This is a genomic window from Desulforhopalus singaporensis (assembly GCF_900104445.1).
GTDB classification, from domain to species: domain Bacteria; phylum Desulfobacterota; class Desulfobulbia; order Desulfobulbales; family Desulfocapsaceae; genus Desulforhopalus_A; species Desulforhopalus_A singaporensis.
In genome coordinates, this window is sequence record NZ_FNJI01000004.1 from 1 (window position 1) to 56,656 (window position 56,656).

Annotated in this window: 53 protein-coding genes and 1 riboswitch (1 of these 54 cut by a window edge); of the genes, 28 read left to right on the forward strand and 25 right to left on the reverse strand. The window is 53.0% G+C overall.

Annotated elements, in window-relative coordinates; all coding sequences use genetic code 11:
- Positions 1-123: 123 nt before the first annotated feature.
- Entirely contained in the window at positions 124-3,210 is a 3,087-nt protein-coding gene (locus BLQ17_RS03120; RefSeq protein ID WP_218121709.1) for an Ig-like domain-containing protein, read from the reverse strand.
- 72 nt (positions 3,211-3,282) lie between these two features.
- Positions 3,283-3,401, reverse strand: a riboswitch (cyclic di-GMP riboswitch).
- Positions 3,402-3,653: 252 nt separating this feature from the next.
- Positions 3,654-4,541: an Hsp33 family molecular chaperone HslO gene (hslO, locus tag BLQ17_RS03125; RefSeq protein ID WP_092219715.1), complete on the reverse strand. Its 888-nt coding sequence runs from the start codon at positions 4,539-4,541 to the stop codon at positions 3,654-3,656.
- 193 nt (positions 4,542-4,734) lie between these two features.
- Between hslO and BLQ17_RS03130 the strand changes: the two genes are divergently transcribed.
- Positions 4,735-5,304 (forward strand): chalcone isomerase family protein, encoded by a 570-nt coding sequence (locus tag BLQ17_RS03130; protein ID WP_092219717.1) that lies wholly within the window; start codon positions 4,735-4,737, stop codon positions 5,302-5,304.
- Positions 5,305-5,409: 105 nt separating this feature from the next.
- On the opposite strand, the gene BLQ17_RS03135 is transcribed toward BLQ17_RS03130, so the two are convergent.
- From BLQ17_RS03135 to BLQ17_RS03165, 7 genes are all read right to left on the reverse strand, one after another.
- Positions 5,410-5,760, reverse strand: coding sequence for a cupin domain-containing protein (locus BLQ17_RS03135; RefSeq protein ID WP_092219719.1), 351 nt, complete (start codon positions 5,758-5,760; stop codon positions 5,410-5,412).
- 103 nt (positions 5,761-5,863) lie between these two features.
- On the reverse strand, positions 5,864-6,775 hold the full coding sequence (locus BLQ17_RS03140) for a DMT family transporter (RefSeq protein ID WP_092219721.1): 912 nt from the start codon (positions 6,773-6,775) through the stop codon (positions 5,864-5,866).
- A 173-nt stretch (positions 6,776-6,948) separates the two neighbouring features.
- Positions 6,949-7,641 (reverse strand): aspartate/glutamate racemase family protein, encoded by a 693-nt coding sequence (locus BLQ17_RS03145; protein WP_092219723.1) that lies wholly within the window; start codon positions 7,639-7,641, stop codon positions 6,949-6,951.
- A 45-nt stretch (positions 7,642-7,686) separates the two neighbouring features.
- Positions 7,687-8,610 (reverse strand): DMT family transporter, encoded by a 924-nt coding sequence (locus tag BLQ17_RS03150; RefSeq protein ID WP_176761061.1) that lies wholly within the window; start codon positions 8,608-8,610, stop codon positions 7,687-7,689.
- 183 nt (positions 8,611-8,793) lie between these two features.
- On the reverse strand, positions 8,794-9,330 hold the full coding sequence (locus tag BLQ17_RS03155) for a hypothetical protein (RefSeq protein ID WP_143005423.1): 537 nt from the start codon (positions 9,328-9,330) through the stop codon (positions 8,794-8,796).
- Between the two features lie 123 nt (positions 9,331-9,453).
- Positions 9,454-10,863 carry an ATP-binding cassette domain-containing protein gene (locus tag BLQ17_RS03160; RefSeq protein ID WP_143005424.1) on the reverse strand — a complete coding sequence of 470 codons (1,410 nt, stop codon included), beginning with the start codon at positions 10,861-10,863 and terminating at the stop codon, positions 9,454-9,456.
- A gap of 14 nt (positions 10,864-10,877) precedes the next feature.
- Entirely contained in the window at positions 10,878-11,303 is a 426-nt protein-coding gene (locus tag BLQ17_RS03165) for an acyl-CoA thioesterase (protein WP_407919116.1), read from the reverse strand.
- A gap of 389 nt (positions 11,304-11,692) precedes the next feature.
- Between BLQ17_RS03165 and BLQ17_RS03170 the strand changes: the two genes are divergently transcribed.
- The 3 genes from BLQ17_RS03170 (at position 11,693) to BLQ17_RS03180 (ending at position 13,508) form a co-directional block, all read left to right on the forward strand.
- Positions 11,693-12,298: a ferric reductase-like transmembrane domain-containing protein gene (locus BLQ17_RS03170; protein ID WP_092219731.1), complete on the forward strand. Its 606-nt coding sequence runs from the start codon at positions 11,693-11,695 to the stop codon at positions 12,296-12,298.
- Positions 12,299-12,450: 152 nt separating this feature from the next.
- Positions 12,451-13,050 carry a YceI family protein gene (locus tag BLQ17_RS03175; protein WP_092219733.1) on the forward strand — a complete coding sequence of 200 codons (600 nt, stop codon included), beginning with the start codon at positions 12,451-12,453 and terminating at the stop codon, positions 13,048-13,050.
- A 236-nt stretch (positions 13,051-13,286) separates the two neighbouring features.
- Positions 13,287-13,508 carry a hypothetical protein gene (locus tag BLQ17_RS03180; protein WP_092219735.1) on the forward strand — a complete coding sequence of 74 codons (222 nt, stop codon included), beginning with the start codon at positions 13,287-13,289 and terminating at the stop codon, positions 13,506-13,508.
- Positions 13,509-13,628: 120 nt separating this feature from the next.
- Here BLQ17_RS03180 and BLQ17_RS03185 read toward each other — a convergent pair whose 3' ends face one another.
- The 3 genes from BLQ17_RS03185 to BLQ17_RS03195 all read right to left on the reverse strand — a co-directional run bounded on the left by BLQ17_RS03185 (position 13,629) and on the right by BLQ17_RS03195 (position 15,276).
- Complete coding sequence (locus BLQ17_RS03185) at positions 13,629-13,973, reverse strand: TusE/DsrC/DsvC family sulfur relay protein (RefSeq protein ID WP_092219737.1); 345 nt, start codon at positions 13,971-13,973, stop codon at positions 13,629-13,631.
- Between the two features lie 225 nt (positions 13,974-14,198).
- On the reverse strand, positions 14,199-14,768 hold the full coding sequence (locus tag BLQ17_RS03190) for a cob(I)yrinic acid a,c-diamide adenosyltransferase (RefSeq protein ID WP_092219739.1): 570 nt from the start codon (positions 14,766-14,768) through the stop codon (positions 14,199-14,201).
- Between the two features lie 28 nt (positions 14,769-14,796).
- Positions 14,797-15,276, reverse strand: a complete 480-nt coding sequence (locus tag BLQ17_RS03195) for a dihydrofolate reductase (protein ID WP_092219741.1) — start codon at positions 15,274-15,276, stop codon at positions 14,797-14,799.
- Positions 15,277-15,469: 193 nt separating this feature from the next.
- Here BLQ17_RS03195 and BLQ17_RS03200 point away from each other — a divergent pair, with 193 nt between their 5' ends.
- The 6 genes from BLQ17_RS03200 (at position 15,470) to BLQ17_RS03225 (ending at position 20,245) form a co-directional block, all read left to right on the forward strand.
- Complete coding sequence (locus tag BLQ17_RS03200) at positions 15,470-16,609, forward strand: hypothetical protein (protein ID WP_092219743.1); 1,140 nt, start codon at positions 15,470-15,472, stop codon at positions 16,607-16,609.
- 56 nt (positions 16,610-16,665) lie between these two features.
- Positions 16,666-17,121 (forward strand): NfeD family protein, encoded by a 456-nt coding sequence (locus tag BLQ17_RS03205; protein ID WP_176761062.1) that lies wholly within the window; start codon positions 16,666-16,668, stop codon positions 17,119-17,121.
- Positions 17,122-17,280: 159 nt separating this feature from the next.
- Positions 17,281-17,625: an ArsR/SmtB family transcription factor gene (locus BLQ17_RS03210; protein WP_092219747.1), complete on the forward strand. Its 345-nt coding sequence runs from the start codon at positions 17,281-17,283 to the stop codon at positions 17,623-17,625.
- 27 nt (positions 17,626-17,652) lie between these two features.
- Positions 17,653-18,951, forward strand: coding sequence for a permease (locus BLQ17_RS03215; protein WP_092219749.1), 1,299 nt, complete (start codon positions 17,653-17,655; stop codon positions 18,949-18,951).
- Between the two features lie 37 nt (positions 18,952-18,988).
- The gene (locus BLQ17_RS03220) at positions 18,989-19,219 is read left to right on the forward strand and encodes a thioredoxin family protein (protein WP_092219751.1); all 231 of its coding nucleotides are present in this window, start codon (positions 18,989-18,991) and stop codon (positions 19,217-19,219) included.
- Positions 19,220-19,258: 39 nt separating this feature from the next.
- Positions 19,259-20,245 carry a DMT family transporter gene (locus tag BLQ17_RS03225; protein WP_092219753.1) on the forward strand — a complete coding sequence of 329 codons (987 nt, stop codon included), beginning with the start codon at positions 19,259-19,261 and terminating at the stop codon, positions 20,243-20,245.
- 23 nt (positions 20,246-20,268) lie between these two features.
- Here the strand turns inward: BLQ17_RS03225 and BLQ17_RS03230 are convergent, their stop codons facing one another.
- A complete protein-coding gene (locus BLQ17_RS03230; RefSeq protein ID WP_092219756.1) occupies positions 20,269-21,054 on the reverse strand; it encodes a DnaJ domain-containing protein in 786 nt (261 codons plus the stop codon).
- Positions 21,055-21,312: 258 nt separating this feature from the next.
- On the opposite strand from BLQ17_RS03230, the gene BLQ17_RS03235 reads away from it, so the two are divergent.
- Together BLQ17_RS03235 and BLQ17_RS03240 are read left to right on the forward strand one after the other, a co-directional pair.
- Positions 21,313-23,463 (forward strand): FAD-dependent oxidoreductase, encoded by a 2,151-nt coding sequence (locus BLQ17_RS03235; RefSeq protein WP_092219758.1) that lies wholly within the window; start codon positions 21,313-21,315, stop codon positions 23,461-23,463.
- Between the two features lie 6 nt (positions 23,464-23,469).
- Positions 23,470-24,267, forward strand: a complete 798-nt coding sequence (locus tag BLQ17_RS03240) for a DUF547 domain-containing protein (RefSeq protein ID WP_092219760.1) — start codon at positions 23,470-23,472, stop codon at positions 24,265-24,267.
- A 57-nt stretch (positions 24,268-24,324) separates the two neighbouring features.
- Here BLQ17_RS03240 and BLQ17_RS03245 read toward each other — a convergent pair whose 3' ends face one another.
- The 9 genes from BLQ17_RS03245 to BLQ17_RS03285 all read right to left on the reverse strand — a co-directional run bounded on the left by BLQ17_RS03245 (position 24,325) and on the right by BLQ17_RS03285 (position 33,614).
- Positions 24,325-25,686: a sigma-54-dependent transcriptional regulator gene (locus BLQ17_RS03245; RefSeq protein ID WP_092219762.1), complete on the reverse strand. Its 1,362-nt coding sequence runs from the start codon at positions 25,684-25,686 to the stop codon at positions 24,325-24,327.
- On the reverse strand, positions 25,679-27,565 hold the full coding sequence (locus BLQ17_RS03250; RefSeq protein ID WP_092219764.1) for a cache domain-containing protein: 1,887 nt from the start codon (positions 27,563-27,565) through the stop codon (positions 25,679-25,681). Before BLQ17_RS03250 ends, BLQ17_RS03245 begins: the two co-directional genes overlap by 8 nt.
- Positions 27,566-27,953: 388 nt before the next feature.
- On the reverse strand, positions 27,954-28,376 hold the full coding sequence (locus tag BLQ17_RS03255) for a universal stress protein (RefSeq protein WP_092219766.1): 423 nt from the start codon (positions 28,374-28,376) through the stop codon (positions 27,954-27,956).
- Between the two features lie 202 nt (positions 28,377-28,578).
- Complete coding sequence (locus BLQ17_RS03260) at positions 28,579-30,000, reverse strand: transferase (RefSeq protein ID WP_092219768.1); 1,422 nt, start codon at positions 29,998-30,000, stop codon at positions 28,579-28,581.
- A gap of 45 nt (positions 30,001-30,045) precedes the next feature.
- Positions 30,046-30,588: a CBS domain-containing protein gene (locus BLQ17_RS03265; protein WP_092219770.1), complete on the reverse strand. Its 543-nt coding sequence runs from the start codon at positions 30,586-30,588 to the stop codon at positions 30,046-30,048.
- 301 nt (positions 30,589-30,889) lie between these two features.
- Positions 30,890-31,444, reverse strand: coding sequence for a 2-oxoacid:acceptor oxidoreductase family protein (locus BLQ17_RS03270; RefSeq protein ID WP_092219772.1), 555 nt, complete (start codon positions 31,442-31,444; stop codon positions 30,890-30,892).
- 5 nt (positions 31,445-31,449) lie between these two features.
- On the reverse strand, positions 31,450-32,250 hold the full coding sequence (locus BLQ17_RS03275) for a 2-oxoacid:ferredoxin oxidoreductase subunit beta (protein WP_092219774.1): 801 nt from the start codon (positions 32,248-32,250) through the stop codon (positions 31,450-31,452).
- 1 nt (position 32,251) lies between these two features.
- A complete protein-coding gene (locus BLQ17_RS03280; RefSeq protein ID WP_092219775.1) occupies positions 32,252-33,400 on the reverse strand; it encodes a 2-oxoacid:acceptor oxidoreductase subunit alpha in 1,149 nt (382 codons plus the stop codon).
- Positions 33,393-33,614, reverse strand: coding sequence for a 4Fe-4S dicluster domain-containing protein (locus tag BLQ17_RS03285; RefSeq protein WP_092220076.1), 222 nt, complete (start codon positions 33,612-33,614; stop codon positions 33,393-33,395). The genes BLQ17_RS03280 and BLQ17_RS03285 overlap by 8 nt, the downstream gene beginning before the upstream one ends.
- A 776-nt stretch (positions 33,615-34,390) precedes the next feature.
- Between BLQ17_RS03285 and BLQ17_RS03295 the strand changes: the two genes are divergently transcribed.
- The 7 genes from BLQ17_RS03295 to BLQ17_RS03325 all read left to right on the forward strand — a co-directional run bounded on the left by BLQ17_RS03295 (position 34,391) and on the right by BLQ17_RS03325 (position 43,523).
- The gene (locus BLQ17_RS03295) at positions 34,391-36,232 is read left to right on the forward strand and encodes an AMP-dependent synthetase/ligase (protein ID WP_092219778.1); all 1,842 of its coding nucleotides are present in this window, start codon (positions 34,391-34,393) and stop codon (positions 36,230-36,232) included.
- 26 nt (positions 36,233-36,258) lie between these two features.
- Positions 36,259-36,540, forward strand: a complete 282-nt coding sequence (locus BLQ17_RS03300; protein ID WP_143005425.1) for a hypothetical protein — start codon at positions 36,259-36,261, stop codon at positions 36,538-36,540.
- On the forward strand, positions 36,522-38,300 hold the full coding sequence (locus BLQ17_RS03305) for an acyl-CoA dehydrogenase family protein (RefSeq protein WP_092219782.1): 1,779 nt from the start codon (positions 36,522-36,524) through the stop codon (positions 38,298-38,300). The genes BLQ17_RS03300 and BLQ17_RS03305 overlap by 19 nt, the downstream gene beginning before the upstream one ends.
- Positions 38,301-38,357: 57 nt before the next feature.
- Positions 38,358-39,326 (forward strand): MBL fold metallo-hydrolase, encoded by a 969-nt coding sequence (locus BLQ17_RS03310; protein ID WP_176761063.1) that lies wholly within the window; start codon positions 38,358-38,360, stop codon positions 39,324-39,326.
- A gap of 25 nt (positions 39,327-39,351) precedes the next feature.
- Positions 39,352-41,052 (forward strand): acyl-CoA dehydrogenase family protein, encoded by a 1,701-nt coding sequence (locus BLQ17_RS03315; protein ID WP_092219785.1) that lies wholly within the window; start codon positions 39,352-39,354, stop codon positions 41,050-41,052.
- A 13-nt stretch (positions 41,053-41,065) separates the two neighbouring features.
- The gene (locus tag BLQ17_RS03320; protein WP_092219787.1) at positions 41,066-42,244 is read left to right on the forward strand and encodes a 4Fe-4S dicluster domain-containing protein; all 1,179 of its coding nucleotides are present in this window, start codon (positions 41,066-41,068) and stop codon (positions 42,242-42,244) included.
- Between the two features lie 265 nt (positions 42,245-42,509).
- The gene (locus BLQ17_RS03325; RefSeq protein ID WP_092219789.1) at positions 42,510-43,523 is read left to right on the forward strand and encodes a nucleoside recognition domain-containing protein; all 1,014 of its coding nucleotides are present in this window, start codon (positions 42,510-42,512) and stop codon (positions 43,521-43,523) included.
- Between the two features lie 131 nt (positions 43,524-43,654).
- Here BLQ17_RS03325 and BLQ17_RS03330 read toward each other — a convergent pair whose 3' ends face one another.
- A complete protein-coding gene (locus tag BLQ17_RS03330) occupies positions 43,655-44,074 on the reverse strand; it encodes a MerR family transcriptional regulator (protein WP_092219790.1) in 420 nt (139 codons plus the stop codon).
- 236 nt (positions 44,075-44,310) lie between these two features.
- Here BLQ17_RS03330 and BLQ17_RS03335 point away from each other — a divergent pair, with 236 nt between their 5' ends.
- From BLQ17_RS03335 to BLQ17_RS03355, 5 genes are all read left to right on the forward strand, one after another.
- Entirely contained in the window at positions 44,311-46,293 is a 1,983-nt protein-coding gene (locus BLQ17_RS03335; protein ID WP_092219792.1) for a heterodisulfide reductase-related iron-sulfur binding cluster, read from the forward strand.
- A 43-nt stretch (positions 46,294-46,336) separates the two neighbouring features.
- On the forward strand, positions 46,337-47,110 hold the full coding sequence (locus tag BLQ17_RS03340) for an electron transfer flavoprotein subunit beta/FixA family protein (RefSeq protein WP_092219793.1): 774 nt from the start codon (positions 46,337-46,339) through the stop codon (positions 47,108-47,110).
- Between the two features lie 12 nt (positions 47,111-47,122).
- Positions 47,123-48,040 carry an electron transfer flavoprotein subunit alpha/FixB family protein gene (locus BLQ17_RS03345; protein WP_092219794.1) on the forward strand — a complete coding sequence of 306 codons (918 nt, stop codon included), beginning with the start codon at positions 47,123-47,125 and terminating at the stop codon, positions 48,038-48,040.
- 183 nt (positions 48,041-48,223) lie between these two features.
- Positions 48,224-48,640 (forward strand): acyl-CoA thioesterase, encoded by a 417-nt coding sequence (locus tag BLQ17_RS03350; protein WP_218121710.1) that lies wholly within the window; start codon positions 48,224-48,226, stop codon positions 48,638-48,640.
- Positions 48,641-48,897: 257 nt separating this feature from the next.
- A complete protein-coding gene (locus tag BLQ17_RS03355; protein WP_092219798.1) occupies positions 48,898-50,115 on the forward strand; it encodes an OmpP1/FadL family transporter in 1,218 nt (405 codons plus the stop codon).
- 147 nt (positions 50,116-50,262) lie between these two features.
- Here BLQ17_RS03355 and BLQ17_RS03360 read toward each other — a convergent pair whose 3' ends face one another.
- Positions 50,263-51,132 carry a radical SAM protein gene (locus tag BLQ17_RS03360; protein ID WP_092219800.1) on the reverse strand — a complete coding sequence of 290 codons (870 nt, stop codon included), beginning with the start codon at positions 51,130-51,132 and terminating at the stop codon, positions 50,263-50,265.
- Between the two features lie 119 nt (positions 51,133-51,251).
- On the opposite strand from BLQ17_RS03360, the gene BLQ17_RS03365 reads away from it, so the two are divergent.
- Together BLQ17_RS03365 and BLQ17_RS03370 are read left to right on the forward strand one after the other, a co-directional pair.
- Positions 51,252-53,282: an NADPH-dependent 2,4-dienoyl-CoA reductase gene (locus BLQ17_RS03365; RefSeq protein WP_092219802.1), complete on the forward strand. Its 2,031-nt coding sequence runs from the start codon at positions 51,252-51,254 to the stop codon at positions 53,280-53,282.
- Between the two features lie 198 nt (positions 53,283-53,480).
- A complete protein-coding gene (locus BLQ17_RS03370) occupies positions 53,481-54,047 on the forward strand; it encodes a lipid-binding SYLF domain-containing protein (protein WP_092219804.1) in 567 nt (188 codons plus the stop codon).
- 30 nt (positions 54,048-54,077) lie between these two features.
- Here BLQ17_RS03370 and BLQ17_RS03375 read toward each other — a convergent pair whose 3' ends face one another.
- Entirely contained in the window at positions 54,078-54,857 is a 780-nt protein-coding gene (locus BLQ17_RS03375) for an enoyl-CoA hydratase/isomerase family protein (protein ID WP_092219806.1), read from the reverse strand.
- Positions 54,858-55,127: 270 nt separating this feature from the next.
- On the opposite strand from BLQ17_RS03375, the gene BLQ17_RS03380 reads away from it, so the two are divergent.
- Positions 55,128-55,997 (forward strand): NAD(P)-dependent oxidoreductase, encoded by an 870-nt coding sequence (locus BLQ17_RS03380; RefSeq protein ID WP_092219809.1) that lies wholly within the window; start codon positions 55,128-55,130, stop codon positions 55,995-55,997.
- A gap of 146 nt (positions 55,998-56,143) precedes the next feature.
- A protein-coding gene (locus BLQ17_RS03385; RefSeq protein ID WP_092219810.1) for a tryptophanase crosses the window boundary here: on the forward strand, positions 56,144-56,656 show its beginning. It continues 879 nt past the right edge of the window; the window shows 513 of its 1,392 coding nt (coding positions 1-513); its start codon is at positions 56,144-56,146; its stop codon lies off the right edge, out of view.

The window sequence follows — 56,656 nt, forward strand, 5'->3', positions numbered from 1 at the left end:
AGGTGATTTATTCATACTAAGACTGTGTTGGTCACGGAGGTATGAGCCGGCACAAGCAGAAAAAGGGGGCTGCCTCATAAGAGGCAGCCCCCTTTCTTCTAATATCAAGGCAACTGCCGCTTGTTATTTGTTCTTGACCTTGTCGTTTGCGGCGGTTTCCAGACTGATATTTACCGTTGCGGTAGAGGTTTCGCTGCCGTCGCTGATAGTGTAAGTAAAACTGTCACCGCCTTTGAAATTCTTCACTGGAGTGTACAGCAGGTTGCCGCCGTCGATAATCGCTACGCTACCCTTTGCCCCTTGGGTAACCTGGATAATTGTCATGTTATCGCCATCCGGATCGTAATCGTTGGCAAGAACATCGATCGTGATCTCATTCTTCGCTGTCAGGACAACAGAATCATCTGTGGCCACGGGAGTATTGTTAGCTGGTGAAACAATCGTGTAATTTACACTGCTGTTTCCCGAGTAGTCGCCAGTGGTAACATTTTGCAGAGTCATGTCTATTAAATAGCTTCCATCGGCTGCATCCGGGGCGGAGGTGATGTCAATCGTGATCGGAGCACTTCCACCCGGATCGAGGGTGACTACAGCACTGCTTCCGGTCCATCCGGTCGGAAGATTTGCTGAAACGATATAATCGGATGGAGCGCATCCGCTGCTGTCCATATTGGTCACTATACCGTCATATCTGACGGTTGTTCCAGCAGTGACCTCTGTGCTTGCGGATGTTGCAAATGAAATAATGGGGCTGGTGGGATTACAGACCGGCACAGGTGCTGTCACGCTGTACGTTGCCCCAGTGGCTCCGTAATATTCTGGAGTTGAAAAATTTTCGCCCATGATTGTGAAATCATAATTGCCTTCAGCAGTATTGGTCGTTGAAGTAACATTTATATCGACAGTTGTGCTCTCACCGGGAACAAGGTTGACGCTTGCACTACTTGCGGTCCATCCTGCGGGTAAAGCGGATGCGGACACGTTAAATACTTGCGCTGCACATTCCGGGCTGTCTTGATTGGTGAGGGTTACGCTGTATAATACCGGTGTTCCGGCTTCAACGGGTTGTGCGTCGGACACTGCCAATGATACCAGCGGATTTGCGCCAACACAGAGCGGAGCAGGTGTCTCTACTACATATGTTACGGTGCCGTTTGTTTGGTAGATGTTATTGATGCTGTTGGTTGCGTTTATAGGAATATCGTAGAAACCATCAGTAGTGTCAGCAGCTGACGTGACATTGATAAAGACTGTTTCGCTGGCACCGGGTGCAAGGTTCAAACTTGTGCTGTCAGCATTCCAGCCTGCGGGCAGTTCTGCCTTAATAATGAAATCGGAAGCCGCACATTTGAGGCTGTCCCGGTTGGTTACAGTTACGCTGTAGGTGATCGTTGTTCCCGCCTCGACCCATTCGCTTTCTGAAGGAGAAAGCGACAGCAGCGGGTTTGCGGGAGTGCAGCTTTGTTCTGAAAAGCTTATGGATACAGATGCTCCAGCAGGGTCGGTCCACTCAGTGGTAACAGTTACCCCTGCATAGGGATCATCGTAACTATAGCCGGCAGCCAGTGCGGCATCATCTAAATCATACCTGATACTGTCCGGTGTCATATCCAGCAGCTGGCTGCTTTCTATATCAGCTTCGGTGGCCAGACGGAAGACGACTCCGTCGGTTATGCCCGTCTTGTCTTCAAGAAAACTGTCAAATCCCAGGGCTTGACGATATTCCAGGTAATACCAGAGTTGCTGTCCTGTGGTGGAGTCTGTCCCTCGTGGTATTTTAATGCCTTTGGCACCACCCGCCGGTGTTGTCTCATAGGGTTCCAGGAAGTAATTGCCGTCACTGGTAACGGTAATTACTTCTCCTGAATCCTGAGTGAGCCAGCCCATCATTTCTTTGTTGAAGGTGTTGAAGTGACCGGTCACTCCCGGTTCCCCCATGATGTCGAGGCTGTCACCATAGGTTATGGAAATGCAGGTGTCGCCGATGATATCCGATCCGCATTCAAGCAGCTCTGCGTGGTGCACTCCGTAGTTGTGACCGAGTTCGTGACCGATAGTGCGAAGGGTGAAGGAACCGTTGATCCAGGCCAGGGAAACGGTGCCCCCGAGAGTCCCCTGCCCGGTCCAGCCACAGCTGCTGTTGGGAGGAAAAATATAGATCATCCGGTTATAGACGCTCAGATCGACGCCTTGAGCTTCCGCTGCTTCCTGAGCCTCGACATGGATCTGCCAACTGTCGCAGGTGGCGTTGATAGGCAGGGTGTAGTACCCGTATACATCTCCGGTTAACCAGGTCTGGCCGTTGGAATTTTCCTGGTAGAAATCGTTGACCGTGCCAAATACCAGATCATTGGCTTCATCAAGAGTCCATGGCTGGGCACCATTGTCAAGAAAATTGACCATCATGACCGCCACACGCTGTTCTCCGAGAGTGTTGGGCAATATGGCGGTGGAGGTGGCGGTTGATGTAGTGGCGGCACCATCGGCAAGGAGTTGCAGTCCGTCAGGACCATCGTTTACCACCAGTGAGCCGTCGGTTTCACCGTCATGCTTGAAGAACCAGCCCCGGGCCCGAGCCTGTATTCCGCTCTGCATGGCTCCGGCGTGTCCGGCATTGTCCGGCAGGTGAAGCTCGAACCGGCCGTTGTTGGTGGCCAGGACATGACGCAACCTGTAGCTGCCGTCTTCATAGTCCGTGTAAGTGACTTCAAGTTCGCCGCTGAGTTCGAGTTTTTGTTCCAGCATTTGCTGTATTTCCGTCGGCATTCCCGCACGAAATTTCGCAGGAATGGCAGCTCTTGCCGCGCCGTCAGGATCTGTTTGAACCAGTTCGGCCATAAGAGCCTGGCGGATTCTGGCCTGGGCGATGAGGCCATTGAGCATGTTTGCTCTGGTTGACTGGTCTGCTTTGTTGTAAGCGGCCATAAGTCTTGCCAGAACCATGGTTTCGTTTTCGACCTGCTGCCGCCCAAGTTTGTCCGGCGTCATGCTGTTCTTGGCCTGGACACTTTCTGCAAACAGAGCCTGGGAAGCCAGGCACAGGATGAAAAATGCGGCGACAAAGAGAGAAAAAATACTCGGTACCGCGAAATGCGATGGCGAAAAAGCAAACCTCTCTCTCGCTTTTTTGGTGGTGGCACGGTTCCGTGCGGAGTTGTACTTGGCTGAATTTGCAGACGCGCTCGTCTGCGCGGCGGACGGAGATATCATGGGAACCCTCCTGTGGCTCACAATTTAGGAGGACCCCTGAAATCCCAATAGAGGTAAAGATATGTACTTTCCTTCGGCAGCCAGGCTGTCCTGATGTCCGGCGTCGGTATTTAACTTACCGACCGTAGTTCCGGACAACGGATCCTTGGGCTTTGCGTCACTACTTTGCAGTAGTTTTGCCTTTTCGGGAAAGAGCCCTCATCTTTAATAGTATTTAATTACAAACTTGATGTTCGTGAAAGAATTGTAATGTGACAGGTCCGGTTTTTCAAGTAACTTTTTTTGAAAAAGCACGATGTATTGATGGTTTATCGGCCATTTTGTTGAAATTATTTGATTAAATCAACAATTGTTGAGTACAGTTTTTTTAACCCCAAACGGGTGACTGACTGTTACCGGGAGCCGAAGGTGCAATCCGGTTACCCATCCTGCCGGTTGCAGGATCAGTGGAAAGGTTTTTGCGCCTGGGCCGCGATCTTTTCCAGTTCGCTTCTGCTGAAACGATATTTCTGCCTGCAGAATTCGCACTGCACCTCGGCGCCGCAGTCTTTTTCCGCCAAATCCTCAAGCTCTTTTACGCCTAAGGAGAGCAGGGCGTTTTCCATTTTTTCAATAGAGCAGCTGCACTGGTAAGAAAGTTCTCTGGTGTGGATCGTCCGGTGGGGGATTTTGCCGAAGATTTTTGACAGAATCCCGGCAGGAGAGCAGCCCTGGCCAAGCAGCTGCGACAGGGGGGGCAGTCGTGCAATGTTTTTTTCAAGCGCCGTGAGTATGGTTTCGTCGGCCGGCGGCAACGACTGGATGAGAAACCCGCCGGCTGCGGCAACTGAGCCGTCCGCTCCAAGGTGTACCGAGAGTCCTATGGTGGAAGGGGTCTGTTCCGACTGGGACAGGTAGTAGGCGAGATCGTCTCCTACTTCACTGGTGTAGAGCGGGATCGTTCCGGGATATGTTTTGCTGGCGCTGATTTTTTTTACCACGGTGAGAAGCCCCGCATGACCTATGCCGGCGGCAACGTCGATAAAGCCGTTTTTCAGGGGGAGCTCGGCGTGGGGGGCGGCTACGTATCCACGCACCCAGCCGTCATATCCGGCTTCCGCCAGGACCTTGCCCAGCGGCCCGTTCCCGGCAAATTTCACCATGACGCTCTGGTTGTCCTTTAAGAGGGCGGCAAGCAGCGCCGCACCGGTAAGCGCCCTGCCGATGGCGGCCGCTGCCAACGGTCCGACATCGTGTCTTCTGCACGCCTTCGCGACAAGGTCGGTGGTGTTGCAGGCAACGCCGAAAAAATTGCCTTTTTGCGAGATAACCCGTTCGATACTGTCAGCCATGTCGTTATTGATCCTGGAAAGTGAGTTGAATGGAATATACAGTTCGCCACATTATAGTGCCAAAAGTTGGCGGAGCAAGGGCCAAATGATATAAAAACGTTGACGTTAACGTTAGAACTATTATAGGATTACCACTGGTTTGCCGGAAGGCTGCTGTTGGTTCTTAAATTCAACGAGGTGGAGGAAAACTGTAATGCGATATCTCATCGTTTTTGCCCTGCTCTTGGGCTGTCTGCCTGCTCAGGCAAAAGAGATCAGCGGGGTTCAGGTCCAGGAAACCGTCCGTACTCCAGCTGGCAGGGAACTGCGGCTCAACGGCGCGGGAATTCGTGCAAAATTTGTTTTTGATATCTATATCGCCGCACTTTACCTGGGAAAACAGACGGCTGCGGCAGAAGAGGTTCTGACAGATCCGGGCCCGAAAAGAGTCGTCATGCATTTTCTTCACAAGCACGTTGCCGCGGAAAAACTGGTGGCAGCATGGAACGAGGGATTTGCGGCCAACAACAGCACCGAAACGCTGGATTCCCTTAAAGCAGATATCGCAGCCTTCAACGGTTTTTTCACAGATGTAAACCGCGGCGACAGGGTGATACTCGACTTTGACCCCACCAAAGGCACCAGTGTGACCATCGCCGGTCAGAAGAAGGGAACGATAGCGAACAGGGAATTTTACCCGGCACTGCTCAAGATCTGGCTGGGGGATAAGCCGGTAACGGAAAAACTCAAAAAACAGCTGCTCGGCAGGGAAAACCATACCTGATAATTCCCGGTGACCCCCAGGACGAAAAACAAAGACGCCACACCCCGGAGCCGCGCCGGCTGTGCGGTGCGGCGTTGCTCCGGGTGCACCGGCGCAACCCCCGGTTCAGAGCTCGTCAACACCGGAGGGGATGAGGCAGATGAAGACAAAATCCTCTCCGCCGCCGTTCATCAGCTGATGCTCTTCGTTGCCGGGGATGAACACAACCGTACCGCTTGTCACCTCTCGCCACTCACCGTTCTGGTAAACTTTTCCCGTTCCTGAGTGGACGAAAATTTCATGCTCCCACTCATGGGAATGACGGGGACTGAAGCCGCCGGGGGCAATGGTGAACACCCGCATGCAGAAGTTTTTGGCATCATCGGCCTTGCCTATGACCACCCTCCCGGTCACCCCTCTTGCTGACTGATTGTCGAATTGCTTGCTGGGTACCTCGGTATATTGCTTTATTTTCATAATGTTTTCCATTGGTTGTTGTCATGTTAACGGCCAGGTGGCGATCCGCCGTACAGCCCTTTGTTAATATATAGTAATTCTTGCATGTTGCAGCAATGCCAATTCAATTATGCTGCTTTTTCGCAGTGAGGCCCATATAGATTGCCGACAGGGTGATGCAGACCCCCGTCCAGTTCAGAAGGTTGGTGGGACGATCGAAGAAAAGCACATCCCAGACAAAAGAGAGCGTAGGCTGGAGCAGCAGGATAAGACCGGTAAAAGAAGCCCTGATTTTAGGCATCGCCGTGGCAATCAGGATCCAACCGACGGTCTGGCAGAACAGCCCGAGAGCGGCCAGGCAGAGCAGACTGTTCAGGTCGGGGATGATAAATGAGTCGCCACTGAAAATCATCTTGAGGCCGAGAAAAAGGGCGCAGAAGACAGACACGAACAGCAGGGCGAGAAAGTGCGAATGGTTGTTGGCGGTGTGAATCTTTCTGATGGTGAGCAGGAAAATCGTATAACAGACCGCGGTGAGCAGACTGAGGTAGATCCCGGTCTTGTATCCAGGGGAGAGCTCGTTCCAGCTGGTGCCGACGATGAGAAACAGCCCGCCGATGGCCAGCGGCAGTGCCGCGACAAACCGCAACCTGAGGGTTTCCCCGAGAAAGAAAAAGCCTATCACAGCAAGGAAAAAAACCTGAAAGTTGCTGATAAGCGTCGACAGGCCGGGACCGATATACATTATCGACCGGTGCCAGAAAAAGAGGTTGAAGGCGAAGATGAGACCGCAGAAGACGCTCAGGAGGAACTTGTCTTTTTCAAGCCTGAGCCTCGCGCCCTGCAGCTTGGCGCCGATAAACAAAAAGACTGCACCGAAGAACACCCGGTAAAATCCGGATGCCGTCGGGGATACCTGGGCAAGCTTGACCAGGATCGCCGAGAAGCTGATAAGAAAAGCGCCCAGCAACACCTGAAACACCGGTTGATACCGCAGGTACACTGAAGGGAAAAAGGAGTCGGAGTTGCTGGCCATAATATTTTTTTGATTTGCAGGAAGACGACTGGTAGTTGCGGACAGATTGTACTGTATTCAATGTTGAGGCTGATTAAGCCCTTCTTTTTACCGTATCCAGCATCATTTTCGCCATATTTTTATCGCCGCCTGCTCACTATGAGTGCGGGTGGAAACCAGGTGGTGTTAATGGGTCAGGAGAGGGCAAAGTCCACGGCCTGTTTCGCGTGGAGGAGCGTGGTATCGAAAAGAGGAACAGGCAGACAGCTTTTGCCCACGAGCATGCCTATTTCGGTACATCCGGCGATGATCGCCTCGGCTCCGCCGGCCTGCAGCTCCCCGATGATACGCAGATAGCGGGTGCGTGATTCGTTTACTATTCTGCCGTGACACAGTTCTTCGAAAATCACTCTGTCGACGACATTTCTGTCCTCGGCAGACGGCACGATCACCTGCAGTCCGAAATTCTGTGCAAGGCGGTCGATGTAGAATTTTTCTTCCATGGTAAACCTGGTGCCGAGCAGGCCGACCGTCCTGAAGCCGTGACGGATAATTTCCGCCCCCGCCGCGTCGGCTATATGGAGCAGCGGAATGTCCACGGCCGCCTGAACGCCATCGGCCACTTTGTGCATGGTGTTGGTACAGATCAACAAACAATCCCCGCCTGAGCGCTCGATTGTTCTGGCAGCGCCTGCCAGCTGTGCTTCAATCTCCTGCCAGTCGCCTTCCCGCATCAGATCGACGAAAGGTTGAAAATCTACGTTGACCAAAATCAGTCTGGCCGAATGATATCCGCCAAGGGTGCGCTGTATCTGTTCATTGACATGAGTGTAGTAAAGGGCGGTGGATTCCCAGCTCATGCCTCCGATCATGCCGATGGTTTTCATATGACTCAGTTCCGGTCGGGGTGGTGAGTTTTTTATTTCTGGACGTTACAGCCTTCTGAGTATATAGCAGCCGCTTGCGATAATCAGGATTGTCCCCGCCAGCTGCACCAGGTCAGGAATATCACGCCAGAACACAAATCCCCATACGATGGAGATGGGGATGACAAAAAACTCAAAGGGTGCGACGATCGATGCCCTGCCCAGGCGATAACCCTGGGAAAGGCAGTAGAATCCCACTGCGGCTATAATGCCGGTACCGAAAATCAGGAGCAGGTCGTCTCCAGTGGGAACCGTCCATCTGCGCAGCAGAAAATCCATGTTGGGATGTGCAGTGGCGAGAAGACTGCCGTCGCCGATAAAATACCACAGCAGACCGCCTCCCGCCAGGTAAGTCATGGTAGGATAAAACACGAGGGACGCGCCGCTTTCATGTTCTCCGTATTTCCTGGTAATTACTGCCGAGATTGCATAGAACAGGCCGGATATGAGCGGCAGCACCGCGTCAACACCCATAATGGCTGATCCCGGGCGCATCACGGTCACAATGCCTGTAAAACCGACAACAAGCGCGAACCATCCCCGCCTGTCGATCCGTTCATCGAGAAAGAAAACGGAAAAAACAGAGATAAAGAGCGGAGCGCAGAAGAAAACAGTGACGGTCTGGGCGATTGGGATTCGGGCGATAGCAAAGTAATAGAGGGTATAGGACAGCAGCAGCAGGAGTCCTCTTACCATCTGGAAAGAGGCCTGCCTGGTTTGCAATAGAGAAAAGCCGCCTTCCAGTTTTATGATGAGAAGTATTGGCAACAATGCGAAAACACTTCTGAGAAAGACGATCTCATGCACCGGGTAACTGATGCTGATCAGCTTTATAATCACATCCTGGATGGAAAAGGTAAATCCTCCCGCCAGGATGAAGAAAATGCCGGGCAGGGAAGATTCCGACCTGGTGAAATATATTTTTTTCATCGACCCGATTTCCGTTGAATTGTGCATGAAGCGGAAACAACTGCTCTAACAATCTATATCTGGTCTGGTGAAAAAAAATCAATAGAAATATGACCGGATCTTTTTTTACCGCAAGACGGGGCCGGAGATGGTGGTGGCGTCGGCGGTTAACAAAGAAGAAAAATCGCGAGACCGATGCGGCCGTTATAGTAACGTATCGATTTTTTTTGCAATCTCTGCGGTGTCGTCACACTTTTCCAGGCAGGACCTGATAGAGCGCAGGATTTCCCTGGCGATGCCGATCTTCGGTTTCGGCGACAGCAGCTGGGTGTCGAGGGTCTTCAGGTCGATGACGATTTCCTCCAGCGTATCGAAGTCAAGGTGTTGCGGGGGGATTGCCGCCTTGAGTTGTTGCCGCAGGGTTTCAAGAATGTTAAGGTCTTCACTGTTGGCAACGGGTCCCTCGCTCAGGGACGCACCATCCTCCGCCGTCTTGTCCGCCGGTGCCGCCATCCCGAGATGGGCAAGTCCTTCCCTGGTGATGGCGATGTTGCCGGCCAGGGTTTTCAACTCGACCAGCCCCTTGACCATCAGGTCTTCGGCTATCCTGCCCGCTTCCGTGCGCTCAAACCCTATTGCGCTTCCCACGTCATGCATGTTGGCGTGCACGGTTTCGTCTCCGCCGGTTATCCGGTACAGCTCCTCGAGAAAATTACTTATTGCATTATTATCTTCACTCATGGAGAAACCTATGCCTCTCAGTTGGTAAGGGTAGGAAGTTTCAAACAGATCGGTCATGACCTGGCGAACCGTAACTGTACCACTAGAGCCAGATTATCACAAGCGGCCGCGTTTTGCGAACCGTCAGCTGACCGCTTTGTAGCTGTCCAGCTTGATATGATGCTTGAAAAAATCGCGGTGTTCGTCCCTGCGGTGGGTGACGAAAAGGATAGTGGACAGCTTCCTGTCGCTGACTAACTGTAAAAAATCAAGCACTTTTGCCCTGTTGATGTCGTCGAGTCCCTGGGTCGGCTCGTCGAGAACCAGCAGGTCCGGAAGCTTGATCAGGGCTCTTGCGACAAGCACCAGCCTCTGTTGGGCGTACGTGAGTTTGCCAAACGGGTGATTGGCCTTGTCGGCAAGATTTATCCACGCCAGCCATTTCTGTGCTTTTTTCAATTGCTGGGTATGAATTTTCCGGTAGAGACCGATTGAATCGTGCAGCCCGGAAAGAACCACGTGCATGGCGGTGCCGACGCTGCGGTGGTCGCGGTGCAGGGACGGGGAAACCATCCCGATTTTACTTTTTATCTCCCATACCGATTCTCCGGTCCCTCTCTTTTTGCCGAACATGTGCAGATCGTTTGCGTAACATTTGGGGTTGTCCCCCACGAGGATGTCAAGAAGTGTCGATTTCCCGCAGCCGTTATGACCGCTGATCAGGGTGTGATCGCCGCTGCAAACGGTCAGGTTAAGCCCGGAAAAAAGCATCTTTTTGCCGTAACCGGCGAAACCGTTTCGTAATTTTATGAGTTCTTTATTGCCTGGGGTCTGCTCATCTGGGTTCACTGAATCGGTGGGAGGTGGTGCCGCCGCAACTTTTTTTTCACCGGTCACCAAATGGCCCGTAGAGGTACCGTGGAGTTCCGGCAGAATTGTTTTTCTCAGCCCGGCTGCGCAAAGTCTTCCCGCTTTTATGAGTGCAAGGTGGGAACACCACTCAGGGATGTCGACGAGGTTGTTGACAAAAACAATGGTCTGCACGTCGCCCGGCAGCGAAACAAGCGCCTGGTTGAGTTCGATGCAGCTCTGGTGGTCGAGGCCGTCGTAGGGGTCCTGCAGTATCAGGGTGCTGGCACCGGTTATGATCGCTTCCAGGATCAGCAGCTTGCGGCATTGCCCGGAGCTCAGCTGCCGGTAGCCGAGGTCGAGGCAGCGCTCCATGTCAAGAGCCCGCAGCAGCGGCAGAAAATCGCGGTAACCGGGGAGAAATTCATAAACCCTGGTGCCGGGGTCGACGCGATCGAGAAAATCGGTGTCATCGTTTCGCAGTTCCCGCTCAAACACTATCTGCTGGTTGGCAAAGGAAATGATCCCCGGTTTTACAGGGGCAATGTATTGCCCGACCGAGTAATTCCCGGCTCTTCCCGTTAAAAAATCAAGCAATATGTCGATTCCCGAATCATTGCCGCCGTAAACGCACCAGCTCTCATTACTTCTGACAACGAGTTCGTCTATCTGCAGCTCGGGATGGGAAAAATTTTTGATGTACATGGCCGGCAAGAGGTTTACCCGTTGAGGTCGCGAAGATGCTCGCGGTTTATCGTCTGCTTCCTGCCCTGTTCGTCCACCGAGACATAGGTGAACGCGGCTTTTGTCACAAGCTCTTCAACCACCGACAGCCCGGGTTCGTCAAGGGCGGGGTGGACACGGACCTCAAGGTCGATGGTGATTGAGGTGTTGCCAATTTTCGCCACGTTCCCGTAGCAGCACACGGTATCGCCTACATGCACCGGCTTTATGAATCGGATGGAGTCGACCGCAACCGTCACCACCCGGGTACAGGTTCTCTCCCGTGCCAGTATGCCTCCGGCGATGTCCATCTGGGACATGATCCAGCCGCCAAAAATATCGCCAGCCGGATTGGTGTCCGCAGGCATGGCGAGAGTTCGCAAGATGAGTTGTCCTTCCGGGATGTTGTCTTTTTCCATAATATCTGATCGCTGAGGGTTGTCAGGGCCGGATCGGTCCGGCTGGATCAGGGGCAGCAGGCTGAAGGCTGCAGCGCCTGACTTGGTTGTGCCCGCCTGCTTCCACCTTGGCCTTTTAATGGCGGTACTGCCAGGCAAGCATACTTGAATTTTGGTTTGATATCCATATAGTAGTTCCTAAGTAGCAATATTCGATGAATTTTCCTTGCCGCACCCAGCAAGGCCAGGGACAAGATGAGCGCATAAATTTTGTCTGATTTGCCATACGCTTGGCCTGGGGGAGATGGCGTATGTCCTGCCTGGTGGTCGCCCGGAAAATGGCGGCAGGATAGGGAAGATCACCGGGACGATCAGGCAAAATTACTACAAAACCACGGACGGTGACGGATAAATTGAAAAAATACTTGCTTGTCTCGGGCTGTCTTGGTGTGTTTGCGGCAGCCATGACCGTACCTTTTGTCTACGAGACGAAAACCCTCTGGTATAAAATCGGGTTTGACAGGACGCTGCTGCGCGCCGGGCAGTTGTGCGGGCTGGTGACCTTTTTATTGCTGCTGGTGCAGGTTCTGCTTGCCAACCGGGGGCGGCTGCTTGAGCAATCTTTCGGGGTACCAAAATTGCTGGAGTACCACCGGAAAAACGGCGTGCTTATCGGCCTGTTCGCCCTGCTTCACCTCCTGGGGGTGCTGATTCCGGAGAACCTTGGCAACCTGCCGCTGTCCATGAGGTTCTGGCCGGAGCTGGTGGGAGCGGGGTTGTTCCTGCTTATAGCGCTTATGGCTGTCACTTCCCGGTACAGGCTGCAGCTGGGACTGGATTACCCGAAATGGCGTTATTCCCACCGGATCTTCGGATATCTCGCAATTGGTCTGGCCAGTCTGCACGTACTCTTTGTAAGTGAATCTTTCAGCGGCTGGCTGCCGCGGCTGGCTCTTATCGGCCTGGTTGGCGGCTGCGTGGTGCGGGTTGTGCTGTTGAAATGGTTCCGCACCAAATAGTTTAATGTTAAAGCTTGTCAATCGGTTGCGCCATCTTATGGTCTATTGTATCGCCGGAATATCTGTAATTACACAATATCCGGGAAAATAACCAAGGTGTGTTGCCGCCATTGGTCACGCGATAGATTGCAACTCAATAAACGGAGGATATCATGAAGCATTATTTGCAAGTAGTGACTCTGGTACTGTTTTTTTCGCAGCTGTTCGGTTGGCAGACAGTCTATGGCGAAGTGAAGAGCTTAAGCGTTGATAAAGCGCATTCAAATATCTATTTCAGTATTGACCATATCTTTTCCAAGATAAACGGCCGGTTCGATGATTTTGAAGCTGAAATAAGGTTTGATCCCGCAGATCTTGAAGGCTCCCGTTTCTATTTCAAAATTATGGTTGATTCCATCGACACAAACATCGCTAAACGTGACAAGCATTTGTTGTCATCCGATTTTTTTGATGCCGGCAAGTATCCGGAGATGACTTTCGAGTCGGTCTCGATAACAGACATGGGCGATAGCCGTTTTGATGTTCTGGGAAAACTCACAGTTAAAGGCCAGGTCTATGACTTTGTGCTGCCTCTTGTTTTTGCCGGGGTGAAGGATCACCCGGCAATCAGCGGCAAAAAGGTGGCCGGTTTTAACGGAACTGTTACCCTTGATCGTCTGGCGTATAGAGTGGGTGGAGGAAAATTCTATGACATGGGAATCATTGGAAAGGATGTGGATGTTCTGGTGAGCCTTGAGGCGTTAAGCAGATAATGGCTCAACAGCCTCCGGCGCAGGTTTCGTGGAAATTAGGCCGGCGTCACGCCATTGACAAGACGTGAAGGTTAGTTATCGTTTTCTATGGATCTTTTCCCCGGTGGCATAACTGGAAAACATCTCGTGCCGGGAAAGGATCGAGAACGGCAAATCATTCCGGTCGCATCCATTTGTCGAACTCACTGGAGAGATAGAAAATTAACTGCTGTATAACGTTTGCAAGGAGGCACGTTATGGCTCATACATGTAAAAGTTGCGGCGCGGTGGCAGACCACCCCGGTCATCTCTGTGATCCTATAGTCGAAAAACTGTCATGTTCCTATTGCGGCGAAAAAGATGTTTCGGTGACCCATGTGTGTAAAGCGAAACTTGAGGCGATGAAATATTCCTGCGGATCATGCGGCAGAATTGCCGCCAAGGACGAAGAGTTATGTAAACCGGAGGAGATTGGCTGAGCCTTTTGCGTCGACAGATAAAAAACACCTACCTAAACAGAGAAACGGCCCGTTCTTCCCTGGCAAGCCAGTTGACCGGCAGGGAGAGAACGGGCTCTTTTGTCGGCTGGAAGACGCTGTTTAAAAACAGAATCCCTGCATAGGCAGACCGGCGATCTGGAACGCCTGGTGAATACCCCTGGGGAACAGGTTGTAGAAATATTTCATGGTACCCTTTTCCGGTCCCATATCCTTTGCCATATCGGCAGTCACCACCCGCACGTACGGGTGTCTTTTTCTTTCCGTATACGACTTTCTGATCAATTCTATCACCCGCTTGTGGTCGTTTGTCAGCGCCAGGTCGAGTTTTTGGGCGATATAATCGCGGACCTTGTGGTCCCAGGCGTTGAGGTCGAGAAGCTGGTAATTTTCCGAAATCAGGTATTTTTTTCCATTGATATGGAGATAGTGGCTAATCGTCGTCATGGTACACCTCCTGCAACATAAAAAGATTCATCAAGCAGCTGAACAAGCTGCGGACACCTATGATAGTCTTCACTTAAATAGTACCACAAAAGAGTCGGAATACCAAGGGTAAATCGTACTTGTTGAGTGTGGAAATGTACGTGATTGCAGTGAGATACCACGCAGTGGCGGTTGTGTTTCGGGAGGTGCTTTTAAGTCAGGTTTTTACGGGAGAATGCATTGTCTCTAGAAGTCGATACCGGGTTGGGGTTCTATATCTTTTCGGTATGCGTGCTTTATTTCGCGCACTTCGCTGACTGTGTCCGCCTGTTCGATAAAGTCGGGATGAGCGTTTCTGCCGGTCATGACGAGATGCATGTGCGGGGGGCGGAGGTCGAGTATCTGCTGTACCTGGTCCTTGTCGACCAGCTTGAGTTTTAATGCATTGTTGATTTCATCGAGAATGAGGGTGTCGCAGGAGTCTTCTTTGAGAATGTTTTTTACAAGCTGCAGGGCGTCCTGGGCGTTTTTACGGTGCTCGGCATGGGAGTACGGATTCCCCTGGATACCGCAGAAGCCTTTGCCGGTTGCCTGCAGGGTGACCAGCGGTGCGAGCAGTTTGACCCCGTCCCACTCCCCGGAGTAGAGGTCTCCTTTCATAAACTGGACGATGCTTGTCTTCAGGCCGTGACCGCATCCTCTCAGCGCCATGCCCATGGCGGAAGTGGTTTTGCCCTTGCCGTCCCCGGTAATGATGACGACGAGTCCCTGACGATGTTCTGGTTCGAATTTGGTGACGATAACCTGGTCTGTCATAATTTCTCCCGGTACCGGGATGAACAGGTCAGCTTACCCTGGCGTAGGTTATGGTGGTAAACGGTTCGCTGGCGTCCGGATGTTCCTCTCTGGAAATCTCCCGGAACTGGCTGTCGGTAAATTCCGGGAAGAAAACGTCGCCGTCCACGTCCCTTTTGAGAATGGTGAGTATAATGTGGGTTGCGACCTCGAAACCCTGGGCGAAGATTTCAGCACCGCCGATGATAAATATCTTTTCGACATTGCCGCAGAGCCGTACCGCTTCTCCCAGGGATTCGGCATTATCAACGTTTTCGCCATGCTGCCGCCTGGTTCTGCTCAGCACGATGTGGCGTCTTCCCGGAAGCGGTGCGGGAAGAGAGTCAAAGGTTTTTCGTCCCATGATCATGGGAAACCCCATGGTGGTTTTCTTGAAAAACTTAAGCTCTTCAGGAATATGCCAGGGCATCTTGCCGTTTTTGCCAATGGTTCTGTTTTTTGCCATTGCGGCAATCAGGATTATCTGCATAGTCTGGTGGCAGTGTTGTGGGAAAACTGAAAAATATATTGTGCTTGCGCTAGCTTCCTTATAATAATACGATGATTATACTAAATATTCAATTGGATTTGAGATTGCAGCCAGAAGATGTCAGCCGTCCCGCGCCTCATCCGGGATGAGGGGAAATTGATGGCCAAGGATAATAAGGAGCAGGAGGGATCTGATGAAATTACAGTGTTTCCATTGCGGAGCAGTTGGCTCAATAGATGATTCCCATGTCGGGAGCACGGTCAAATGTCCTCAATGTCAGAAGTCGTTTGAAACCTTCGAAAATGTTCTGGAAAAAGACGGGGAAAACCGTATTGAGCTTGAGTGTCCTGCGTGCCATGTTGCCGGCAGTTCAAGCGATGCTTTCCTCGGGCGTACGGTCAAGTGTCCGGAATGCGATACCCTTTTTGTCGTTCAGGAAGATCCTGAAGATATCGAAGTGATAAAGCCTGAGTTTCTCGAGAAAGACCACGACATGGGGGAACCGGTGGCGCAGGCGGCCCCGGTGGCCCAGGCGGTTGAAGAAGACGACATTGACAGCGAAATTTTGCACGTCCTGGATGCTGCCCTGCCGGAAGTGCCTGACGAACCGGACGGGCAGATAACTCTGTCCGGTGCCGAAATGTCACAAGACGAAGCTTTCGAAAAATCCTTTGCCGCCACTTCCGCCCATGGGATTAATGGTGAAGCGAGCACCGAAAAAAAGCTCGACCCTCAAGAGGTGGTGACCGGGGATGGAGAAGAGGAGCTCGAGCTTGAGCTCGGCGGTGACAGCGAACTTGAGATTGTCGGTGAAGATCAAGGTGATGTCAGCGAGATCGCGGAGCTCGAGGTGGAAGGCGAGATATTTTCAGAGCAGGAAGAAGCGCCGGAAGTTTCCGCTGACGTTGATGCCGAAGAAGACGAATTTCCGGCGGAGGTCGTCGTTGAACCGTACGGTCTTGAAAAAGAGCAGTGCTGGCAATGCGGCAAAGAGAGCGACGGCGAACATTTTATGGTGCTTGAGGGGAGAGCTTACTGCGGCGAATGCATTCCGAAAAAACATGAACCGGATGTCGATCCGGCTGATCCGGACGGCCTTGGCCTGGCAGAACGGGTAGCCGAGGCGGCGGGAATAGGCGGTGCTGGTGCGGCAGCTGCCGAAAAAGAGCAGGCGGCAGATGTCGGCGACAGTGATGACGAAATAGAAAGCTGTCATGTTGGCGAAGCCGGGGCACAGTCACAGAAGAGTAAATCCGCCAGAGTGCTTTTGGTGGCAGGAGCTGCTGCTGTGATTATTGCGATCCTGGCTTTATGGGGGCTGGGGTTGCTGTAACTCCTGCGCAAGTACGGCACAGCTGTTTTGTTGATTATAGAGGTGTTGCTTTGGATATGAACGATCCTGCACTTTACTGGTTTATTATTGGGGTAATGCTGGGTTTTATGGGACTTGTCCTGCCGGGTTTTGTGCTTTTGGTTTTCGGGTTCGGAGCCGTCGTCACTTCAGCTGTCGCCTGGTTCACTTCCGTGCCGATAGCCGGACAGCTTGGACTTTTTATCGTTTCTTCCGTTCTCGGCCTGCTGGTGATGGATAACTTTATCAAAAAGCGTTTTCCCGGTGACAGTGGTGCGGATGCTGCGGTGGAGGATGAACAGGAACAGGTCGTGTTGCAGGCGGTCCCGGGGGATCGTGGGGTGGTGTCTGCGGCGATCGACCCGCCGGAGGAAGGAAGGATAAAGTATTCCGGTATCTGTTGGCGGGCGACGGCAGACGAATTTATCGAGGAAGGTGAGATCATTTCGGTGGTTTATCAAAAGGACCTGGTTGTCCATGTCGAAAAAATATGACCGAACGCCCGGAATATTGAGGCAATACCTGTAATAGCAGCTGTGTGGTTGCTTTCGTCTTTTTCTTTTATTTGAAATACGACCTGTCGTTGCTGTTGACAACCCAATGTCGTTGTACTATATATTGCCATATGGAAATATGGCTAAATAGGAGTGAGTATGAAATCGTTTATCCGCGTCATGAAAGCGCTGTCCGATCCCAGCAGGATCAAAATAATTAAAATGCTGCAGCATAAAGAACTCTGCGTCTGCGAACTTACGGCAGCGCTCGGGCTTGCCCAGCCAACCGTCTCCAAGCACCTGAAGCAGTTGGAGGATGCGGGCCTGGTGGGATTTGAGAAGGACGGGACCTGGGTTAACTACAGGTTGGCCGCCGAAAGTGAGTCACCCTACGCAGAGGTAATGCTCGGACAGCTTCGCGAGTGGCTCGATGACGACAAGGAGATTGTCGAACTGGTTCTGCGGCTGCCGTCCTTGGACCGACAAAGAATAACCGCCGCCTGATTTCAATTGCAGAAGAGGAATTTTGTCATGGAGTGGGAAAGAGAGTGGAAGCCGCTGGTCGCCGTAATTTTGGTTTTCGGCGCTTGTTATTATCTGCCGGTCGGATACGGCCGCTTCGACAATGCGTTAGCGGAAGCGCTGCATCTTGTCAAATGGTACGCCCGTGAGCATGTTCTGCTCTGCCTGGTGCCTGCTTTTTTCATTGCCGGCGCCATAGCCGTTTTCGTAAGCCAGACCTCCGTCTTAAAGTACCTCGGACCAACCGCCAACAAGGTGATCGCCTATGGCGTGGCGTCGGTTTCCGGGACTGTACTGGCGGTCTGCTCATGTACGATTTTACCCCTTTTTGCAGGTATTTACCGGATGGGGGCGGGGCTGGGTCCGGCCACCGCGTTTCTCTATGCAGGGCCTGCAATCAACGTTCTTGCCATTATCCTGACAGCCAGGATCCTCGGTCCGGAAATCGGGACCGCCAGAGCCGTCGGCGCGATTTTTTTCTCCATCGTGATCGGGTTGATAATGCATTTGCTTTTTGCCGGAGAGGAAAAGGAAAAAGCGGCGGTCCAGGCGGCTTTGCCGGAAGATGAGGCTGTCAGGCCCCTGTGGCAGAATGCACTCTATTTCTCCGCCATGATCGGCATCCTGGTTTTTGCCAACTGGTCCAGGCCGGAAGATTCCCAGGGGCTCTGGCACCTGATCTACAGCAACAAGTGGCTGATTACCTCGTTGTTTTCCATCGCTCTTACCGTTATTCTCGTGTCATGGTACAATTTGCCGAAATGGCAGGTTGTCTTGGCCGTCGTTCCGGTGGTGGTTCTTGCGCTTGTTGCCGGCAACCACCCGGCCATCGTCTTTGTCGCCGCGGTTGTCGGCCTGTCGGCGGTCATCAGCGACCGTGAGGATGAGTCCGGTGAGTGGTTCAGGGAATCATGGGGATTCGCCAAGCAGATCCTTCCGCTGCTTCTGCTCGGCGTGCTGATCGCCGGAATGCTCCTCGGCCGTCCGGGCAACGAGGGGCTTATTCCCTCGGAATGGGTTGGACGGGCGGTGGGAGGGAATTCGCTCCTGGCCAATTTTGCAGCCTCCTTTGCCGGGGCCTTCATGTATTTTGCAACCCTGACCGAAGTGCCTATCCTGCAGGGGCTCATAGGCAACGGAATGGGCAAGGGACCCGCGCTGGCTCTGCTTCTGGCTGGCCCTGCGCTGTCTTTGCCCAACATGCTGGTCATCAGGAGTATCATGGGCACCAAAAAGACCATAATCTTTGTCGTGCTCGTCATAATAATGGCAACCGTCAGCGGTTATCTGTACGGAACGCTGTTTTAAATATTTTTCGTAACCGAAACTTACAGGGAGTGAGTCTATGGACATCAAAGTGTGTGGACCCGGATGTGCGAAGTGTCATGAAGCCGAACGGCTCGTCAGCGAGGCTGTAAAAGAGGCAGGGGTTGAAGCGACCATTGAAAAAGTAACCGATTTCAACGCCATAGCCGGGTATGGAGTGTTTTCCACTCCGGCGGTGATCGTCGACGGGGAAGTCAAGTGTGTCGGCAAGGTGCCGACGAAGAAGGAAATCCGGAAGTGGATAGGTTGAAGCTGCAGCACGGTGGACCGTGGCGACAAGGAGAAGCGCGTGAACCGGGATACGGACGTTCAAGGGGACGGGGATAACAGGTGCAGTGAAAAACGTTGTAACAGGGTAAGACCGACCGCTGTGAACTCTTTTGAGAAAAAGCTTCCCATGGTCGTGGTGCACCTGATGATGCTGGTCTGCGCAATACTCGTGTCCACATCTTTTACCGTGGGCGCCGCCATCACCGCGGCGCTTGATCCCGCCCTGCTGACACTGGTCCGGTTCTGTTTTGCCGCCCTTCTTTTTGCACCGATCGTGTATTACCGGTACGGTTTCTGCTTCTCCTGGTCCCTGCTGTGGCGGTGTGGTGTCATAAGCGGCTGCCTGGTCGTGTTTTTCTGCTGCATGTTCTTGTCGCTGAGGTATACCAGCGCCCTGAACACAAGCGTTATTTTTGCCCTGGTTCCGTCAATTTCCTGTATTTACTCTCTGGTGATCATCGGCGAGCGGCTCGGCAGAGAACAGATGATCGCCCTGGGCTGCGGACTTTTCGGGGTTGTCTGGGTCATCTTCCGGGGTGATCTCTCGTTGTTGCTGACGATGCAGTGGAACAAGGGGGATCTTATCTTTTTGACCGGTTGTCTTTTTATGGGGCTGTATACTCCGCTTATCAAGCTGCTGCACCGCGGCGAGTCGATGGCGGTGATGACGTTCTGGGTTCTGGTGAGCGGCTCGGCCTGGCTGCTGATGTATGGGGGATATCGGCTGCTGACCACCGATCTTCTGCAGGTTCCCATGTTCGCTTGGGGCGGTATCCTCTATCTGGCGATATTTACCACCATTGTCACCTTTTTCCTCACCCAGTATTCGGTGCCGTATCTGGGGGCGACACGGGTCATGGCCTATTCTTATCTTTACCCGGGCCTGGTGCTGGTGATCGATCTGCTGCTGGGGCACGGTCTTCCCCCCCTCAGGGTTCTTCCCGGGGTGGTGGTGGTTCTGGTTGCCATGGTGGTGTTGATGAGTGCAAAAGACGACAGGGGATAACCGGTGTTGTTAAACTTTCTCCTCTATTTCTCTTCCAGCTTGAGATAGAGATCCCCACGACCATAGGGGCCCGGCCGGCCTTTTCCCTTCAGGCGAAGTTTCTGGCCCGCTTTTGAGCCGGGCGGTATCCTGACCTTCAGGGTCTGCTCTCCATGTTCCCCGTAAACCAGGATCTGGACGGTTTTGCCATGGGTGAGCTCAACAACAGACAACGGGGTATGGTAGGTAATGTCGTACTCTTTGAGATGGGAGGCGCTGTTGTTTTCGGTCCGGCCGTGATTTTTTTTGTGACCGCCCAAGAGATTGCCGACCTTGTTTGAGATCGATTTCAGCACGCCCCCCTGGTGGGTCAATCTTTTTTTGGCCGAGCCTGTCAACAATGGACCGGCAAGTGAGCCTATCAGGAAAATTCCCCCGAGAAACATGCTGCCTTTACCGCCGAAAAAACTTTTCCTGATAAAATGAGAGTTGTGGCGAAACCCGGATTTCTGGAACTCGCGCAACAGCCCGCTGAACATCTGCTGAAAGCGAGGATCCTGGAAAAGATCCCGCAGGATATCTTCCTGGCTGTAGGAGAATCCTGATGAATACGTTGTGCCGTTTTGTCGGCATGCGTTGTATTCCCTTCTCTTGACCGGGTCGGTCAAAACCCCGTAGGCTTCGGCCACCTCCTTGAACCGTTCTTCCGCGGTGGGATCATCGGGATTCCTGTCCGGGTGAAATCTCATGGCGAGCTTTCGATAGTTGGACCTGATTTCTTCATCGGTACAGTTTGGGGAAACACCCAGGATCTGGTAATAGTCTTTCATTGCTCAGCTATCTGAAAAGGCCAATATCTGTCGACGGTTATCGATGTTGCTGCCTATGCCGCCTGTTCTTGCCGCCGGCTGCAGGAAAAAGCGGGTGTGTCTGCAACACCCTACAATAGTAAGACTGTTCCGGTAAAATGACAATTATTTCTCGTTAACCCTGGAAAAGTGTAAAGAAGAGCAATAGGTTATTGTTACATTACATTTGCATTAACGGTGGTGCCGGCAGGCGGCACCTTGCCAGGAAAGGTCGGGAAAATGAAAAAAATAGTTATCGTTACCGCAATAATTGCAGCCGTCGTCGGGTTCTTTGTGCTTGGCCTTGATCAGGTCCTGACCCTGGAGAACATCAAGGCGCGGCAGGCCGAGCTGACCGGGATGGTCAACAGGGAACCGGTTGTTGCAAGTGTCGTCTATTTTTCGGTCTACACCGCGGTAACGGCTCTCTCCCTTCCGGGGGCGGTCGTCATGACTCTTGCCGGAGGCGGTATTTTCGGCCTGGTGTGGGGTTTTGTCCTGGTGTCGTTTGCCTCGAGCTGCGGGGCGACTCTTGCCTTTCTTGTTTCCCGTCATCTTTTCAGGGAGAGCGTGCAGGCGCGTTTCGGTGAAAAGCTGGCCGCCATAAACAGAGGTGTTGAACGTGAAGGACCGCTTTATCTCTTCACCCTTCGCCTGGTCCCTGTTTTCCCGTTTTTTATCATCAATATTGTGATGGGGCTTACCCCGATCAGGACCTTCACCTACTACTGGGTCAGCCAGGTCGGGATGATTGCCGGAACGCTGGTGTATGTCAATGCCGGCACCCAGCTGGCAAAACTTGACAGCATCGGGGGAATCCTCTCCCCGGGACTTCTCGCCTCTTTTACCCTGCTCGGTCTTTTTCCCCTCGCGGCGAAAAAGACAACGACACTCATCAGGAAGAAAATGGTCTACCGGGGCTGGAATAAACCCCGGATTTTTGATCGCAATCTTGTCGTCATAGGCGCAGGAGCGGCGGGGCTTGTCAGTTCGTACATCGGTGCGGCAGTACGAGCCAGGGTTACCCTGGTCGAGGCGCACAAGATGGGCGGCGACTGTCTGAACTACGGGTGCGTGCCCAGCAAGGCGCTGATCAAAAGCGGTAAAATAGCGCATTACCTGAGAAATGCAGATCGCTACGGCCTGAACAGGGTGGAGCCGCAATTTGTCTTTAAAAAAGTGATGGAACGTGTCCACCGGATCATAGCCAGGGTTGAACCCCATGACAGCGCCCAACGGTATACCGCCATGGGGGTTGAAGTGATTGAGGGATATGCAAGGATTGTCGACCCCTGGACCGTGGACATCGAGCTTTTGGAGGGAAAGCGGGTAAAATTGACCACCCGCTCGATAATCATCGCCGCTGGAGCCGAGCCGATCGTTCCTTCTCTGCCCGGCATGGAGAATTCCGGGTACCTTACCAGTGCAACCATGTGGGATGCGCTGGCCGCCTGCGATGAACTTCCGGAAAGGATAGTCGTCCTCGGAGGAGGACCGATCGGCTGTGAACTGTCCCAGTGCTTCGCCCGCCTGGGAGGCCAGGTGACGCAGGTTCAGCGGGGAGCCAGGCTGCTGGTGAAAGAGGATGAAGATGTCTCCTTCTTTGCAAGAGAGACCCTTGAACGTGACGGGGTGCAGGTCCTGACCGGTAATAAGCCGGTGCGCTGCGTCCAGGACGAGAGGGGAAAAGCAATCGTCGTCGCCGGGGAAAAAGGGGAAAAAAGGCTGGAGTACGACATGCTGATCTGTGCGGTGGGGCGTAGCGCAAGACTTGCCGGTTACGGCCTGGAGGAGCTCGGGATCAAAACCGGCAAAACGGTGCTCACCAATGAATACCTTGAGACCCTGTTCCCCAATATCTACGCCGCAGGCGATGTGGCGGGTCCCTATCAGTTTACTCATGTGGCGGGACATCAGGCCTGGTATGCTGCGGTCAATGCTCTTTTCGGCGGGTTGAGAAAGTTCAAGGCGGATTATTCGGTGATCCCCAGGACCACGTTCATTGATCCGGAGATTGCCGGGGTCGGCCTTAACGAGCAGCAAGCCCGGTTGAAAAATATCGGGTACGAACTGACTACCTTTGGTCTCGACGAGCTTGACCGGGCCATCGCCGACGGGTCGGCCCGGGGGTTCGTCAAAGTTCTTACCGTGCCGGGAAAAGATAAAATACTGGGGGTTACCATCGTCGGCGAGCATGGCGGAGAGCTGCTCTCCGAGTTCGTTTTGGCCATGAAGCATGGCCTGGGCCTTAATAAGATTCTCTCTACCATCCACACCTACCCGACCTTTTCCGAGGCGAATAAATATGTCGCGGCAGAGTGGAAAAAGACGCATGTTCCTGAAAAAATGGTTGGCTGGATTGAAAAATATCATGCCTGGAAGAGGGGGTAGCCGGTTATGGTTAAAAATCTGATCGTCGCTGCCGTGTTGTTGTTCTCTGCTGTCGCCGACGCGCAGGAATTCGATCATGCAGTATGGGACAAGCTGTTGCGGGAAAACGTGGTCGTCTACCGAGACGGCAAGGTTACCAGAGTCGATTATCGCGCGTTGGCGAAGCGGCGTCACCAGCTGCACCTCTACCTCGACCAGCTTGCGGCGGTGGAGAAAGAGCGTTTTGACACCTGGGATGAAAACGAACAGCTGGCCTTTCTTATCAATGTCTACAACAGCTGGACGGTGGAGCTGGTCTTGACCCGGTACCCGGATCTTGACTCCATCAAGGAGCTCGGGTCGCTGTTGAGATCCCCCTGGAAAAAGAAAATAATAGCGTTGTTTGGCGGTACATACAGCCTCGACGATATCGAACACGGTTTTATCAGGGGAACCGATCGCTACAGGGAGGTCCGGATCCATTTTGCGGTGAATTGTGGCAGCATCGGCTGCCCGGCCCTGCGTGGCGAAGCGTATACCGGAGCAAGGCTTGAAACCCAGCTTGAGGATGCGACCAGGCTGTTTCTGCAGGACAGGGACCGCAACCGGTTGGAGGACGACGTGCTGAAGCTGTCCTCTCTTTTTAAATGGTACAGGGAAGATTTTGCCAAGGGCTGGCAGGGATATGACAGTCTGGCCGGGTTTGTAGCAAACTACCGGCAGGATCTCGGGCTGTCTGTCCAGGATGCCAGGGATCTGGCCTCCGGCCGCCTGGCGGTCTTTTTCCTGGAATATGACTGGCGACTCAATGACCTTGGTCGCTAACTTCGCTGGCTATCCTTTATCTGCTGGCGGGTGGGGGAAAAACAGGCCCCTCTGGCGTTACATCTTGTCCAGCCGATAGCGAAGGGTTGCCCTGGACAGCCCGAGGAGTCTTGCCGCCTTGCTGACGTTATTGCCGGCTATCTCCATGGCGTACTGGATATATTTTTTTTCGAGCTCCTCCAGTCCCACCCGGTGATCGCGGAGAAGCAGCTCCACTATCTGGTCCAGGTTCAACTCTCCCAGCGGTTTTGCGTAAGATTCGTTCAGGATCACGTGCCTTGCGGTGATGTTGTCGCCCTTTGCAAGAATCATGGCGCGTTCCAGGACGTTGCGCAATTCCCTGACGTTCCCTTTCCAGGGGTGATTGTAGAGCATCTCCATCACCTTGTCGGACATTGCCGGCGCACGCCTGCCAAAGGTCACGCTGAATTCGTTGATGAAATATTGGCAGAGCAGGGGGATATCGTCGCGTCGTTCCCTCAGGGACGGAATCCTGATGGGGAACACACTGATCCTGTAGTAGAGATCTTCCCGGAAGGTTCCTTCCCTTACCATCTGTTCCAGGTCTTTGTTGGTGGCGGCAATGAGCCGGACGTCGGTGGCAATAGTCTTGCTGCCTCCCAGCCGTTCTATGGTCTTGGATTCCAGCACCCGAAGGAATTTGGCCTGCATTTCCATGTCCATATCCCCGATTTCATCGAGAAAGAGCGTTCCCCCCGAGGCCAGTTCGAATTTTCCTTTCTTGAGCTGATGGGCGCCGGTAAACGCCCCTTTTTCATAGCCGAACAGTTCCGCTTCCAAAAGGGTGGCGGGAATCGCAGCACAGTTGACCGGCAGAAATGGGCGTTTGGAGCGGGAGGAGTTGAGATGGGTGGCCCTGCTGAGAAGTTCCTTGCCGGTGCCGCTCTCTCCGGTGATGAGCACCGTGGTATCGGTGAGCGAGACCTCGCCGGCGAGCCGCAGAATCTCACAAATTTCATTGGAGTTGCCGATAATATTGTCAAAGGTGAATTTCCCTTCTATCTCCCGGCGGAGGTATTTCACCTCAGAGGTGAGCCGGGAAATCTGCATTGCTTTCTTGATGCAGGAGCGGAGCTTGTCCTCGGTGAAGGGCTTGGTCACGTAGTCGAACGCCCCCTGGTGAATGGCTTCAACGGCACTGTCTATTGAGCCGAAGGCGGTGATGACGATGACCGGTACTTCGGGTTTTGCGTCCTTGATGTGCTTGAGTACTTCTATGCCGCTGATTTTCGGCAGCTTGAGATCGGTGATAACCAGAGAAACGGTTTCGTTGTCGAACAGGTCGATGGCCTGTTCGCCGTCGCAGGCTTCGTAAATGTTGAGATCAAGATCCGACAACAGCATCTTGATCACTTCGCGCATCCTGGCTTCATCCTCAACCAGCAGAAGGTTAGACATTGGGTGTGGGCTCCTTTAATATGCAGGGGAAATAGAGGTGGAACGTTGTCCCTTCCCCTATGACGCTTTCAACCTGGATCTGCCCCCGGTGCAGCTTGACCAGCTGAGATACGATGGATAAGCCGAGGCCGGTTCCGTCATCACGGAAGGAGATAAAGGGGTCCATGATCTTTTCCAGCTGTTCCCCGGACATTCCCCGCCCTTCGTCCCTGATCGAGACAATAAGCCAGTCGCGATCGACAGTGAACGGATTTCTGATGGAGATGAACCTCTTTTTGGCGCCGATAACATCCGGTTCTTTTTCCGATTTGATCATGATGGAGACTTTGCCGCCGCCGGGCATCGCTTCCAGCCCGTTGAGCAGGATGTTCATCAGAATCTGTCTTATCTGTCCCGGGTCGGCCTCGATAAGAGGCAGGTTGCGGGGGATTCTTCTTTCTATGGTGTAGCCCTCCTGGAGATACTTTTCTTCCACGGCGGACAATGTTTCTTCCAGCAGTATTCCGACATCGATTTCGCTGAAAACCGGGGGCGCGGGCTTGGCGAAGGCGAGAAACGCCTTGAGGGTATCATCGAGCCGGACAACTTCGTCCATGATGAAACTGGCCGCTTTTTCACGCATTTCCCAGGGGCGCTGTTTGTCGAGCAGAACCTGGGTCGAGCCGAGAATGATGCCTAAGGGGTTTTTTATTTCATGGGCGATGCCGGCGGTCATCGAACCCACGGCGGCAAGTTTCTGCTGCTCCTGCAGTTCCCTGTAGGTGGTTTTCACTTCCTCAAGACTTTTTTGCAGGGAGAGGGCCATCTTGTTAAAGGATGCGGCGAGTTCCCTGGCAATGTCGGGATCGTTGATCTCCACCCTGTGTTCGAGGTCTCCTCTGCCGATCCTGTCGATTCCCTGCTGCAGCTTCAGCAGGGGGCCGGTAATATTCTTGGAAAGGAGGTAGCTCAAGAGCGACGACAGCAGGATGCCTATTATAACGAGGGTGATGGTGGTGTTCTTTATTATCTGGACCTTGGTGAGGTAATCAGATGTTGAGAAGGTGACGCCCACGGTCCAGTTTTTTCCCGGATAGCTAGTATAGGCGGTGAAATATTGTTCATCTTTGAATGTGGTCAGGCCGAATTCGGTATGCGCTTTTGTCAGCTGTTGCCTGCTTTTCTCCAGCAGGGCGAGCCGCTCTTCTTGTTTTAACCGCTGGCCGGCAAAAGTTGCGGGAGTGATGATTTTGCCGCTGGTGTTCTCGAAAATATAGGCAATTCCCCGGATACTGATGTCGATTTTCTGTAAGAAATCAGCGAGTACGTCCAGGTTGACATCGATGCCGCAGATTCCCACTAGGCGGTTGTCGGAGTCGTACACCGGTGCGGAGATATAAAGGCCGGGACTGTTTGTGGTGGAGAGTCTATGGATGTCGCTCCAGAATGTGGTTGTTCCGGTCTCACCGTTTGCCCGGTCGAGTTTTTTGGGGTCTGGGACAATAACCTGTTCCGGTGGCTGGACCGGATAGGAGGTGACTCCACCTTTATCGTCGGAAAAATAGATGCTGATGAGGTTCGGCTGGGATCGGTGAAGTCGTGCAAAATAATCGAGAAGCCTGTTCTTGTCTGTTGTGTTGACGAGCCCGCTTGCCAGAGTCGAAGCGAGAAAGAGGGCGGTGTTGTCATGACGCGCCAGGTATGAAGTGATTCTTTTGGAGACCTGCTCGACGGTTCCGGTTGCATACTGTTCGGCCTGGTCCTTTGCGGCTTTATGGGCCTGCAGATATCCGATGTATCCCGTACCCGGTATGAAAATTATGAGCGGGAGGGCAAGGGCCAGAAACACCCTCAGCTGGAAGGATGATTTGTATTTTTTGAGAATATCCGTAACTGTCATAGCATTGCCGAACCAGTTGATCTGTCAGCCTGAATGTTACAGCCGCAACCTTGAGGTTCGACCGTGAATTCACCTCTCCGGTGAATGATTCAGGTGAGCGGAAAATTAAATTACGACTGCTGTGTTTTCGTATAATCGATCAGCGTGATCGATGCAAGGACCATGCGTGGAATTTGTCGGAGAACCCCTTGCGTAAAAAAATTGAAACACCTGTAACAGACCGGTGCTGCACCGGAAAACCCAGGGCAGCGAGGCAGTGGCAATAAACGGAATTCCCCCGTGCCTGCACCGGAGGTGCTGAGCGTTGCAGACATGGGGGTATCTTGGAGGGGCAGTGGGCCGGTACTGTTACATACTGGTTTTTCCGGCCGAGGAGTTGTTGCGGACCCTATTTCACCACAAGTACCGAGCAGGGGGTGGTGTGGAGCACCCTGTTGGTCACACTGCCGACAAAAAGTCCCTCAAGGTTGGTCAGTCCCCGTGAACCCATGATGATAAGTTCGCAATGCTGAATTCTGGCGACTTCGGTGATGGCCGGACTTGCCGGCTCCTCCATGAGCCTTTCTTCCACCGGGATGGCTGCCTCCCTGAAGCGGCTGGTGTAGCTGGTAATCAGTTTTTCCGCCCTCTCAATGATATAGGCGGTACTGTCGCTTCTCGACGGTTCTCCGACAATCGCCGGAATCCTTCTGTGACAATAGACAAGAACCACTTTTGCCTTGAGCAATTTCGCGTATTCGATGCCAGCTGCTACGACTCGATCAGAATGCGGGGAGCCATCTATGGCAACGAGAATTTTTTTGTCTTCCATTGTTCGCCCTCCTGGATGAAAGAAACAGACAACCGCGCACTGTTGAAAAAAACTATCTCTATACCATTATTGTATCGAACAAGTCGGGTCCCGGTCAAGTTGACTGGAGTCGGCGGACTGGTCAGCAAACGAAAAATAACCGATGCCAGCCTCCCGCGGCGGGATGGAGGTTGGTGCCCATATCCTGCCTAACATAACGAGGCTAAGGGCGAATTCTTATGCTCGGGTACATTCCCTCCATCTCGCCGAACTGAAAGGGTTGGATGGTATTGAGCGATAATTTCTGGTTTCTCTGGGCATGGCCGTCGTTTTTATTGTCGGAAAAGAAGGCACCGTTGACCTCGAGGATATGGTGGATCCGATCCTTGAATGCCTGGACAAGCAGCTTGCCGTTGCCTTCAAAGTGCATGTTGCCAAGGGAGATCCCACCCCGTATGTCTGCCAGCTTTTCCAGGGAAATACAGTTGGTCGCCAGTTCCCTGCGGTTTCTTACCAGTCCCCAGACAATGTGTTCGTCGGGGATTTCCAGTTTTTCTTCGGCATCAATGATGGTATGGGGCATGACGATACTGTCTTTGCCGATGGTGACCGGATTATCCGCAGAACCGCAGATAAAACTGTTGAATCCGGTAAAAACACCTTGCTGAAGATGGGCATGGTAAATTTTGGCGCCGTGGGCGGAAACATTGTACCCGTCAAGGATTGAGTCGACAATAATACAGTTTTCCTGGGCGTTTGCCCCCTTGCCCAGACTTGAGTTCTCGATGTAGGCCCGCTGCGAGATGAGTACGTTCTCGCCGATGCTGAAGGTGGGCAGGATAACGGCGTAGCGGTCAAGGGAGGATGTGTCCGGTATGGAGTCGACGGTATCGAGGTTGGCGGCATCGAACACCCGGCCGAAATTTTCTTCCCTCTCCTCGATAAAATCGATGAGCTTGCCGAGCGGTACCATGTCGGTCGACAACCTGATGTATTCCGCCAGTGCTTCCTGAGGATATTTGTAGAGGAAATTGAAGTCACCCGGACTGTAGATCCAGACCGTCCCGGGATCTGTCTGGGTATGGGAAATCTCCCTGGCCTGGATATAGGAATAGGCGCCTATGGCACAGTCTCTCATCCTGGTCAGGTCGACGGTGGCAAATGGGCCGAGAAAACACCCGTTTGTCGGGGCGCCATGGATGTTGGCGTAGTCCATTGACAGGGTGTCGCCAATAAAAAATCGTTCCGGGGTTTCCGGGTCGTGGCTGAAATTGTGTATCAGGGTCTTGATCAGGATGCAGTCTTCGATGTCGATAATCTCATCGTTCTTGAGGGTCAGGGTAAAATTCTGGAATTTACGGACCTCGTCTTTTCTCTTGAGCTCGTCCCCGCGTACGTCGGTTTTGTAGAGTATGGAGTTCTTGACCTTGCATTTGCCGAGAAAGTAGCTCCCGGCCAGGGCGGAATGTTCAAAATGCAGGTCGAGAGGGTGATCGGTCGTTATGCCGTAGAAGGCGTAAAAACTTCTCATCTGTTCCATGGCGATCAGATGCTCTGCGTACGGATTGACATCAAAGTTCAGCTCCCGCAAGTTGATATTCACTCTCTGTACGATTCTTTGATATAACTTGATTAATTCGCTCATATGTAAAATCCGTTTGGTGGCGGTTGGCACTGTTGTCGCGTGTTGTCAAAGCTGATTGAAAACCGCGGTAAAGACATCTGCGACCCGTAATATCCCGGTTATCTGGTTGTTGTTGCTGACCAGCAGGGAGAGGTGTCTTCCCGATACCAGCTTGTGTATCGCCGTATCCAGGTCGCTGTCTTCCGAGACGTACTCGCCTGCGGAATGGGCCTGCATGAACTCCTCGACTTTTTTGTTCCCGGCGACCCTCAGCCAGTCTTTGTTAATAACCTGTTCTCTGGCCCTGTAGGTTTCACGCAGTTCGACAATGTAGTCTTCACTGAAGTTGAATTTCTGCAGTTCTTTGATGTTGGTGAGAAAATTGAATTCCGGTTCAATTGCTTCCAGGGCCCTGAGCTGGCTTATCTTGCCCACGACATTGCCGCACTTGTCGAGAACGAGTACCGCCCGGTGCTGATATCTGGAATCTGTGAACTTTTCCTGTGCCTGTTCCAGTGCTCGAATTGCGTCAATAAGGGGCGTGCCGATCTCTACCGTTGCATACTCGGATATTGGTACCATCAGTTCTTTCACAAGAATATTTTTCACAACATCTCCTGTTTTTATATCGTTTAAGATTATAAAAATGCGAACTAATTGATTTTAAGACCTTACGTTTATTGTAAAAAAACGTATTTGTCAAAATATTCCGGTAAAAAAAGGAAGGCTGTCTTGCGGTGCGCCGTGTAATGTGAGGTTTGTTAGGAAAAATGCGGCTGCGGCTGTTTTGTTGTGGTATGGTACGGCCAAAGGGAAGTGTCAGGGAAACAGACACCCGCTACGACTCGATGTTGAGTAACATTTCGTCTTGCGGGTGTCTGTATGGTGCTCAACTCTGAAAGATTGCCGGTCAGCGGCCGCCTTGCAGGTAATTTTCTGCTATTTTATAGCCGAGCTCCATGGCGTCGGTGTTGAGCTGGATAAAATCCTTCGGCACCCGCTCCTTGACCACGGCAAGCAGCGACTCCATGCGTACAATCGGGTGAATGCCCAGCAGGGCGCCCAGCACGCTGATGTTGAAAACTATCGGCTTGCCGATTTTCTCCATCACCGATTCATAGATCGGCAGCTCTATCTGCTTGGCGTCCACCTTTCTTGTGGTGGTGACGAAACGGGTGTCGGTCAGCAGGGTCCCTCCGGGCCTGACAATGGGGGCGAAAGTAGTGTAAGCCTCCTGGGTCAGACAGATCAGGATGTTCGGCTGGGTGACGCCGGGGAAAAATATGTCGTCTTCGGAGATGATAATGTCGCTGCGGGTGGCTCCTCCGCGTGCTGCAGCGCCATAACTCTGTGACTGGGTGGCGTTCATCCCCTCGTGGATGACCGCTGCTTCAGCCAGAATAATAGCTGCGGTGATCACCCCCTGGCCGCCGGAACCGGAGAATACAATTCTGGTACGTTGCATGGTTCTTACCCCTTTGATGCTTGTTCAATGATTTTGTCATACTCCTGGCAGTATTCCGGACGGTCGACATCGAGAAAGACCCCGCGGGCGATAAGCTCGGGATTGTTTTCAAGAGCTTTCGACCCGAGCTTTGCGGTATTGGTCTTGTGCAGTTCGAGCATGCTGACCGCGTCGCCTTCCTTGTTTTTCCTGCCGTAATGGGTGGGACACTGGCTGAGAATTTCAACCACCGAGAACCCTTTGTGCTCAATGGCTTTTTTCAGGTAGCCGGTAGCTTCCTGGGCATGGTAGGCGGTGGATCTGGCAACAAAGGTCGCTCCTGCCGCTTTTGCCAGCTCGACCACGTCGAAATTGGAATCGATGGTCTTATACGGTGCGGTGGTCGCCTTGACACCCGCTCCGGAAAGGGGAGAGAACTGTCCCCCGGTCATGCCGTAGATGCGGTTGTTCATCACCACCGCGGTGATGTCGATGTTTCTGCGGGCTGCGTGGATGAAATGGTTGCCGCCGATGGCAAGCGCGTCGCCGTCGCCCATGGGGACAATAACCTTGAGCTCTGGTCTGCTCAGCTTCACCCCGGTGGCAAAAGCCAGCGCCCTGCCGTGGAGCGTGTGCAGGGAGTGAAAATCGACATAGCCGGAAATTCGTGCGGAACAGCCGATGCCGGAGGTCATGACGATCTCGCTCTTGTCAAGTCCGAGATCCTCGATAGCCCTGATCAGCGAGTTGAGAATGGTGCCGTGGCCGCAGCCCGGACACCACATGTGTGGAAAATATCGTTCCCGTAAATAATCTTTGACAGCCATCTTACACTCCCCTTCCTTGGATTACCCGCAGCAGTCTCTTGATATCTGTCGGGGTTATCAGTTTACCATCGAACCTGTTGGCCAGAAAAACACGGGACGGTTCGTCTACCGCGGCCTTGACCTGTGTCAATACCTGGCCCATGTTCATCTCTACCACCAGTACCGCTTTGGCTTTTTCGCATTTTTCCCGCACCAGATCCCTGGGAAACGGCCAGATCGACTGTAATTCCAGGACGCCGATCTTTTCCCCTTTGTTGCGCCTGTTTCTGGCCAGGTGGATGGCCGACCTGGCGGAAGAACCGTAGGAGATGAACACGTATTCCGCGTCGTCGAGAAAATACTCCTTGTAACGGGTGATGGAGTTGATGTTGGCGTCGATCTTGTCGGTGAGGTGACGGAGCAGCTCGTTGACGATCTTCGGGTTATTGGAGGGGAACCCCCACATATCGTGAAACAGCCCGGTAACGTTGTAGCGGTGATGACCGCCGAAATCGGACATCGGCAACCGGCCGTCTTCCCGCGGCAGGTAGGGGTGGTAGTCAACCCCTTTGGGCTGGGATGTGCGCAGCCTGTCCACGATAGCCAGTTCCCCTTCTTCGGGGATGGCCAGTTTTTCCCGCAGGTGGCCGATCGCCTCGTCGAGCAGCAGGATTACCGGAGTTCGATAGGTCTCAGCCAGGTTGAAAGCGTCGACGGTGATCGAAAAGATGTCCTGGTGGTTGGAGGCGGTCAGAGCTATGATGCTGTGATCGCCGTGGGTTCCCCAGCGGGCCTGGTTGACATCTCCCTGGCTCACATGGGTCGGGTTTCCGGTGGAAGGGCCGCCCCGCTGCACGTTGGCGATAACACATGGGATCTCGGCCATACAGGCGTAGCCGATCGCCTCTTGCTTGAGGGAGAATCCGGGACCGCTGGTGGCGGTCATCACCTTGTGGCCGGTAAGGGACGCGCCGATGATGGCACACATCGAGGCGATTTCGTCCTCCATCTGGATGAACTTTCCACCCCGCTGGGGAAGACGTTGGGAGAGATGTTCGGCAATCTCGGTGGATGGGGTAATCGGATAGCCGGCAAAAAATTCCACTCCGGCGTAAAGGGCTCCCTCGACACAGGCCTCGTTGCCTTGAATAAAGCGTATATTTTTACTCATCTTCCTTATCCTGTTCTATCAGTACCTCGATCGCCAGATCGGGACACCGTAATTCACATAACTTACAACAGATACAGTCCTCAGGCCGTACCGCCACCGCCTTGTCCTTGGAGTCTAGCTCCAGGACCTTCTTGGGGCAGAAACTGACGCAGATACCGCATCCCTTGCACCAGTCCCTGTTTATTGCAAGCTCCCTGAGTTTCTTTTTCGACATACGTACAACCTCATTTAATGATTGCTGGTCTCCATTTTTCATCGGTCTCTTCGGAATGTTGATTCCCTCCGTCTGCCATTGTTACAGTATATCCTATGTGAGATATCCGGTGGAATAAAGCAAAATATATGCCAGTGGATATTTGACGGGCTTCATCGCTGAAATATCCGCCGGACTCCCAGGTTTGTCCAGCAGAACCGCGGTTTGCCGTGAGTGGCTTGGCGAAAGTCTCAGGGTGAAAGGACCGGTTGGAAAAAGGTTTCGGTTGATTATTTGCTCAAACCAAAGGAGAACAATTGGTGCCATTGGCGAAAAAAATAACAATATATCAATTTGTTATAAGTATTGTTGATCATTTCGTCAAAATCTGCGGAAAAAGATCAAATGCGAAAAACGGTCGACTGGCAAACCTTGCGTAACAACCAATTTCCAGTTTTTTCCGTGTACTTGCGGGCTGGAGGATCCCATGGGCGAAAAGACCGTTTTAACGTAAAGTGTATATGTTCGTCGACTTTTGGCGATGGGCTGTCTTGTATATGTTGTCGCCCCTTGATGGTGTTCTTGCACGTTGTTGATATTGTAGAGTAAATAAAAATTTTTGTGTTTGTTGAGTATGAAATACATCTTTTGACAAGGCATGAAGAATGACCAGTAAATATCTGTTTCTATTGTTTGGTGTTGACATAGACGTTAAGGTAAGATAATTCTTTTCCATGAGAGGGGAATGAAAAGTTGTCGACCGAATTGTTGAAATAATAACCTGGGGGAACGTTTTTATGAACATCATGTCATATCCGTCAATCCCGGCGGTACTGCGTGAAAATGCAGAGAAGTACAGTGGACGACCAGCTATCAGTTATAAAGAAAACGGGACGTATTGTTCGCTTAGCTACGGAGAGTTTTATGAACGGTTTCTCAAGCTCGCCAGAGGGTTGCTGGTGTCCGGGATCACGCCGGGTGACAGGGTTGCGATTTTTTCCGAAAACCGGATGGAGTGGGCGATTTCGGACTTTGGAATCCAGAGCTGCGGCGCAGTTTCCGTTCCCATTTATGCGACCAATACCAACAAACAGGCGGCCTATGCAATAAACCACAGCGGGGCGAAAATCGTCTTCTGCTCCACCAGCGATCAGTACCGCAAGTTGGTGTCGGTAAAGGACCAGCTTTCCGGAGTGGAACTGGTTGTCTCCTACGAGAGTTTCCCGGGAGACAGTTCGTTGCCGTTATCTGCACTGGATCAGTTTTGTGAAATCGATACTCCGCTTGCCGACGAAGACCGAAATCGTATCGAAGGGCTCATTGACGGTATCACCCTGCAGGATCTGTTGACGATTATCTATACTTCAGGAACCACCGGGGTTCCCAAGGGGGTGGAACTCACCCAGCGCAACGTTATGTGCAATGCGCAATACGGGGTCGAACAGCTTGGCATGCACCAGGACAACATGACCACTCTCAGCTTTCTCCCGCTCAGTCATGTGCTGGAGAGGACCGGCGGGTATTATGTGACGCTTCTTGGCGGAAATCACCTGGTTTTTGCCGAAAATGTCGCCGCAGTGATGGATAACATGACCGAGGTCCGGCCAACCACAGTGGTCAGCGTTCCGCGGCTCTTTGAGAAAATTTATACCGGGATCCACGAAAGCGTCGAACAGATGCCGGCGCTGCGGCGAAAAATTTTCAACAGGGCAGTGGCGGTTGGCCGAGAATATGTCAATAAAAAATTCATCAAAAAAGAATCCCTGGGTTTTCTCGACTTCAGGTACAGGTTTTATGATAAACTTGTCTTTAAGAAGATCAGGGAACGCTTTGGCGGCAGATTGGCCTTTTTCCTCTGCGGCGGCGCCCCGCTCGACAAGACGGTCAATGAATTTATGTGGATCATCGGGACCCCTGTATTCAATGGATACGGGCTTACTGAAACATCCCCGGCGGTAACCATCAGCGGTGCCGGGAAAGTGAGGTTTGACTCGGTGGGCAAGGTTCTGCCCGAGACTGAGGTCAAGCTGGCCGAAGACGGAGAATTACTGGTCAAAGGACCGCAGCTGATGAGGGGATATTACAGGGATGAGGCGGCTACGGCGGCGGCCTTTGACGGCGACTGGTTCAAGACCGGGGACATTGCCCGTATCGATGAAGAAGGGTTTGTGTACATCGTTGACCGGAAAAAAGAACTCATCGTCACTGCCGGCGGGAAAAACATTGCACCGCAGCCCATAGAAAACGAGCTCAAGCTCGACCGCTACATTTCCCAGGCAATCATGTTTGGTGACCGCAAGCCGTACCTGACCGCCCTGCTGGTGGCAAATGCAGAGACTCTTGTTGATTATGCCCGGGAGCAGGGCATTGACTATGACGATATCGAAGATCTGGTCGGCAATATCAGGATCAAGCAGCTTTATGCGGAGCGGATTGCGGCGGTAAACAGAAATTTCCCCTCCTATAAAACCATAAAGTATTTTGCGGTGTTGCCCCGGGAGTTCTCCATTGAAGGGGGAGAGCTTACGCCGACCTTGAAGCTCAAACGCAAGTTTATCTACGAAAAATATAAAGATATTGCCGACGATTTATATGAGCTCAAGGGGAGTGCGGTCATCGCCCCGGGAAAAAACAGCTGAAAAATCGACACCAAGGGGCGGATCGATTGAGTCGCCGCGTTGGACGCTCAAGTTATGGGGCAACCCTGGCTGCACATATGGCCAGCACGTGGATTGAACTTCTGCTGCTGGAGATGATTTCAGGGGTGGGTACCGGGGCAAAATTGACCGCGACTCCGTCGTATGCAATAAGAAGGACGCAGTTGCGGTATGGCATGGTTTCGATGCGCGTCGACAACATAGTCGGCGCGGTCGGATTTTTTGAAAACTGTAAATGGAAACAGCAACCAGATATCCAAGAGGCGACGAGATGGCTGATACAATGTTGAGAGGCGGTGAATACTTGATAACTGAGACCAACTGTGACGATGTGTTTACTCCGGAAGATTTCTCAGACGAGCAGAAACAGATGGGGGAGACCACCGAACAGTTTATCGAAAATGAAATAGTTCCGCACCTGGAGGAAATCGATCAACAGAATTTCGACCTGGTTGTCAAGGGACTAAAGCAATGCGGCGACCTGGGGTTGCTTATGATGGATGCCCCGGAAGAGTATGGGGGGCTCGAACTTGACAAGGCCTCTTCTATGCTGGTTGTCGAGAAAATCGCCTACGGAGGGTCGTTTTCCGTCGTCTACTCCTGCCACAGCGGAATCGGCACCCTGCCGCTCATCTATTACGGAACGAAAGAGCAGAAAGATAAATACCTGGAAAAGATCATCACCGGGGAGTGGTGTGCCGCCTACTGTTTGACCGAACCCGGCTCCGGGAGCGACGCGCTTGGGGCCCAGGCCAGTGCCGTCCTCTCCGAAGATGGGAAACACTACATCTTAAACGGCACCAAACAGTTCATAACCAACGGTGGTTTTGCCAATCTCTTTACGGTCTTTGCCAAGATCGACAAACAACATTTTACCGCGTTTCTGGTGGAGAAGAGCTTTGAAGGACTGGTGATAGGCGCCGAAGAGAAGAAGCTGGGGATAAAGGGGTCGTCAACCACCCAGGTGATCCTGGACAACTGCAAGGTTCCCGTTGAAAACCTGCTTGGCGAGAAAGGCAAAGGGCACAAGATCGCTTTTAATGTTCTCAATATCGGCCGGTTCAAGCTGGGCGCGGGGGTATGCGGCGGCTCAAAGCTGGCGCTGGCTACGGGGATAAAATATGCCAACGAGCGGAAGCAGTTTAACACGCCCATCGCGAAATTCGGCGCAATTTCAGAAAAAATAGCTGACCTGACCGCCAAGATCTACGCCTCTGAGTCCCTGGTTTACCGTCTGGCGGGTCTGCTTGACGACAAGCTCGAAACCGTAGAAAAAGGCATCGAAGGGTACTATGACGAGTATCTGAAAGGTATTGAAGAGTATGCCGCCGAATGCGGCATCTCCAAAGTCTTCTGCAGCGAGGTCCTTGCCAAGACCGTTGACGAGGTAGTCCAGATCCATGGCGGCTACGGCTTCGTCGCGGACTACCCGGCCGAGAGGTATTACCGGGATGAACGTATCAACCGTATTTTCGAGGGGACCAATGAAATAAACCGGCTGCTTATCACCGGCATGATCCTGAAAAAGGCGATGAAGGGCGAACTGCCCCTGCAGCAGCAGGCTATGAAGGCGTTTGAGTCTCTGATGACGCCAAGCTTTGAGGAGCTGGATGAATCGATTCTTTTTGTCCGGGAAAAAGAGCTTATCAAAAACCTGAAGACGCTTTTCCTTATCCTGGCCGGTGCCGGAGTGCAGAAGTATATGGATAAGCTTGCCAACGAACAGGAGATACTCATGGCGTCTGCGGATCTGGCGATCCAGATCTTCGCCCTTGAGAGCAGCGTGCTGCGAGCTGAAAAAATATACAACACGGTCAGTGAACGCAAGCGCGGACTGCTTGAGGCCGCGGTGAAGATTTTTGCCTTCGATGCGGCCGAGGAGGCTGCTACTGCGGCGCGTAAGGCTGCTTTCTACGTGGAGGAGGGAGATAACCTGACCATGATTCTTTCCGGGGTCAGGAGGTTCACCAAATATGATGCCACCGGTCTCCTGACGGCCAAAAGGACTCTTGCCGGGGCCGCCTGCGAAGAGGAAAAGTACCTTTTCTAATTGATGTGTCAAAAAACCGCACCCGACCTTTTGGCTTTGGGTGCGGTGGATCTTGCCATGACTCTGCCAAAACAGCACATCATCGATACTCCCTTCAGGGTCGGTCCGGTGCATGTCTATACCGCCGAGCTTGGAGGGGACCTGGTTCTCTTTGATACCGGCCCGCCAATTCCCGGGGCAAAGAAGTATCTGCGCGATAATATCGACCTTAAAAAGCTTAAACATATTGTTATCACCCACTGCCATATAGAACATTACGGTCTGGCAAGCTGGCTTGAAAAAAAGAGCGATGCAACGGTCTATATCGCGAGTAAGGATGCCGTGAAGATCGCGTGCCACGACCGCTGGATAAAAGAGCTTTTCCTGCTGCTCGACTCCTTGGGATTCAGTGATTCACAACTCCAGGAGATGGAGCGGATGGTTGAGAGCGGGTTCTTGTTTCCGCCGTTTCCCGGCCGCTACAAAATTGCCGAGGAAGATCTGCCGTCCCGGCTCGGGCTGCAGGTGCTGTCCTGTCCGGGACACTCCGAGGGCGACCTTGTCTATGCGGGGGATGGGTGGGCGGTGACCGGCGACACGCTGCTCAGGAGCATGTTCCAGGTTCCCATGCTCGATATCGATCTTGAGACAGGGGGACGGTTTGAAAATTACCGGGCGTATTGCCGGACTCTTGGCAAACTGCTGTCGCTGGAATCGAAAACGGTGCTGCCGGGTCACAGGTACAGGCTGCAAAGCGTCAGGGGGACCTTGACGTACTATGTATCTAAACTTTTTACTAGGATCGTGCAGCTCTTTCCGTATCACCCCGATGATGATCTGAAGGGTGTTATAGACCATATCTTCGGGGAAAGGGACCCTCACATTTTCGATGTCTACCTTAAAACTTCGGAGGTGGTCTTCATGCGCGATTTCCTGGCTGAGCCGGAGTTGCTGAAAGATGCCATGGTTCAAGCCGGTTTATTTGGTGAGGTGGCCGCACAGTACGATAACCTAATATCTCTTGCCAAGACAAAAGACAATAAATAAAAAACAGGATATTAGAGGAGATCTGATGGAACTGCTTAACCCCAAGAAATATGAACGTCGCCACAATGATGAAAAGACCAGGGAGCTGGCGCTGAAGACCATCGATTTTTTCGAGTCGAAGGGGCTGAAACAGATCAAGGAAGATGACCAGGCCATGGTCTGGTATCAGGATTTTCTCGATTTTATCAAGAAAGAGCAGCTTTTTGCACATTTTCTCACTCCTGCGAAATACAGTTGTGTCGGCGGGCGGTGGGATATGTACCGTATAAGTGAATTCAATGAAATTCTCGGATTTTACGGGCTGTGTTACTGGTACTGCTGGCAGGTTTCCATCCTGGGGCTGGGGCCGATCTGGATGGGACAAAACGAAGAGGTGAAGACACGGACCGGGGAACTTCTTGCCAAGGGCGGGGTGTTCGCGTTCGGCCTCTCCGAGCAGGCCCACGGCGCCGACCTCTATTCCTCCGAGATGAAGCTGAAGCCGGTAGACGACGGCAACTACCTGGCCGAGGGGGAAAAGTATTATATAGGTAACGGCAACTGTGCCGCCCTGGTCTCTACCTTTGGTAAATTTGCAGATACCGGGGAGTATGTCTTCTTCGTGGTCGACCCGGAACAACAGCAGTATCAATGTGTCAAGAAAATAGACACTTCCGGAGTGCGCCAGGCATATGTGGCCCAGTATGCCCTTAATGACTATCCGATCTCTAAAAAGGATATAGTCTCAACCGGCAAGCTGGCCTGGGATTCGTCCCTGAACACCATAAACGTAGGAAAGTTCGAGCTTGGCTGCGCGTCCATAGGCATCGCCACCCACTGTCTGTACGAGGCAGTCAACCATGCCGCGTCCCGTAACCTTTACGGCAAGTATGTCACTGATTTTCCGCATGTGCAGAGGATCTTTACCGAAAGTTACGCAAGGCTTATCGCGATGAAGCTGTTCGCCTTCAGGGCGGCCGATTACATGCGGGCCGCCTCGGATGAAGACCGGCGCTATCTGCTCTTTAACCCGGTGGTGAAGATGAAGGTTACCGGACAGGGGGAGACGGTGGTACGCCTGCTCCATGAAATAGTGGCCGCCAAAGGATTCGAGCAGGATACCTATTTCGAGATGGCGCTGCGCGATATCGGGATGTTGCCCAAACTTGAGGGGACCGAGCATGTCAACATGGCGCTGATCATCAAGTTTGTGAAAAACTATTTTTTTGGCGCGGTGGATTATCCCGAAGTGGGACGAATGGACGGCACCGATGATGACAGCTATCTTTTCAACCAGAAGACCGGCGGGCTGTCGTCGATCTGTTTTCCCGACTACGGCCTTGCCTACCAATCGTTTGATTCTGAAAACGTCAATATGTTCCGGGAGCAGGTCGAGCTGTTCAGAAATCTTCTGGTGACAGCGCCGCCGAACGAGGGGCAGGCCCGGGATATCGACTATATGTTGGCGGCAGGAGAACTCTTCACCCTGATAGTGTATGGTCAGCTTATTCTTGAAAACAGCGCTATCTATAACACCGACGCGGATGTCATCGAGCAGATTTTCTCTTTTATGGTCAGGGATTTCAGCGAATACAGCCTGCGGATGGTGCTGAACTATGAAAACAGCCCCGCCCAGCAGGAGATCTTCCGGCAAATGATAAAAAAGCCGGTACGGGATGAAGAGTGTTTTGCAAGGGTCTGGCGGAAGGTGTACGACCTCAGGGGTCAGTATACCATGAACGACTGATCCGGGGGGAATTATGGGACACCATAGCGAGGGAAAAAATAGCATAGTACCGCTCATCGACCGTCTCAACAGATATCCCGTCGGCCTGCCTGACAGTGATACCCTGCGGCAAATCCTCTCTCTTCTGTTCAGTGAAGAGGAGGCCTTTATCGCTTCGAGATTTCCGCTCACCGAGGCAACGCTTGGCGAGCTTGCAAAAGCCACCGACTGGCCTGAGGAGCGGCTGGAGTTACGGCTTGAGGCGATGGCGGAAAAAGGGCTGGTGTTCGACTCCGAGTATGGCGGCAGCAGGTACTATGTGCTGATGCCTGGTCTTATCGGTTTCTTTGAGTTCACCTTCATGAAGCAGCGCCAGGACCTTCCGGTAAAGGAGCTGGCAAAGCTTATGGAGGAGTATCTCTACGGTGATCCGGAGCGGAAAATGGGCAGGGAGTTTTTCGGTTCGAAAACCCCCCTCACCAGATCCCTGGTCTATGAAGAGCATATCCCGGTGAGCTCGCGGGTCATGACCTATGAGCGGGCCAGTGAAATCATCAGGAACAGCGAATACGGGGCGGTCGGCATGTGTTACTGCCGGCATAAAAACGAGCATCTGGGCAAAAGTTGTGAAAAACAGGCCCCTGTCGATGGGATTTGTATCTCTCTGGGCAGTGCCGCCAAATTTATGGTACGGAGGGGCTTTGCCGAGAAGAGCAGCAAGGAGGAACTGCTCGCCATTCTCGCCCGGGCCAGGGAGCTGAATCTGACCCATGTAACCGATAACATCAGGCATAAACCGTCCTTTATCTGCAACTGCTGTTCCTGTTGCTGCGAGCTTCTTGGCGGGGTACAGCAGGGGTTTTACGCTGGGGTGGCCAAAACCGGCTTTACCCTGGCAGTGGATAGTCAGAGCTGTTGCGGCTGCACTCTTTGCGCCAAGGCTTGTAATGTCGGCGCGCTGCAGATGGCCGGCGACAGGGGCAAGGAATCCGGCGCCAAGGCGGCGGCGGATCCGGCCAGATGTCTTGGCTGCGGCGCCTGCATCGCTGTCTGCCCCACCGGGTCGCTGGTGCTGCAACCTTATAAGCGAATCGATCCTCCGGAGAAGAAGAAGGATCTTTTCAAGCAGATCCTCAGGGAGAAAAAACGGCTTGGTCCATATGTTTTTGCCACGATAAAGACCATCCTCATGCGAAAATTGAAGATGAACTGAAAAACTCTCTTGTCATCCGCATGTGTCCTGAGCTCTCATGATAGAGCTGTTCACGGCTCAACGCCACAGCCCGGTTGCACCTGCTGCGGCCCCAACCGGGCTGTGGCGTTGAGCCAGAGAAACATAATGACCTGACCCGCGAAGCTGAATTTTTGTTGTAAACCGAAAATACTTTGATAATTTAGCAATTTCCGGTTTCACTGTGGAGCCATGAAGCTGTGGTTGAGGTCAACAATTCCGCAAGCAGTCGGAGTTGGGGGCTGTGATGGTCAGTTATCCGGCGTTGCACCTCTGCGCCGGGGGGAAGTTGCTGAAGATGAGAGTTTTGGGAACAAGAATAGTAGCGTGGTGGCAGCCGCTCATAAAAGAGACGGCATTTGCCAGCTGGACGCTTATCAAGATAATGGTGCCGGTGTTGATCATCACCCGGATTCTGGAGCAATTCGGTCTTGTTGGCGCGGTCAGTTCTTTTCTGGAACCGGTGATGAACCTGATAGGGTTGCCCGGAGAGCTTGGCCTGGTCTGGGCTACGGCCATCCTCACCACGCTCTATGGGGCAATGGCTGTTTTTGCCACATTGGCGCCGGGACTTGAACTCAGCGTTGCACAGGTTACTGTGCTCTGTTCCGCCATGCTGGTGGCTCATTCTCTGCCGATAGAGGTTTCCATCAGCAAGAAGGCGGGGGCGCCGGTTGTTCCCATAATCGTGCTCAGGCTTGGCGGCGCGGTGGTCTATTGTCTACTGCTTCACCATTTCTGTATTGGTGCAGAACTCTGGCAGCAGGACGCGGAGATTTTCTGGATAGGTCCACCAGGGAATCAGGGGCACCTGGCCTGGGGTGTTGGCCAGCTCATGAATCTGGGGCTGATAGTCCTGGTTATCCTGGGTGTTTTGCTTATCATGCGCGTCCTGCGCGCTGTGGGCATTCTCGGCCTCATGGAGCGGTTACTGGCTCCGGTGGTCTCATTTCTCGGCATGACCCGCCGGGCTGTCTCCGTTGTCGTGGTGGGTATGGTCATGGGGCTGGGAATAGGCGGCGCCCTGATCATCAAGGAAACCGGCAGCGGAAAACTCGGCAAAAGTGAGATTGTGAATTCGATGGTGCTGATCTCTCTTTGCCACAGCCTGGTGGAGGATACCCTGGTCATGGCGGCCCTTGGCGGGCAACTGGGCGGTATCTTGTGGGGAAGGATGGTGTTCTCGCTTATCGCCACCTTCATTATCGTGCAAGTGGCCGCCAGGCTGGCGACAGCAAAGATTGTTTCCCGGTCGGTGTGACACGGTATTACAAAAAACCGTTCTTTTTCCCTGATATTTCATCAAATATCAGGGGGAAGACGTAAAAATATCTGGTTAAAAGCGTTATTTGTGCCGGACGGACCAGAGACAACAGATGTGGGGGCCAGGGCTCACTGGATTTTTGATTCGGGTTTACCGTTTGTGGCGAGAAAGTCGGTGATGCGTACGCGGTAGTTGACAATGTCCTTGCGCAGGGAAGAAAGGTTTGCCATCTTTTCGTCTATCTGGGCGATGTGGGTGTCCAGTATCTTGATCAGCTTCGGGGTGATGGTGTTGAAATTTTTCTGGTTGATGTCGAAGAGGTTCGACAACTCCTGCATATCCTTGAGGGGGACACCCATAGCCTTGAGCTTGAGGATAAACTTGAGCCGCAGGACATCATCGTCGCTGTAGGACCTCGTGGATCCGCCAAGCCTGTCGGATTTTCCCATCAATCCTATTTCTTCGTAGTAGCGAATTGTCCGGGTGGTGATATTAAGGCTTTTTGCCAGTTCGCCTATCTGTATTGGTTTGTGACCTGTTTTTGCCATCCTGTGTAATCTCCTTTACCTTTACGTAACACGTTTCATCGCAAATTACCATGGGCCGGTTTCCGGTGTCAAATAAAAAATTATACTTTTGTGAAGAACGAAGGGGTGATCCGGTAAATGAGGCACAGAGTTGAAATTGTCTTGACCTTTACGTAAACAAATTTTATATAAAGGGAGAAAATTCAGGAATTTTGTACGGGTCAATACCCACATGCAACTGCCGACTGGAGAGGATTATGGAGTTTACACGGGAGATTTACTGGAATGTTGGGCATGGTGCATCGACTTTGATTCCCATGTATCTGTTGACGATTGTGGCCCTGGCACTGCTGGTAAAAGGCATATGGCAAAGGGTGCAGGTGTACAGGACCGGGCTTCCGCTGGTGCGAAACGATCAGGTCGCAACCAGGCTGCTGCGCGTAGTCGACAACGTTTTGCTGCAGAAAAAAGTTGTCCAGGTAGCGTGGCCGGGAATGTTGCACGGTCTTTTCTTCTGGGGCTTCGGGCTGCTGTTTATCGGTACCGTCCTCATTGTCATTCAGGCGGATTTTACCGACCTTCTTTTCGACGTGAAATTTTTAACAGGCACCTTCTACAAACTTTTTTCCATCGTTCTCGATATCGCCGGTCTGCTGTGCATCCTGATGCTCGGCGGCCTGTTGGTGCGCCGGTATTTTTTTCCGCCGGAGGGACTTGAAACCAAAAGTGACGATGCCGTCATGCATGGTATGCTGTTGGCTATTTTGATCACCGGATTTATCATCGAAGGGGCGAGGATGGCCGTAACCGAGCTCGGTACCCCCCTTGCTCCCTGGTCGCCCGTCGGCCTGGTGGTAGCCAAGGCCGTGAGTCCCATTGGCGAAAATGGGTTGCTGGCCCTGCATAAGGTGACTTGGTGGGTCCACTTGCTGCTTGTGATGGTCTTCTTCTATCTGATTCCGGCAACCAAGTTCCGTCATATCCTCACCACCAGCGCCAACTATTTCTTCAGCGATCTCGGCCCCAAAGGCAAGCTGGTCAATCTCGACCTGGAAGACGAGGATAAGGAGACCTTCGGCGCGAGCTCACTCAAGGAGCTGACCTGGAAGGATATTTTTGACGGCGACGCCTGTACCCAGTGCAAGAGATGCCAGGATCGCTGTCCCGCCTACAATACCGACAAACCGCTTTCCCCCATGAAGCTGGTGCGGGAAATCACCCGGATCGCCCATGACGATCCGGAGGGCAACATGATCGAGCTGTGCGACAAGGATGCCATCTGGTCCTGTACCACCTGCCGCGCCTGCCAGGAGATCTGTCCGGCGGCCATCGAGCATGTCGGCAAGATCATCGAGCTGCGCCGTTCCATGGTCCTCATGGAAGGGGAATTCCCGGGGGAAGAGGTCATGACCGCGATGGAGGCCACCGAGGTCAACGGTAATCCACTGGGCATGGGGTATGCCGAGAGGGGCGACTGGGCCGAGGATCTGGGGATAAAGACGCTGGCCCAGGACAGTGAAGTTGATGTCCTCTATTTCGTCGGCTGTTATGGCTCGTTTGACAAGCGAAACATCAAGGTGGCAAAGAGTTTCGTGAAGTTGTGCCAGGCGGCCGGCGTCAAAGTCGGAATTTTGGGCAAGGAAGAGAAATGTTGCGGGGAGCCGATGCGCAAGATGGGCAATGAGTATCTGTACCAGACCCTGGCGATGGAAAATATCGAAATGATTAAGGCCTACGATGTCGCAAAAATCGTAACCAGCTGTCCCCACTGTTACAATACCCTGAACAAGGATTACCGGGATCTCGGCCTGGAAACCGAGGTTGTCACCTATACTGTTTTCCTTAAAGAGCTTATCGATTCCGGCAGATTGCGAATAAGCGGCGGGGAACTGTCGTGTACCTATCACGATTCCTGTTATCTCGGTCGTCATAACGATATATATGATCCTCCGCGGGAGTTGTTGAAGCTGGCCGGGGCAGCGATCAGCGAGATGGACAAGAACAGGGCGGAGGGATTCTGCTGCAGCGCCGGTGGCGGCCGCATTCTTGCTGAAGAAAAACTGGGCGAGAGGATTAACGTCAAGCGGGTAAATATGGCTGTAGAGACTGGTGCTGAGGTACTGGTTTCCAACTGTCCGTTCTGTCTCACCATGTTTGAGGACGGAGTAAAGGGGGCAGAGGCTGAAGATAAGCTTCAGCCCAGAGATATTGCGGAAATATTAGCTGAACGGCTGGGTTGAAACATGACGATTGATCCGGCCATATAAAAACTGGAGGGATGGTATGAAAATTTTGGTCTGTATAAAACAGGTTCCCGACATGGAATCCAAGTTTAAGATTGACGATGCCGGCACTTGGTACTCCAAGGCGGATCTCGCCTGGCGCATGAACGAATACGACGAATACGCTGTCGAACAGGCTGTCCAGGTGAAAGAGCAGCTGAAGGAAGGCGATATTACGGTGCTCTGTATCGGTTCCGATAAGGTGAAAGAGACGATGAAGAAAGCGCTCGCCATGGGTTGTGACCGCGGCGCCCATGTCAGCGACGAAGATTCGAGCCTCAAAGAGCCGCTGCAGATTGCCGGCGTCATAGCCGAGTATGCACGGGATAAGGGATTTGACCTCATCTTTACCGGGATGCAGTCCCAGGACCGGGGAAGCGGCCAGGTAGGGCTGCTGGTCGCCGAGATGCTGGGGCTACCTGGGGTTAGTACCGTTGTCGATTTTTCAATCGAAGGCGGTGTGATCGCAGCCAAGAGGGAGCTGGAAGGAGGAATGAAGGCGTGTGTGTCGCTCAAGGTGCCCGCGGTCATTACCTGTCAGCTGGGACTGAATACCCCGCGTTACCCGACCCTGCCCAACATAATGAAAGCCAAGAAGAAAGAGCTTATTTCGACGCCGATTGCCGAGCTGCTTAAGGTGGACGCTAGACAGGGAACGGAGAAGATGTATTTTCCGGAAAAGAAAGGCGGCGGCCTGGTGCTCGAAGGGGAGACCCCCGAGCTTGTGGAACAGCTGGTCAAGATTCTCAAAGAAAAAACGTCAGTGCTGTCGTAAGGAGGAGAGCATATGAAACTGTTACTTGTTGCTGAAAGCCGTGAGGGCAAACTCCTGAACTCCAGCTATGAACTGGTCGCGTTCGCCCGGGAATTGGGCGCTGATACCGCTATGTTTCTGGTCGGCGCCGAAGGTGATCTGCCGGCTTATGACGGTACCCTCTACCTTGCCGATTCCGGGACTGCGGGGGAGTATAATCCCAGCTGCCATAAATCACTGATACTTGAAGTGGTGGAGAAGGAAAATCCGGATATGGTCGTATTCTGCCATTCCTCCTACGGCTGGGACCTGGCCCCGCGAATCGCCTACAGTCTCAATGCGGCCCAGGTTTCGGAAGTGGTTGAGGTGCAAGACGGTCAGTTGGTAGTGCCTGCCTGTAACGCCAAGCTGCGGCGGAAGGTGAAGACATCCACCGTCAAGACCGTTGTTACACTTCAGGCCGGTGCTTTCGGGCTCACCGAAGAGCCTGCGGGTACGCCCTCGGTGGAAAAGATAAATCAGGACAGCTCCGACGGTATCGAGTTCACCGGATATGAACAGGCGGAAAGCGGAGGGGTCGATCTCGGTAAAGCCACGATAATCGTCAGTGCCGGCCGTGGGATAGGCAAACCGGAGAACGTGTCTATAGTGGCGGATCTTGCTGCGGCTCTGGGCGGCGAATATGGTGCAAGCCGGCCAGTGGTCGACGCCGAGTGGGTCGAACATAACCGCCAGGTCGGAACAACGGGACAGACCGTAGCGCCCAAGCTTTACATCGCCTGCGGAATATCGGGGGCTATTCAGCATCTTGCCGGCATGAAGAAATCCGAGTTTATAGTAGCCATAAATACCGATAAGGACGCGCCCATAGGTGAGGTAGCCGATGTGCTGGTGGTGGCCGATCTGAAGCAGCTGGTTCCGGCGCTGACTGAAAAAATCAAATCGCTGTAAAACGTGCCTGGATTCATGGTGAACGTGAACAACAGGGCGCGAAAGCTGCCTTCCGGTTTTTTCAGCTGGCTCAGGAAAAAGCTCTGAGGGAGTCCGGAAAAATAGGCACCCCCCCATAATTTCCGGTTCCGGTGTTGACCAAGACACCGGGCCGGAAATAAATCACAACAATGGATGCTGAAAGTGAGCTTTGACAATGAAATCAAGATCCGCGGTTATCATGCGGACTTTTACGGGCATGTCAATAATGCCCGGTACCTGGAATTCTTCGAGGAAGCCCGGTGGACAGGACTTGAGTCGAAAGTTGACCTTATCGCCTGGTCGAAAAAAGGACTCGGGTTTCTCGTGGTGAATATCAACATCAACTACCGCAAGGCAGTACCCGTGGGAGAGACCCTGCTCATTTCAACCGAGCTTGTCGAAGTGGGTAACCGGAGCGCTGTTTTGCGGCAGGAGGCTGTCTTTAAAGAATCACGAAAAGTTGCAGCCGACTGTCTGGTCACCTTTGTCATTATCGACAAAACAGGTCGTGCGGTGGAAATTACAGGGGATATCAAAAAAGACCTGGAAAAACTGGAGGTGAGCGCACAACCCGCCTGACTTTTCTTAAGGGCCATTGAAAGAGGCCCGTAAAATCTTTGAAAGTGTTAGCTATCTGATAATATTGACTTTCCTTTTTTTTTGTAATAGAAATCTATTTGTAGACCGTATATTTGTTGACACTGTCTTGTCGGGCACCCCGATTTTACCCTGCAGCTGGGCAGGAGGCAGCGGCGGGGATGCTTGATGAAGACTGAAGCTGTAGTTGATTTCAGGCCACTGGTTCAAGAGATTATCAACATTAAAGGGAGAGAGAAATGAAGAAGAAAATTTCTGTGTTGGCACTGGCATCGGTTGTTGTTGCTGGCTCGGCGATGGCTTCAGGATGGCGTATTCCTGAACAATCGGTTGACTCAACGGCCAAGGTCGGGGCCAATATCGCGTCATCCACCCGCGCCGATGTCGCTTACTACAATCCCGCCAACATGAGTTTCATGGACGATACCTGGCATACTCAGCTCAATGCCACCTACATCTATCTTGCGCCAAATGACTACACCGACGCAAGGACGCCCATGTTCAACCATGAGTCGGAGGCGGAACATTTCATTTTACCCACCGGCTTTGTTGTTTCTCCCGACTATGGCGGAGCCCGGTTCGGCCTGTCGGTTGTTGCGCCCTACGGGCTTACCAAGAGGTGGGAGAACGGGTACGGCCAGGCTTACGCTGAGGAGTTTTCCCTTATGGTGATCGAGGTGAACCCGGTGGTGTCGTACAGCCTGGGAGATAAAATCTCGGTTGCCGTCGGGCCCCGGATGCTCTACGCCGACGCGACGGTAAAAAGTGATGCCAGCGTGCTCGGGCTTCCGCTGTCAAGGGATATGGACGGTGATACCGTGGAATGGGGGTGGAATGCGGCCATCGCGGTAAAGCCCTCGGACAAGCTTAATATTGCCGCGACCTATCGCTCCAACGTCGATCTTGATTTTGAAGATCGGGCGGATCTCAATCTGATGGGATTTATGATTTCGCCCGAGGCTGAAGTCTCTGTGCCGGCGCCGGCGGTCCTGGCTCTTTCCGTGGCGTATGACGTAATGGATAACCTCAACGTGGAGTTCACCTGGGACAGGACCTTCTGGTCGGAGTACGAAACCCTTGATTTCAACTTCACCCCGCAGATTCCCGGCAATCCTTTTGAGCCTGCGCTGGACAGGAATTGGGACGATACCGACGCATTCAGGATAGGGCTCACCTACGGGCTCAATGAAAAAATCGATCTGATGGCCGGGTTCGGCATCGACGAGAACCCGATTCCGACGCCGAACGTCGATTTCTCGATCCCGGACTCGGACGCGTGGCTCTATTCCGTCGGTATGCAGTACGCGGTAAGCGAAAAGATGGATCTTGGTATCTCCGCGCTCTACGATTACAAGGAGACGCGGGAAGTGAAAGTTGATCCCGCCGGTGCGGTATACGGCGAATTCAAGAATGCTGCGGCAGTTCTGGTCACCGTGGGGCTGGATTACCGCTTTTAGGCTTGATTTGTCTGTGCCGTCCGGTTTTTCAGGAACCGTTCAGGACGGCGGCGAATGAACAAAGCGCAGAGTGTTATTTTAAACGACAACGGTCCCTGCCTTTACGACGGCAGGGACCGTTGTCGCATTATGAGCCGGCAAAATAAATTACAGCCCCCGCAGATATTCCGGCTTGAGGCTGAGCTTGCCTGAAAGCGCCTTGTCTATGAGCTTGAGGGTTTTCTCCTTGTCCCGGGGTAGCAGCGCTTTGATCGGCAGGTAGTTGGACGCGTGGTTGGCATGGAAATAGCCGTTGGAAAGTTCCGTGGCTGCGAACATTATCCCCAGTTCCTCAAGGACCCCGGTCGGAGAGGGCAGCGTAAAGGTGCCGTTTTGCGCTGCTTCGTAAAGCGGGCTGCCGTCGGTAAGCATCAGCGACAGGGCGCCCACGTATTCAGGGTCAATGGCACTCAGTACTCTGCCGGTCTCTAGGGCATGAACGGCGGAACGCTCGACTCCGGCTATCCCGAGCAGGACGGTGATAGAAAGTTTTATGCCGGCGTCTCTTATTTTGCGCCCCGTCTCAATCATTCTCCCGCTGTCTGCCCCTTTGTTGATCGCGCCAAGGGTCTGGTCGTCGCCGGACTCAAGGCCCATATAGGCGATCCCCAGGCCGTTTTCGCGAAGCTCGCGCAGCTGCTCAGGACTCTTCATCCTGATTGACTTGGTGTTGGCGTAGGTTCCCACCCTGGTTACCCAGGGCAGCTTCGTTTTGACTGCCTGCAGTATCCCGACCAGCCGCTTCTGGGGAATGATAAGCGCATCGCCGTCGCACAGGAAAAGCCGGTCCTGGCCCCTGCAGTGGGCGGCGGCAAAATCGATGTCGGCCATTATGGTGGCATCATCCTTGATGGTGAATCGGCTCCCCTTGTACATTGAGCAGAAACTGCATTTATTATGGGAGCACCCTGTAGTAACCTGCAGGAGGATGGAATAGGCTTCGCTTGGCGGTCTGAAAATATTTCCCTGGTAATTCATTGCCCTGGCTCGTCGATGATATGTATTGTTACAGTTCTGTCCCGGTTATAGTAGTACATCATGCTCGAGACGCAACGTAAAAGCATCAGATATCCAGATAAAAACGGAGGTAACTATAGATGCAGCAGAATCAAAACCCCTTCTATCCGAACCTGTTCAGGCCCATTGATCTTGGCTTCACCACATTGAAAAACAGGGTGTTGATGGGGTCTATGCATACCGGCCTGGAAGAAGACAGAGACGGCTTCTACCGTATGGCGCAGTTTTATAAAACACGGGTCCGGGGCGGTGTTGGGTTGATTGTAACCGGCGGAGTGGCGCCCAACAGGGCCGGGTGGCTGGCACCGTTTTCGCTGCGGCTCGCCAATCGGCGGCAGGTGCGGGATCATCGGGTGATCACCTCGGAAGTCCATGATGGAGGCGGCAAGATCTGCATGCAGATACTACACGCCGGCCGTTACGGCTATCATCCCCTGTGCGTCGCGCCAAGCCCGATAAGGGCACCGATCAACAGATTCAAGCCACGGGTGCTGAGTGAGCGGGGAATAGACAGTACCATCCTGGACTTTGCAGCCTGCGCCGCCCTGGCCCGCGAAGGGGGGTATGATGGCGTTGAGATAATGGGATCGGAAGGATATCTCATCAACCAGTTCATAGTCGGCAAGACCAATCGCAGGCAGGACCGGTGGGGGGGGACTTTTGCCAACAGGATCAGGTTTCCACTGGAGATAATCAAGGCGATACGCAGGGAAGTGGGCGAGGATTTTATCATAATTTACAGGCTTTCCATGCTCGACCTGGTGAAAAACGGATCAACCTGGGACGAGGTGGTGGAACTCGCCAGGAAGGTGGAGGAGGCGGGGGCGACGATTATCAATACCGGGATCGGGTGGCACGAGGCGAGGATTCCGACCATCGCCACGCTGGTGCCTCGGGGAGGGTTCACATGGGTGACCGGGCGACTGATGGGCAAGGTCTCAATCCCCCTTGTGACCAGCAACCGTATCAACATGCCTGAGGTTGCAGAGGCGGCGCTTGAGAACCGGTGCGCCGACATGGTGAGCATGGCCAGGCCGTTTCTCGCTGATCCTGACTGGGTGGAAAAAGCTGCGAAGGGAAAAACGGATGAGATCAATACCTGCATCGCCTGCAACCAGGCGTGCCTGGACCATATATTTACCCGCAAGATCGCCAGTTGCCTCGTGAACCCCAGGGCCTGTTTTGAGACCAGCAAGATTTTAAGAAAAACCGTAACCCACAAGCGTATAGCGGTGGTGGGGGCGGGTCCTGCCGGGCTTTCATGCGCCGTCACTGCGGCCGCAAGAGGTTTTTCCGTGACCCTCTATGAAGCCGGTGAGCAGATCGGCGGCCAGTTCCTCCTGGCAAAAAAGATCCCTGGAAAGGAGGAATTTGGTGAAACATTACGATATTTTAAGCACCAGCTTGAGCTCCTGGACGTTGAGGTCCGTCTTGGAAAGCGTCCCGGCGTTGCCGAACTCTGCAGGTATGACGAGATTGTCATTGCAACAGGGGTGAAACCGCGCCGGATTGAACTGGAGGGGATCGAGGGACCAAACGTGTCAGTATACAACCAACTGCTGTCCGGGCAGAAACAGCCGGGCAGGTCGGTTGCGATTATCGGTGCAGGTGGAATAGGTTTTGATGTTGCCGCTTACCTTGTCCACAACAGTCAAGACAACGGTGACGCTGTGGCTTGTTTTATGGATGAATGGGGGGTGGATATGCAGTATCGCAGCCAGGGCGGCTTGAAGGAGATGAAAAAAATGGATCCTCCAAGATCCGTGTACCTGCTCCAGCGCAGCAACAAAAAACCGGGAATAAATCTTGGCAAGACCACCGGCTGGATACATCGGAGCCTGCTCAAGAAAAACGGGGTAAAGATGTTAAACGGGGTAGAGTATGTGGCGGCAACGGACAGCGGGCTTGTTATCCGGCGCGGCGGGGAAAAACAGCTGCTTGAAGTCGACGAAATCGTCATCTGCGCCGGGCAGGAATCGGAGCTTGAGCTCGCCGAGCAACTTGCAAATGGCAAGATGAGATACCACCTGATCGGCGGCGCTCTTAAGGCGGGAGAGCTGGACGCAAAGCGGGCAATCAGCCAGGGAGTTGAACTGGCGGACAGTTTCTGAGCGGAAAGAGCAGGGGAATTGCCGGAGTTAAGGTTGCAGCCGCATCACTGCTTCCTGTTTTTTAAAAAATGAGTATATTGTTTTCATGATGCGCGACGCTTATCGCCCATCTTGGCTGCGCACCTGGAGCCAGCCTGAAAACAACCCTGAAAAACGGGTAAAAAACAGACAGACAGTTCAATCGGTATGGTGGAGAATATGAAAACATCCCTGGTGGCTACAATGAAAAAGGCAGCGGCAGCGGCCGCCGTACTCCTGGCTATGTTCTTTTTTGTCGCTGACAGTTTCGGCGCGTCCGCCCAACAGATCGATATAGAGGTGGACGTCACCCTCCAGGAGTTTGCCAAAGAGGTTCGGGGGGGAGGAACTTTTCTTGCGAAGGCGGAAGGTGTGCTGGTCTTTCCAAAGGTCATCAAGGCCGGGTTCGTTGTCGGCGGGGAGTATGGCGAAGGTGCTCTCAGGATAGGGGGGAAAACAGTACATTACTACAATACCGCCGGTGCTTCTTTCGGTTTCCAGCTGGGAGCGCAGGTAAAGACGCTGGTTATCGTCTTTCTCGACCAGGGTGCCCTGCAGCGGTTTATAAACAGTGAAGGCTGGGAAGCCGGCGTGGACGGCTCGGTTGCCATCGCCCAGTGGGGGGTGGGAGAGGATCTGTCCTCCACCGAATTTGCCGATCCGATCATCGCTTTTGTCTTCAACAACAAGGGGCTGATGTACAATCTCACCATAGAAGGGGCGAAATTCACCAGAATAGTCCGGTGATCTGTCTGGGCGAAAAGCGGTGTAGGCTGGTTAGCACTGTTTCCACTGCGGCCGGCGCTTCTCAAAAAAAGCGGCAACCCCCTCCCTGGCGTCGCTGGTGGTGCACAGCCTGGCAAAAGCTTCATTCATCAGTTCAAACTGTTTGAGATAGCCCATGTCTTCGGAGCCGTAGAAACCTTTTTTGGCTATCTGTACCGCTACCGGGCTCTTGCGCCCAAGGGTCACCGCCCACCGGTAAGCTTCCTCTTGCAGATCTTCTTTCGGTACGATTCTGTTGACAAGGCCAAGCTGCAGCAATTCCGGCGCTTTTATCAGGTCACCGTACAGCAGGAGCTCAAGAGCCTTTTTCCTTCCCACCACGCGTGATACCGGTATAACCGGGCCAACGCAATTCAGGCCCACGTTGATCGCCGTAAGCCCCATCTTGGCATGGTCGGCGGCAATGGTCAGGTCGGCCGCCACCGCCAACCCCATCCCGTTGGCCGCCGCAACTCCATGGACCTGGGCGATCACCGGCTTGGCCAGGCGGGAGATGACAATCAGGGGCCGTTCCATATGTTCTATCCAGTCGCGGTACTCAAGGGCGGTCTTGCCCTCAAGCTCGTTGACGTCGATTCCGGCACAAAAAGCTTTACCGGCACCCTTGAGCAGGATGACCCGCACTCCGGGATGGCGATCCATGTCAATGAGCGCGCTGTACAGTTCCGCCGCCATCTGTGAACTGAAGGTGTTGAGTTGTTCCGGCCTGTTAAGGGTTATGGTGCCGATGAAGTTGTCGTCTATTTCGATAATAAGGTTTGTATAGGACATGATCTTTCTCCTTGTGGGTGGCCAAATCATGGAATTGGAAAAGTGCAAAATGAACGAACGCTCAGTCTGAATAGGTCTATTATTGATCCTGCAGCCGTTAAATGTCAAATCAATTCTGAAAAAAGACCAGAACCAGGAAACGTTGGCGATGGCGCCCCGTGATGCAGCAATATTCCATTCAACTCTTTGACTCCAGATGATATTGTTCTAGTAAGCGCACCAATCACCCTCCCGGCCGCGGGAGAGAAAATGTTGTCAGGGGAGGAAGCAATGAAAGTCGGATTTGTCGGTCTGGGCATAATGGGCAGCCGGATGGCCCGCAATCTTATCTCCGGCGGTTATGAACTTACTGTGCACAATCGCACCAGAGAAAAGGCGGACACGCTTGTCGCCGACGGGGCTGGCTGGGCCGAGACCCCGAAAGATCTCGGTGCGGCCGTTGATGTGGTCTTTACCATGCTTGCCGATCCGGCCGCGGTGACGGGTATGGCAACCGGTGGTGACGGATTTCTTGAAGGGTTGAAAAAGGGCACTGTGTGGGTGGATTGTTCGACAGTGGATCCGGATTTCAGCAGACAGATGGCACAGGCGGCGAAATCTCATGGGGTGGATTTGCTCGATATCCCGGTTGTAGGGACCAAGGGGCCGGCGGCATCGGGTGAGCTGGTCTTTCTGGCCGGCGGCAAAAGAGAGGCGGTTGAGCGTTGCCGCCCGCTTCTTGACTGTATGGGAAAAGAACTGATTTATCTTGGCGACAACGGCCAGGGGGCGGCGATGAAGATGGTGGTCAATCTCTTGCTGGGCAGCGCCATGAGCGCTTACGCCGAGGCGCTGATCCTGGGGCAGTCGCTGGGGCTGAGCAACAAAAAAATCGCCGAAGTGGTGCTTGACACCCCGGTCGCCGCGCCGTTTCTGAGGGGGAAGCATCCTCTTCTTGAACAGAAGAATTACCAGCCCCATTTTCCGCTGCGCTGGATGAGAAAAGATCTCCAACTGGTCGCGAAAACGGCTTACGAACAGAACGTTTCGCTGCCTGCCACCAATGTCATCAAGGAAATTTATGGTCTGGCTCAACGAAGCGGCCTGGGTGACAGTGATTTTGCGGCTATTTACCAGTATCTCAGCGGTGATGTAAAATAATAAGGAGAGCGGGGTGCTGCAGTCGGGGAAGGGTGCCAAGCCCTCTTAGCTGCAGCGTCAACACAAGAAGGCCGGGCCATGGATATCAAGTGTGCTGCTGAAAGTCATCTGCCCGGATCGTTGCCGCCAATTTTTCAGAGGACCCCATGAAGCTGAATGAATTTTACCCCAAGACCCTTATCGAGCCTTTTCGCATACACTCGGTGGAACCGCTTCGCTTCACCACCCGGGCCGAGCGGCAGAAAGCCCTTAAAAAAGCCGGTTACAATCCTTTTTTGCTTTCTTCGCAGCAAGTCATCATCGATCTTCTTACCGACAGCGGAACCGGGGCAATGTCTTCGAACCAGTGGGCGGGGATGTTGGCCAGCGATGAATCCTACGCCGGCGCCGCCTCGTTTTACCGCTTCGAGGCAGCGGTAAAGGATATTATGGGGTTCAACCATGTTATTCCGACCCACCAGGGCCGCGGCGCGGAACATATCCTCTTTAGCTGTATCGCCAAAAAGGGCGATATCATACCAAACAACAACCACTTTGACACCACCCGGGCGCACATTGAAAACAATGGTGCCCAGGCGTTGGACCTGGTGGTGAAAGAGGGGCGTGTTCCCAGTCTGGTCCTCCCTTTCAAGGGCAATATAGATCTTGATCGACTCGAG

Excerpts from the sequence above, each read along its gene's own strand:
- BLQ17_RS03200 (WP_092219743.1), top strand. The coding sequence starts at position 15,470 with ATGAAATTACAGTGTTTCCATTGCGGAGCAGTTGGCTCAATAGATGAT.
- BLQ17_RS03190 (WP_092219739.1), bottom strand. The coding sequence starts at position 14,768 with ATGACAGACCAGGTTATCGTCACCAAATTCGAACCAGAACATCGTCAG.
- BLQ17_RS03285 (WP_092220076.1), bottom strand. The coding sequence starts at position 33,614 with ATGTCGAAAAAGAAACTCAGGGAGCTTGCAATAAACAGGGACTGGTGC.
- BLQ17_RS03205 (WP_176761062.1), top strand. The coding sequence starts at position 16,666 with ATGAACGATCCTGCACTTTACTGGTTTATTATTGGGGTAATGCTGGGT.
- BLQ17_RS03180 (WP_092219735.1), top strand. The coding sequence starts at position 13,287 with ATGGCTCATACATGTAAAAGTTGCGGCGCGGTGGCAGACCACCCCGGT.
- BLQ17_RS03140 (WP_092219721.1), bottom strand. The coding sequence starts at position 6,775 with ATGGCCAGCAACTCCGACTCCTTTTTCCCTTCAGTGTACCTGCGGTAT.
- BLQ17_RS03360 (WP_092219800.1), bottom strand. The coding sequence starts at position 51,132 with ATGAATTACCAGGGAAATATTTTCAGACCGCCAAGCGAAGCCTATTCC.
- BLQ17_RS03365 (WP_092219802.1), top strand. The coding sequence starts at position 51,252 with ATGCAGCAGAATCAAAACCCCTTCTATCCGAACCTGTTCAGGCCCATT.
- BLQ17_RS03370 (WP_092219804.1), top strand. The coding sequence starts at position 53,481 with ATGAAAACATCCCTGGTGGCTACAATGAAAAAGGCAGCGGCAGCGGCC.
- BLQ17_RS03280 (WP_092219775.1), bottom strand. The coding sequence starts at position 33,400 with ATGAGTAAAAATATACGCTTTATTCAAGGCAACGAGGCCTGTGTCGAG.
- BLQ17_RS03325 (WP_092219789.1), top strand. The coding sequence starts at position 42,510 with ATGGTCAGTTATCCGGCGTTGCACCTCTGCGCCGGGGGGAAGTTGCTG.
- BLQ17_RS03160 (WP_143005424.1), bottom strand. The coding sequence starts at position 10,863 with ATGTACATCAAAAATTTTTCCCATCCCGAGCTGCAGATAGACGAACTC.
- BLQ17_RS03245 (WP_092219762.1), bottom strand. The coding sequence starts at position 25,686 with ATGTCTAACCTTCTGCTGGTTGAGGATGAAGCCAGGATGCGCGAAGTG.
- BLQ17_RS03220 (WP_092219751.1), top strand. The coding sequence starts at position 18,989 with ATGGACATCAAAGTGTGTGGACCCGGATGTGCGAAGTGTCATGAAGCC.
- BLQ17_RS03135 (WP_092219719.1), bottom strand. The coding sequence starts at position 5,760 with ATGAAAATAAAGCAATATACCGAGGTACCCAGCAAGCAATTCGACAAT.
- BLQ17_RS03310 (WP_176761063.1), top strand. The coding sequence starts at position 38,358 with ATGACTCTGCCAAAACAGCACATCATCGATACTCCCTTCAGGGTCGGT.
- BLQ17_RS03330 (WP_092219790.1), bottom strand. The coding sequence starts at position 44,074 with ATGGCAAAAACAGGTCACAAACCAATACAGATAGGCGAACTGGCAAAA.
- BLQ17_RS03150 (WP_176761061.1), bottom strand. The coding sequence starts at position 8,610 with ATGAAAAAAATATATTTCACCAGGTCGGAATCTTCCCTGCCCGGCATT.
- BLQ17_RS03260 (WP_092219768.1), bottom strand. The coding sequence starts at position 30,000 with ATGAGCGAATTAATCAAGTTATATCAAAGAATCGTACAGAGAGTGAAT.
- BLQ17_RS03185 (WP_092219737.1), bottom strand. The coding sequence starts at position 13,973 with ATGACGACGATTAGCCACTATCTCCATATCAATGGAAAAAAATACCTG.
- hslO (WP_092219715.1), bottom strand. The coding sequence starts at position 4,541 with ATGGCTGACAGTATCGAACGGGTTATCTCGCAAAAAGGCAATTTTTTC.
- BLQ17_RS03235 (WP_092219758.1), top strand. The coding sequence starts at position 21,313 with ATGAAAAAAATAGTTATCGTTACCGCAATAATTGCAGCCGTCGTCGGG.
- BLQ17_RS03255 (WP_092219766.1), bottom strand. The coding sequence starts at position 28,376 with ATGGAAGACAAAAAAATTCTCGTTGCCATAGATGGCTCCCCGCATTCT.
- BLQ17_RS03340 (WP_092219793.1), top strand. The coding sequence starts at position 46,337 with ATGAAAATTTTGGTCTGTATAAAACAGGTTCCCGACATGGAATCCAAG.
- BLQ17_RS03345 (WP_092219794.1), top strand. The coding sequence starts at position 47,123 with ATGAAACTGTTACTTGTTGCTGAAAGCCGTGAGGGCAAACTCCTGAAC.
- BLQ17_RS03230 (WP_092219756.1), bottom strand. The coding sequence starts at position 21,054 with ATGAAAGACTATTACCAGATCCTGGGTGTTTCCCCAAACTGTACCGAT.
- BLQ17_RS03130 (WP_092219717.1), top strand. The coding sequence starts at position 4,735 with ATGCGATATCTCATCGTTTTTGCCCTGCTCTTGGGCTGTCTGCCTGCT.
- BLQ17_RS03380 (WP_092219809.1), top strand. The coding sequence starts at position 55,128 with ATGAAAGTCGGATTTGTCGGTCTGGGCATAATGGGCAGCCGGATGGCC.
- BLQ17_RS03355 (WP_092219798.1), top strand. The coding sequence starts at position 48,898 with ATGAAGAAGAAAATTTCTGTGTTGGCACTGGCATCGGTTGTTGTTGCT.
- BLQ17_RS03320 (WP_092219787.1), top strand. The coding sequence starts at position 41,066 with ATGGGACACCATAGCGAGGGAAAAAATAGCATAGTACCGCTCATCGAC.
- BLQ17_RS03305 (WP_092219782.1), top strand. The coding sequence starts at position 36,522 with ATGGCTGATACAATGTTGAGAGGCGGTGAATACTTGATAACTGAGACC.
- BLQ17_RS03250 (WP_092219764.1), bottom strand. The coding sequence starts at position 27,565 with ATGACAGTTACGGATATTCTCAAAAAATACAAATCATCCTTCCAGCTG.
- BLQ17_RS03215 (WP_092219749.1), top strand. The coding sequence starts at position 17,653 with ATGGAGTGGGAAAGAGAGTGGAAGCCGCTGGTCGCCGTAATTTTGGTT.
- BLQ17_RS03270 (WP_092219772.1), bottom strand. The coding sequence starts at position 31,444 with ATGCAACGTACCAGAATTGTATTCTCCGGTTCCGGCGGCCAGGGGGTG.
- BLQ17_RS03315 (WP_092219785.1), top strand. The coding sequence starts at position 39,352 with ATGGAACTGCTTAACCCCAAGAAATATGAACGTCGCCACAATGATGAA.
- BLQ17_RS03275 (WP_092219774.1), bottom strand. The coding sequence starts at position 32,250 with ATGGCTGTCAAAGATTATTTACGGGAACGATATTTTCCACACATGTGG.
- BLQ17_RS03240 (WP_092219760.1), top strand. The coding sequence starts at position 23,470 with ATGGTTAAAAATCTGATCGTCGCTGCCGTGTTGTTGTTCTCTGCTGTC.
- BLQ17_RS03210 (WP_092219747.1), top strand. The coding sequence starts at position 17,281 with ATGAAATCGTTTATCCGCGTCATGAAAGCGCTGTCCGATCCCAGCAGG.
- BLQ17_RS03145 (WP_092219723.1), bottom strand. The coding sequence starts at position 7,641 with ATGAAAACCATCGGCATGATCGGAGGCATGAGCTGGGAATCCACCGCC.
- BLQ17_RS03375 (WP_092219806.1), bottom strand. The coding sequence starts at position 54,857 with ATGTCCTATACAAACCTTATTATCGAAATAGACGACAACTTCATCGGC.
- BLQ17_RS03295 (WP_092219778.1), top strand. The coding sequence starts at position 34,391 with ATGAACATCATGTCATATCCGTCAATCCCGGCGGTACTGCGTGAAAAT.
- BLQ17_RS03155 (WP_143005423.1), bottom strand. The coding sequence starts at position 9,330 with ATGAGTGAAGATAATAATGCAATAAGTAATTTTCTCGAGGAGCTGTAC.
- BLQ17_RS03195 (WP_092219741.1), bottom strand. The coding sequence starts at position 15,276 with ATGCAGATAATCCTGATTGCCGCAATGGCAAAAAACAGAACCATTGGC.
- BLQ17_RS03335 (WP_092219792.1), top strand. The coding sequence starts at position 44,311 with ATGGAGTTTACACGGGAGATTTACTGGAATGTTGGGCATGGTGCATCG.
- BLQ17_RS03175 (WP_092219733.1), top strand. The coding sequence starts at position 12,451 with ATGAAGCATTATTTGCAAGTAGTGACTCTGGTACTGTTTTTTTCGCAG.
- BLQ17_RS03120 (WP_218121709.1), bottom strand. The coding sequence starts at position 3,210 with ATGATATCTCCGTCCGCCGCGCAGACGAGCGCGTCTGCAAATTCAGCC.